This is a genomic window from Kribbella sp. NPDC051952 (genome assembly GCF_040680855.1).
GTDB lineage: Bacteria > Actinomycetota > Actinomycetes > Propionibacteriales > Kribbellaceae > Kribbella.
Genome location: NZ_JBFAXQ010000001.1, coordinates 506334 through 562412 on the forward strand (window position 1 = coordinate 506334; position 56079 = coordinate 562412).

At 68.2% G+C, this 56079-nt stretch carries 55 protein-coding genes (2 of these 55 running past the window's edge); 24 read left to right on the forward strand and 31 right to left on the reverse strand.

Going from position 1 to position 56079, the window contains the following annotated elements; genetic code table 11:
* Positions 1 to 480, forward strand: the 3' portion of a protein-coding gene (locus AB0L70_RS02475) for a GH92 family glycosyl hydrolase (protein ID WP_363679101.1). The gene continues 3471 nt to the left of window position 1, outside the view; 480 of the gene's 3951 nt are visible here — the last part of the coding sequence; its start codon lies off the left edge, out of view; its stop codon occupies positions 478 to 480.
* A gap of 19 nt (positions 481 to 499) precedes the next feature.
* On the opposite strand, the gene AB0L70_RS02480 is transcribed toward AB0L70_RS02475, so the two are convergent.
* The 6 genes from AB0L70_RS02480 to AB0L70_RS02505 all read right to left on the reverse strand — a co-directional run bounded on the left by AB0L70_RS02480 (position 500) and on the right by AB0L70_RS02505 (position 7629).
* Positions 500 to 1267 carry a hypothetical protein gene (locus AB0L70_RS02480; protein ID WP_363679103.1) on the reverse strand — a complete coding sequence of 256 codons (768 nt, stop codon included), beginning with the start codon at positions 1265 to 1267 and terminating at the stop codon, positions 500 to 502.
* Complete coding sequence (locus AB0L70_RS02485) at positions 1264 to 1776, reverse strand: SigE family RNA polymerase sigma factor (protein WP_363679105.1); 513 nt, start codon at positions 1774 to 1776, stop codon at positions 1264 to 1266. The genes AB0L70_RS02480 and AB0L70_RS02485 overlap by 4 nt, the downstream gene beginning before the upstream one ends.
* Before the next feature lie 260 nt (positions 1777 to 2036).
* Positions 2037 to 2372 carry a hypothetical protein gene (locus tag AB0L70_RS02490; RefSeq protein ID WP_363679107.1) on the reverse strand — a complete coding sequence of 112 codons (336 nt, stop codon included), beginning with the start codon at positions 2370 to 2372 and terminating at the stop codon, positions 2037 to 2039.
* 48 nt (positions 2373 to 2420) lie between these two features.
* Complete coding sequence (locus AB0L70_RS02495; RefSeq protein ID WP_363679109.1) at positions 2421 to 3617, reverse strand: mannosyltransferase family protein; 1197 nt, start codon at positions 3615 to 3617, stop codon at positions 2421 to 2423.
* Positions 3618 to 3675: 58 nt separating this feature from the next.
* A complete protein-coding gene (locus AB0L70_RS02500; protein WP_363679111.1) occupies positions 3676 to 5964 on the reverse strand; it encodes a transglycosylase domain-containing protein in 2289 nt (762 codons plus the stop codon).
* A gap of 159 nt (positions 5965 to 6123) precedes the next feature.
* Positions 6124 to 7629, reverse strand: coding sequence for a TIGR00366 family protein (locus tag AB0L70_RS02505; RefSeq protein WP_363679113.1), 1506 nt, complete (start codon positions 7627 to 7629; stop codon positions 6124 to 6126).
* A 214-nt stretch (positions 7630 to 7843) separates the two neighbouring features.
* Between AB0L70_RS02505 and AB0L70_RS02510 the strand changes: the two genes are divergently transcribed.
* From AB0L70_RS02510 to AB0L70_RS02535, 6 genes are all read left to right on the forward strand, one after another.
* On the forward strand, positions 7844 to 8428 hold the full coding sequence (locus AB0L70_RS02510) for a PadR family transcriptional regulator (protein ID WP_363679115.1): 585 nt from the start codon (positions 7844 to 7846) through the stop codon (positions 8426 to 8428).
* The gene (locus tag AB0L70_RS02515) at positions 8425 to 9504 is read left to right on the forward strand and encodes an inositol-3-phosphate synthase (RefSeq protein ID WP_363679117.1); all 1080 of its coding nucleotides are present in this window, start codon (positions 8425 to 8427) and stop codon (positions 9502 to 9504) included. Before AB0L70_RS02510 ends, AB0L70_RS02515 begins: the two co-directional genes overlap by 4 nt.
* A 61-nt stretch (positions 9505 to 9565) precedes the next feature.
* The gene (locus AB0L70_RS02520; RefSeq protein WP_363679119.1) at positions 9566 to 10396 is read left to right on the forward strand and encodes a DUF72 domain-containing protein; all 831 of its coding nucleotides are present in this window, start codon (positions 9566 to 9568) and stop codon (positions 10394 to 10396) included.
* Between the two features lie 85 nt (positions 10397 to 10481).
* On the forward strand, positions 10482 to 10670 hold the full coding sequence (locus AB0L70_RS02525; RefSeq protein WP_363679121.1) for a hypothetical protein: 189 nt from the start codon (positions 10482 to 10484) through the stop codon (positions 10668 to 10670).
* Positions 10667 to 11749, forward strand: coding sequence for a hypothetical protein (locus AB0L70_RS02530; protein WP_363679123.1), 1083 nt, complete (start codon positions 10667 to 10669; stop codon positions 11747 to 11749). The genes AB0L70_RS02525 and AB0L70_RS02530 overlap by 4 nt, the downstream gene beginning before the upstream one ends.
* Before the next feature lie 50 nt (positions 11750 to 11799).
* Complete coding sequence (locus AB0L70_RS02535; RefSeq protein WP_363679125.1) at positions 11800 to 12993, forward strand: M20 family metallopeptidase; 1194 nt, start codon at positions 11800 to 11802, stop codon at positions 12991 to 12993.
* 103 nt (positions 12994 to 13096) lie between these two features.
* On the opposite strand, the gene AB0L70_RS02540 is transcribed toward AB0L70_RS02535, so the two are convergent.
* Both AB0L70_RS02540 and AB0L70_RS02545 read right to left on the reverse strand, forming a co-directional pair.
* Positions 13097 to 14527, reverse strand: a complete 1431-nt coding sequence (locus AB0L70_RS02540; protein ID WP_363679127.1) for a pre-peptidase C-terminal domain-containing protein — start codon at positions 14525 to 14527, stop codon at positions 13097 to 13099.
* A 138-nt stretch (positions 14528 to 14665) separates the two neighbouring features.
* Positions 14666 to 16111, reverse strand: coding sequence for a M12 family metallo-peptidase (locus AB0L70_RS02545; RefSeq protein ID WP_363679129.1), 1446 nt, complete (start codon positions 16109 to 16111; stop codon positions 14666 to 14668).
* Between the two features lie 157 nt (positions 16112 to 16268).
* Between AB0L70_RS02545 and AB0L70_RS02550 the strand changes: the two genes are divergently transcribed.
* Positions 16269 to 16727, forward strand: a complete 459-nt coding sequence (locus AB0L70_RS02550; RefSeq protein ID WP_363679131.1) for a YciI family protein — start codon at positions 16269 to 16271, stop codon at positions 16725 to 16727.
* On the opposite strand, the gene AB0L70_RS02555 is transcribed toward AB0L70_RS02550, so the two are convergent.
* The 3 genes from AB0L70_RS02555 to AB0L70_RS02565 are packed head-to-tail and all read right to left on the reverse strand — an operon-like array spanning position 16709 to position 19096.
* Positions 16709 to 17815: a zinc-dependent alcohol dehydrogenase family protein gene (locus tag AB0L70_RS02555; protein ID WP_363679133.1), complete on the reverse strand. Its 1107-nt coding sequence runs from the start codon at positions 17813 to 17815 to the stop codon at positions 16709 to 16711. The genes AB0L70_RS02550 and AB0L70_RS02555 overlap by 19 nt on opposite strands.
* Positions 17812 to 18231 (reverse strand): thioesterase family protein, encoded by a 420-nt coding sequence (locus AB0L70_RS02560; RefSeq protein WP_363679135.1) that lies wholly within the window; start codon positions 18229 to 18231, stop codon positions 17812 to 17814. The genes AB0L70_RS02555 and AB0L70_RS02560 overlap by 4 nt, the downstream gene beginning before the upstream one ends.
* Positions 18232 to 18250: 19 nt before the next feature.
* Positions 18251 to 19096, reverse strand: coding sequence for an SAM-dependent methyltransferase (locus tag AB0L70_RS02565; RefSeq protein WP_363679137.1), 846 nt, complete (start codon positions 19094 to 19096; stop codon positions 18251 to 18253).
* A 184-nt stretch (positions 19097 to 19280) separates the two neighbouring features.
* Between AB0L70_RS02565 and AB0L70_RS02570 the strand changes: the two genes are divergently transcribed.
* A complete protein-coding gene (locus AB0L70_RS02570) occupies positions 19281 to 20639 on the forward strand; it encodes an MFS transporter (protein ID WP_363679139.1) in 1359 nt (452 codons plus the stop codon).
* Here the strand turns inward: AB0L70_RS02570 and AB0L70_RS02575 are convergent.
* The 4 genes from AB0L70_RS02575 to AB0L70_RS02590 are packed head-to-tail and all read right to left on the reverse strand — an operon-like array spanning position 20541 to position 24947.
* Positions 20541 to 21899, reverse strand: a complete 1359-nt coding sequence (locus tag AB0L70_RS02575; RefSeq protein ID WP_363679141.1) for an ABC transporter permease — start codon at positions 21897 to 21899, stop codon at positions 20541 to 20543. The genes AB0L70_RS02570 and AB0L70_RS02575 overlap by 99 nt on opposite strands.
* On the reverse strand, positions 21896 to 22588 hold the full coding sequence (locus tag AB0L70_RS02580; RefSeq protein WP_363679143.1) for an ABC transporter ATP-binding protein: 693 nt from the start codon (positions 22586 to 22588) through the stop codon (positions 21896 to 21898). The genes AB0L70_RS02575 and AB0L70_RS02580 overlap by 4 nt, the downstream gene beginning before the upstream one ends.
* A complete protein-coding gene (locus AB0L70_RS02585; RefSeq protein WP_363679145.1) occupies positions 22585 to 23883 on the reverse strand; it encodes a peptidoglycan-binding protein in 1299 nt (432 codons plus the stop codon). Before AB0L70_RS02585 ends, AB0L70_RS02580 begins: the two co-directional genes overlap by 4 nt.
* Positions 23880 to 24947: a hypothetical protein gene (locus tag AB0L70_RS02590; protein ID WP_363679147.1), complete on the reverse strand. Its 1068-nt coding sequence runs from the start codon at positions 24945 to 24947 to the stop codon at positions 23880 to 23882. Before AB0L70_RS02590 ends, AB0L70_RS02585 begins: the two co-directional genes overlap by 4 nt.
* Positions 24948 to 25059: 112 nt before the next feature.
* Between AB0L70_RS02590 and AB0L70_RS02595 the strand changes: the two genes are divergently transcribed.
* From AB0L70_RS02595 to AB0L70_RS02615, 5 genes are read left to right on the forward strand one after another with little or no spacing between them, the layout of a single operon-like run.
* Positions 25060 to 25767 (forward strand): response regulator transcription factor, encoded by a 708-nt coding sequence (locus tag AB0L70_RS02595; RefSeq protein ID WP_363679149.1) that lies wholly within the window; start codon positions 25060 to 25062, stop codon positions 25765 to 25767.
* The gene (locus tag AB0L70_RS02600) at positions 25757 to 27634 is read left to right on the forward strand and encodes a HAMP domain-containing sensor histidine kinase (protein WP_363679152.1); all 1878 of its coding nucleotides are present in this window, start codon (positions 25757 to 25759) and stop codon (positions 27632 to 27634) included. Before AB0L70_RS02595 ends, AB0L70_RS02600 begins: the two co-directional genes overlap by 11 nt.
* Entirely contained in the window at positions 27631 to 28365 is a 735-nt protein-coding gene (locus AB0L70_RS02605; RefSeq protein ID WP_363679154.1) for a hypothetical protein, read from the forward strand. Before AB0L70_RS02600 ends, AB0L70_RS02605 begins: the two co-directional genes overlap by 4 nt.
* A gap of 12 nt (positions 28366 to 28377) precedes the next feature.
* Complete coding sequence (locus AB0L70_RS02610; protein ID WP_363679156.1) at positions 28378 to 28797, forward strand: hypothetical protein; 420 nt, start codon at positions 28378 to 28380, stop codon at positions 28795 to 28797.
* Positions 28798 to 28824: 27 nt separating this feature from the next.
* Positions 28825 to 29433, forward strand: coding sequence for a hypothetical protein (locus tag AB0L70_RS02615; RefSeq protein ID WP_363679157.1), 609 nt, complete (start codon positions 28825 to 28827; stop codon positions 29431 to 29433).
* On the opposite strand, the gene AB0L70_RS02620 is transcribed toward AB0L70_RS02615, so the two are convergent.
* The 6 genes from AB0L70_RS02620 to AB0L70_RS02645 are packed head-to-tail and all read right to left on the reverse strand — an operon-like array spanning position 29420 to position 34443.
* Positions 29420 to 30367: an LLM class F420-dependent oxidoreductase gene (locus AB0L70_RS02620; RefSeq protein ID WP_363679159.1), complete on the reverse strand. Its 948-nt coding sequence runs from the start codon at positions 30365 to 30367 to the stop codon at positions 29420 to 29422. The genes AB0L70_RS02615 and AB0L70_RS02620 overlap by 14 nt on opposite strands.
* Positions 30368 to 30370: 3 nt before the next feature.
* On the reverse strand, positions 30371 to 30700 hold the full coding sequence (locus AB0L70_RS02625; RefSeq protein WP_363679161.1) for an SDR family NAD(P)-dependent oxidoreductase: 330 nt from the start codon (positions 30698 to 30700) through the stop codon (positions 30371 to 30373).
* Positions 30701 to 30708: 8 nt separating this feature from the next.
* On the reverse strand, positions 30709 to 31365 hold the full coding sequence (locus AB0L70_RS02630; RefSeq protein WP_363679163.1) for a histidine phosphatase family protein: 657 nt from the start codon (positions 31363 to 31365) through the stop codon (positions 30709 to 30711).
* The gene (locus AB0L70_RS02635; RefSeq protein WP_363679165.1) at positions 31366 to 32418 is read right to left on the reverse strand and encodes a phosphotransferase family protein; all 1053 of its coding nucleotides are present in this window, start codon (positions 32416 to 32418) and stop codon (positions 31366 to 31368) included.
* Positions 32411 to 33196: an SDR family NAD(P)-dependent oxidoreductase gene (locus tag AB0L70_RS02640; protein WP_363679167.1), complete on the reverse strand. Its 786-nt coding sequence runs from the start codon at positions 33194 to 33196 to the stop codon at positions 32411 to 32413. The genes AB0L70_RS02635 and AB0L70_RS02640 overlap by 8 nt, the downstream gene beginning before the upstream one ends.
* Positions 33193 to 34443 carry an acyl-CoA dehydrogenase family protein gene (locus tag AB0L70_RS02645; protein WP_363679169.1) on the reverse strand — a complete coding sequence of 417 codons (1251 nt, stop codon included), beginning with the start codon at positions 34441 to 34443 and terminating at the stop codon, positions 33193 to 33195. Before AB0L70_RS02645 ends, AB0L70_RS02640 begins: the two co-directional genes overlap by 4 nt.
* Positions 34444 to 34500: 57 nt before the next feature.
* Here AB0L70_RS02645 and AB0L70_RS02650 point away from each other — a divergent pair, with 57 nt between their 5' ends.
* Positions 34501 to 35088: a TetR/AcrR family transcriptional regulator gene (locus tag AB0L70_RS02650; RefSeq protein WP_363679171.1), complete on the forward strand. Its 588-nt coding sequence runs from the start codon at positions 34501 to 34503 to the stop codon at positions 35086 to 35088.
* Here the strand turns inward: AB0L70_RS02650 and AB0L70_RS02655 are convergent, their stop codons facing one another.
* Positions 35089 to 36000, reverse strand: coding sequence for a LysR family transcriptional regulator (locus tag AB0L70_RS02655; protein ID WP_363679173.1), 912 nt, complete (start codon positions 35998 to 36000; stop codon positions 35089 to 35091).
* A gap of 103 nt (positions 36001 to 36103) precedes the next feature.
* Here AB0L70_RS02655 and AB0L70_RS02660 point away from each other — a divergent pair, with 103 nt between their 5' ends.
* Together AB0L70_RS02660 and AB0L70_RS02665 are read left to right on the forward strand one after the other, a co-directional pair.
* A complete protein-coding gene (locus AB0L70_RS02660) occupies positions 36104 to 36658 on the forward strand; it encodes a dihydrofolate reductase family protein (protein ID WP_363679175.1) in 555 nt (184 codons plus the stop codon).
* Between the two features lie 68 nt (positions 36659 to 36726).
* On the forward strand, positions 36727 to 37392 hold the full coding sequence (locus AB0L70_RS02665) for an aspartate/glutamate racemase family protein (RefSeq protein ID WP_363679178.1): 666 nt from the start codon (positions 36727 to 36729) through the stop codon (positions 37390 to 37392).
* On the opposite strand, the gene AB0L70_RS02670 is transcribed toward AB0L70_RS02665, so the two are convergent.
* Entirely contained in the window at positions 37366 to 37890 is a 525-nt protein-coding gene (locus AB0L70_RS02670; protein ID WP_363679180.1) for a pyridoxamine 5'-phosphate oxidase family protein, read from the reverse strand. The genes AB0L70_RS02665 and AB0L70_RS02670 overlap by 27 nt on opposite strands.
* Positions 37891 to 37924: 34 nt before the next feature.
* Positions 37925 to 38980 (reverse strand): serine hydrolase domain-containing protein, encoded by a 1056-nt coding sequence (locus AB0L70_RS02675; protein ID WP_363679182.1) that lies wholly within the window; start codon positions 38978 to 38980, stop codon positions 37925 to 37927.
* A gap of 201 nt (positions 38981 to 39181) precedes the next feature.
* Between AB0L70_RS02675 and AB0L70_RS02680 the strand changes: the two genes are divergently transcribed.
* Positions 39182 to 40192, forward strand: a complete 1011-nt coding sequence (locus tag AB0L70_RS02680; protein WP_363679184.1) for a hypothetical protein — start codon at positions 39182 to 39184, stop codon at positions 40190 to 40192.
* 3 nt (positions 40193 to 40195) lie between these two features.
* Here the strand turns inward: AB0L70_RS02680 and AB0L70_RS02685 are convergent, their stop codons facing one another.
* The 3 genes from AB0L70_RS02685 to AB0L70_RS02695 are packed head-to-tail and all read right to left on the reverse strand — an operon-like array spanning position 40196 to position 43493.
* A complete protein-coding gene (locus AB0L70_RS02685; RefSeq protein ID WP_363679186.1) occupies positions 40196 to 41119 on the reverse strand; it encodes a phosphotransferase in 924 nt (307 codons plus the stop codon).
* An 8-nt stretch (positions 41120 to 41127) separates the two neighbouring features.
* Positions 41128 to 42582, reverse strand: coding sequence for a M81 family metallopeptidase (locus AB0L70_RS02690; protein ID WP_363679188.1), 1455 nt, complete (start codon positions 42580 to 42582; stop codon positions 41128 to 41130).
* Positions 42583 to 42626: 44 nt separating this feature from the next.
* Complete coding sequence (locus tag AB0L70_RS02695) at positions 42627 to 43493, reverse strand: LysR family transcriptional regulator (protein ID WP_363679190.1); 867 nt, start codon at positions 43491 to 43493, stop codon at positions 42627 to 42629.
* A 163-nt stretch (positions 43494 to 43656) separates the two neighbouring features.
* Here AB0L70_RS02695 and AB0L70_RS02700 point away from each other — a divergent pair, with 163 nt between their 5' ends.
* Complete coding sequence (locus AB0L70_RS02700) at positions 43657 to 45057, forward strand: MFS transporter (RefSeq protein ID WP_363679192.1); 1401 nt, start codon at positions 43657 to 43659, stop codon at positions 45055 to 45057.
* Here AB0L70_RS02700 and AB0L70_RS02705 read toward each other — a convergent pair.
* Complete coding sequence (locus AB0L70_RS02705; protein ID WP_363679194.1) at positions 45041 to 46051, reverse strand: LacI family DNA-binding transcriptional regulator; 1011 nt, start codon at positions 46049 to 46051, stop codon at positions 45041 to 45043. The genes AB0L70_RS02700 and AB0L70_RS02705 overlap by 17 nt on opposite strands.
* A gap of 110 nt (positions 46052 to 46161) precedes the next feature.
* Between AB0L70_RS02705 and AB0L70_RS02710 the strand changes: the two genes are divergently transcribed.
* Positions 46162 to 48066, forward strand: coding sequence for a discoidin domain-containing protein (locus AB0L70_RS02710; protein ID WP_363679196.1), 1905 nt, complete (start codon positions 46162 to 46164; stop codon positions 48064 to 48066).
* Here the strand turns inward: AB0L70_RS02710 and AB0L70_RS02715 are convergent.
* Complete coding sequence (locus tag AB0L70_RS02715) at positions 48057 to 49316, reverse strand: amidase (RefSeq protein ID WP_363679198.1); 1260 nt, start codon at positions 49314 to 49316, stop codon at positions 48057 to 48059. The genes AB0L70_RS02710 and AB0L70_RS02715 overlap by 10 nt on opposite strands.
* A 109-nt stretch (positions 49317 to 49425) precedes the next feature.
* On the opposite strand from AB0L70_RS02715, the gene AB0L70_RS02720 reads away from it, so the two are divergent.
* Positions 49426 to 49875 carry a GNAT family N-acetyltransferase gene (locus AB0L70_RS02720; protein WP_363679200.1) on the forward strand — a complete coding sequence of 150 codons (450 nt, stop codon included), beginning with the start codon at positions 49426 to 49428 and terminating at the stop codon, positions 49873 to 49875.
* Between the two features lie 19 nt (positions 49876 to 49894).
* Here the strand turns inward: AB0L70_RS02720 and AB0L70_RS02725 are convergent, their stop codons facing one another.
* Positions 49895 to 50509 carry a hypothetical protein gene (locus tag AB0L70_RS02725; RefSeq protein ID WP_363679202.1) on the reverse strand — a complete coding sequence of 205 codons (615 nt, stop codon included), beginning with the start codon at positions 50507 to 50509 and terminating at the stop codon, positions 49895 to 49897.
* Between the two features lie 27 nt (positions 50510 to 50536).
* Between AB0L70_RS02725 and AB0L70_RS02730 the strand changes: the two genes are divergently transcribed.
* The gene (locus AB0L70_RS02730; protein ID WP_363679204.1) at positions 50537 to 51304 is read left to right on the forward strand and encodes an aminotransferase class IV; all 768 of its coding nucleotides are present in this window, start codon (positions 50537 to 50539) and stop codon (positions 51302 to 51304) included.
* Here AB0L70_RS02730 and AB0L70_RS02735 read toward each other — a convergent pair.
* On the reverse strand, positions 51301 to 52719 hold the full coding sequence (locus AB0L70_RS02735) for a CCA tRNA nucleotidyltransferase (protein ID WP_363679955.1): 1419 nt from the start codon (positions 52717 to 52719) through the stop codon (positions 51301 to 51303). The genes AB0L70_RS02730 and AB0L70_RS02735 overlap by 4 nt on opposite strands.
* A gap of 63 nt (positions 52720 to 52782) precedes the next feature.
* On the opposite strand from AB0L70_RS02735, the gene AB0L70_RS02740 reads away from it, so the two are divergent.
* On the forward strand, positions 52783 to 55056 hold the full coding sequence (locus AB0L70_RS02740; protein ID WP_363679206.1) for a DUF6049 family protein: 2274 nt from the start codon (positions 52783 to 52785) through the stop codon (positions 55054 to 55056).
* Positions 55049 to 56079, forward strand: the 5' portion of a protein-coding gene (gene murJ, locus AB0L70_RS02745) for a murein biosynthesis integral membrane protein MurJ (RefSeq protein ID WP_363679208.1). The gene runs 616 nt beyond the window's last position; 1031 of the gene's 1647 nt are visible here — the first part of the coding sequence; its start codon is at positions 55049 to 55051; its stop codon lies beyond the right edge, outside the window. Before AB0L70_RS02740 ends, murJ begins: the two co-directional genes overlap by 8 nt.

Genomic DNA, 56079 nt, shown 5'->3' on the forward strand with positions numbered 1-56079 from the left:
GACGTCGGTGCTGTGGTCGGATCAGGTGGTCTGGACGTGACCGCGCTGACCGACAACGACGCCAAGACCCAGGTCACGCTGACCGGAGCCAGCCCGACAGTCACGGTCGCCCTCCCGCAGAGCCGCCCGGTCGGCATGTACACGCTGACCAGCGGAGCCACCGGCGTCGCACCGTCGGCGTGGGTGCTGGAAGGATCCAACGACGGTACGACGTGGAAGACGGTGGACCGCCGTACGGGCGAGAAGTGGGCCTGGGCGTCGTACACCCGGTCCTTCAGCGTCGCCGCGCCGAAGGCCTACACGCAGTACCGCCTGGTGCTGACCCCGGCCGCGGGTGCTGCCGGCGTGACGCTGTCCGAGATCGAGCTTCTCGGCACGTTGAAGGGCGTCGAGCCCGGTACGCATCCGAGCGACAAGCGAGTCGCTGAGACGAAGCCGAGCCCGACACCCTCGCAGTCGATCGACCGCAACTACGGCTGATCCGGATCGCCGGTTCCTGTCACTTCTTGTAGTGGCAGGAGCCGGCGAACTTCAGCAGCGTCTTCTCGTCCCACGCGAGGTTGTAGGCGTTGTTGGCGACCGCGATGAGGTGGGTCGTCTTTCCCTGCCGGACGTGCACCTCGCGGCGTCCGTCCCGGCTGTTGCCGAGGGTGATGACCGCCTCCTTCTTCCCGGCGCGCACCTTCGGTAGCTTCGTCCACGCCTCGGTGTACTTGTCCGCGGTCAGACCCTCGCCGTTGTCCGTCATCTCGACCTGCCGCACCACCATGCTGAAGCTCACCTCGTGGTACTGCTTCGTGTTCCGGAGCTTCGGGTCGAAGACCTCCTGCTGCTCCCAGTCGTCCTTCTCGGCAGCGGGGTAGGAGATCCGCGCGGCCCAGCCCTTCGGGATCAGGTCGCAGGTGATCTTCCCGGGGAACGCCTTGGTGTTCGCGACCAGGGCTACCGGGGTCGTCGGGATCGGTGGCGCCCCGCGGTGGTCGTTGGGAAGACCGCCCGGGATGTGCGTCGGTGTCGACGCCTGCGTCGGAGCCGGCGTGGTCCTGGCGGCTGGGGCCGGCGTGCCGTCTGTCGTCGTACCGGAGGGGAGGATCGACCAGCCGACGCCGATCACGAGGGCGGTTGCGACGGTTCCGCCGACTACTCCGATGGTGCGGCGACGGCGGAGGGCGCGACGGCCGCGGGTGAGGTCGGCGGACAGGTCCGCGTCGGTGATGCCGGGCTCGTCGCCGGCGGCCTCGTCGAGTAGATCCTTCAGTTCGGTCATCGCAGCTTCTCCAAGGTCTCCAGTGGGTCGCGGAGGAGATCTCGCAACGTGTCGAGGGCTCGTGAGGTCTGGGACTTGACGGTGCCGGCCGAGCAGCCCATCAGTTCTGCCGTCGTCTGCACGTCCAGGTCCCGGAAGTACCGCAGCACTACCACCGCGTGCTGGCGCCGGGGCAGTTGGGCGAGCGCCTGCAGCACGGTCAGCCGGTCGGCGTGATCCGGGCCGGGCTCCGGCGCGGCGTCGTACATCTGCACGGTGGTCGCTTCTCGTTTGCGCCACATCCGGCGCCGTTCGTCGAGGAAGGCGTTGACGAGGATCCGGTCGGCGTACCGGGCCGCACCGTCCTCCCGACGTACCTTCGCCCAGTGGACGTACAACTTGGTCAGGGCGACCTGGACCAGGTCTTCGGCCCAGTGTGCGTCCCCGCTGGTGAGTAGCCGGGCGGTTCGCAGCATCCGGCCACGATTCGCCGTCACGTACTCGAGGAACTCCGCGTCTCGATCGCTCACGCCTCGCCCTCCCTGGTGGGTGATCTCCACCCTGCATCTACTGGGTGAGCCTGGAGAGAGGTTGCATCGGACTTGTCCCGGACAGGGAACTGTCCCGGACATGGAACTGGGCGGTGGCTTGATGCCACCACCCAGTGCGGATGCTGCCCGGCGGAGCCTGCCCCTGAAAGGTTCCGCCGAAGTCGATGAGGGGTGGCGGTCCCCGCCCGGACTGCCACCCCTTCATCCCTAACGACGCGCGAGGATCGCCAGGGGTTGCCTCAGCCCCAAAGAGTCCACATGCCGGACACGGCCAGATCTGCGGTGGCTGCGAACCAGGCGATGTTCAGCGCCAGCACGGCCACGGTGACCAGGGTGGCGAAGGCCCAACCGAGCCCCGCGCGCAGTGCCAGCACCGGCAGTGCGAGGGCGATCGCGATCCCGCCGAGCTGGATCGCGAACTGGAATCCCCAGCTCTCCACCTGACAGTCGTACGCCGTCGGCGGGCAGAGGGGAGCCTGCATCCGCAGCATCAGAGCGTAGACAGCGCCCGACAGTACGCCGATGAGCACCGCTTGCAGGATCACCTTCCCGATCAACCGCCCGCTGGCATCCATCCCACCACGGTAGGCGCGCGGAGGGGCGACGTACTTGAGCAGAACTACTCAGCCGCTCCAGCGGCCGGTGAAGAAGCCGGCCGCCCAGATCGCGGCCAGGGGTATGGCGAGGGCCAGGTAGAGGCGGCCGAGCCAGGGTTTTCGGTGCGCCATCACGGCCAGGCCGATCCACAGCGGCCACCAGAGCAGGGTGGCGCGGGTGAGCGAGTAGATCCAGAACGACGTACCGAAGGCGCCGACCGTGGCTGCGACCCAGGCGGCCTCACCCCAGGAGCGGCGCCACAGGAGCCAGGCGAGCAGAAGCAGGCCGACGAACAGGGCGACCAGTTCGCCCCGGAACATCCAGGTCCAGTCGCTGCGCTCGGGGGCGAAGTGGCCCTTGCTCGCGGCCTCGAACGTGTGCACCAGCGAGGTCCACGGCCAGGTGAACTCGCGCGCCCAGCCCTTCTCCTGCGCCTCCTGCCAGGCGAACCACGAGCCGTAGATCTGCTTCAGGTACGCCATGAAACCGAGTACGGGGACGGCCGGCAGGGCCAGCCACGGGAACGACAGCCAGTCCCGCTTCTTCGAGGTCAGGAACTCGACCACCAAAGCGAACGCGAGGAAGATCCCGGACACCCGCACGGTCGCCGCGAGCGCGACGAAGATCGCCGCGCGACCCCACCGCCCTTGCCGGGCCGCGAGCCAGGCGGGGAAGGCGAACGCGCAGAACAGCGCCTCGGTGTACCCGGCGGCCAGGAAGACTCCGACGGGAGCGCCGTACCAAATGATCGCCGCGTTCGGACCGATTCCCTTGAGCTCCGGGAATTCGTACTGCGCCAGTCGGGCCAGGAAGATGCCCGCGACGGCGCTCGCGACCGCCGATACGACGATGCCGGCGGCAACGTAGCCGATCCCGGTCCAGCTGACGATCCGGACCAGCAGCGGGAACCCGGGGAAGAACGCGGCGAGCGGTGCGCCGGACGGTTCACCGTGGTTGTAGCCGAACTCCGCGACCGCCTTGAGGTGCCAGACATCCCATTGCAGCCAGGCGTGCCAGACGTTCGGGTAGTCCTTGCCCGGGTTGAACAGCAGCGGCGCCGAGATCGACAGCAGGAACAACCCGAGCCGGGTGACCAACCACCACCCGAGCACCTCGCGGCCTTGCGCCGACGGCAACCACCGCCGCCACCGCGCCTCGTCCACCCGGGCCCGCCGAGCACGCCGCGGCTGCGGCTCCTCAGCAGGCGCGGCCCGCTCAAACACAGTCCACCCGAGTCACGCCCCTATCGTTCCTCATCCGGTCCACGCGGAGCGGACTCAGCTACTGGCCGCCACCACCGGGATCCTTCGGTGTGTCGGTGCTGGTGGGGTCGGTCGGGATCGGCCAGCCCGGCGGCTTCGGAGTCTTGGTCGGCGGGGTCTTGGTCGGCGGCGTGCGCGTCGGCGGGGTGTTGGTCGGGGGCGTCCGTGTCGGCGGCGTGTTGGTCGGCGGAATGTTGGTCGGGGGTGTGTTCGTGGGTGGGGTGTTGGTGGGCGGCGTGTTCGTCACCGTCACCGGCGGCGGCGTCGGGCTGTCCTTGATCGCGTCCTGGTCCGGCTCGGCGAAGTCGGTCTTGTCGACGCCGTCGAGTGCGCCGGTCATGTAGGCCAGCCACGTCTTCAGCGGCCAGGTGCCACCGAAGAACGCCTTCTCGTCGGTGTAGTCGTCGAGGTTGCTCTCACCGCTCTTACCGGCTCGGTAGACCACGGAGGTCGACAGGTCGGGGGTGTAGCCGGTCCACCAGGAGGTCAGAGTCGCGGAGCCCTCCTTGCAGCCACCGCACGCCTTGTCCTTCTTGCGGTCCTCGACAGCGACACCACCGGCGGTACCGGTCTTGCCGGCCACCGGGCGGTCCAGGTCCTTGGCGCCGGTACCGGTGCCCTTCTTCACCACGTCCTGGAGGACGTAGTTGACCATGTTCGCGATCTCGGGCGTCATCGCCTGGTTCGGCTTCGGAAGGCTGACGAGATCCTTCCGCTTCGCACCGTTGGCAGCCGACCAGAGCACCTTGCCGTCCGGCCCGGTGACCGTGTCGATCGTGTGCACCTCGCGATGCAGACCGCCGGCCGCGAAGGTCGCGTACGCCGAGGCCATGTCGACCGCCGAAGCGTACGGGTCCGGACCGAGCACCGTCGACGGGTTGTTCCGGCCGTTTTCGAGCACCTTGGTCTTCGGGATCCCGGAAGCTTCGGCCATGGTGACCAGCTTGTCGGGACCCTTGTCCATCTGCCGGTCGACCAGGTCGTAGAAGGCGGTGTTGATGGACTGCTCGGTCGCCTTGAGCAGGCTCACGTCGCCGTAGTCCTGGTTGAACTCGTTGTTGAGCTTCTGGCCCTGGACCTCGATCGGGCTGTCGCCCTGGAAGGTGTCGTAGATCGACTTGTCGTCCGCGAGAGCCGCGGCCAGCGCGAACGGCTTGAAGCCCGAACCGGGACGGGCCGGCAGCGTTGCCCAGTTCAACTGGCTCTTGAGGAAGTCGGGGCCGCCGTACATCGCCAGCAACGCACCGGTGCTCGGCTGGACCGCGGCCATTCCGATGTGCAGATTATCGCGCTTCTTGGGCTGCTCGTTCTTCGCGGCCACGAGCATCTTGTTCTGCTGGCCGTAGTTGAAGGTGGTCTTGACCTTCAGCCCGCCGCCGCTGATCTCGTCGTCGTCGAAGCCGATCTGCCGCAGCTCGGCCCGGGCCATGTCGAGCAGGAAGCCGTTCGGGCCGGCGAAACGGCTGCTCTTCTTCGGCTTCTTGAGCGGCGGCAGGTGGGCGGCGTACTGCTTCTGCTGCGTTTCGGTGATCGTGCCCATCTGTCGCATCCCGTCGAGCACGTACTGGTAACGACCGATGATCCGCTGCTGGGTCCTGTCGTCGGTCTTGTCGACGTCGAACAGCAGTGGGTTGTTCAGCACGGTCGCGAGCAGGGCTGCCTGCGGCACGCTCAGCTTCTTCGGGTCTGGCACCTGGAAGTACGCCTGGCCCGCTGCGGAGACGCCGTACGCGCCCTCGCCGAAGTAGATCGTGTTCAGGTAGCCCTCGAGCGTCTTGCTCTTGTCGCCCTGCCGACCCATCTTGGTCGCGATGAACAGTTCCTTGAACTTGCGGTCGACCGTCCGCTCCTGGTTCAGGTACATGATCTTCACGTACTGCTGGGTGATCGTCGAGCCACCCTGCAGCTGCTGGCCGCGGGCAATGTTCCAGGCCGCGCGCACCATGCCGGACGGCGAGATTCCGGGGTTCGTCCAGAAGGTCCGGTCCTCGGCCGCGATCATCGCGTCCTGGACCGACTTCGGGATCGCCGACAGCGGCACGGTGTGCCGGTTCTGGTCGTAGAAGGAGCCGAGCGGATTCTTCTGGTCGGCGAAGGTGACCGTCGTGGTGTTGGCGGCGAAGGCCTTGTTCGGGTCCGGGATCTCGGTGGACTGGTAGACGATGAAGAAGGTCGCCACGGCCCCGATGATGCCGACGAAGAAGAGTGCGGCGAGCCAGCCGACCAAGCGGAGCGCCCAGTGTCGCTTACGGCGCTTCGCCGGGGTGGCCCTGCGCGCCGGGGCGGCCTTTCTACGAGCTTCGCTCACAGTCCATTCCTCGACGATCTCACGGAAGTCATTGCCCCACAGACTACGGCGGGTGTGGTAACGGACCCGAATCCGCTCCGTAGGCTAGCAAGCCACCCGGCCACGCGCCGCAGGCGTGGGAACAGCCTTACATTGATCTTCCATCGCGACGGGAAGCGCTTACCCGGTGACATGTGGTGCGAGCAAGGTCACGGCGATCAGGGCGGCCGGGAAGCAGGCCAGGAACATTGTGAACGTGTACCCCATGATGTCGCGGGCTTTCAGACCGAGGATGGCCAGCGTCGGGAGCATCCAGAACGGCTGCAGCAGGTTCGCGCTCGCCTCCCCGAGGTCGTAGACCACGACCATCCAGCCCGCGTCCACCTTCAGTTCGTTCGCGGCCTGCAGGACGTACGGCGCCTCGATCACCCACTTGCTGCCACCACTCGGCACGAAGACGCCGAGGACGAACGAGTAGATCGCGACCAGCGGCGGGAACAGGAACTGGCTGCTCGCCTGCACCAGCCAGCCGGCCAACCGGGCCGAGATGCCGGTGTACGCGATCATGCCGAAGATGCCGCCGTACAAGGGGAACTGGAGCAGTACGCCGGCCGCGGCGGGCGCACCGTCGCGCACCGCACGGGCCATCCGCCAGGGTCGCCAGTGCAGTAGCAGTGCGAGCAGGAAGAGGATGAGGTTGACCGTGTTGAGGTCGAGGGCGTTGAAGAAGCTCTTCCCGCTGAAGTAGCGGACCAGGTAGACCGCGCCGAGCAGGACGATCAGCAGACTGAACAGCGGCGAGTGTTCGAGCCAGTCCCCCGGCCGGCGCTTCTCGCCGTCCTCCCGCTGGCCGTTGTACGCCGATCCGCGACCGATCAGCGGGCGGATTTCGATACCGAGGTGCTCGGCGGTGCGCGAGCTACCTTCACCGGGCGCGATGAACCACGCCATCGTGACGCCGACGACGTACACGATCAGCGTCGCCACCACTGCCTGCCAGGTGAAGATCGTGTCGCTCAGCGGGATCAGTCCGCTCGCGCGGCCGCCTGCCTTGATCACCTCTTGTACTGGCGCCGGACTGCTGCTCGCACTCGCCACCTGCAATGCAGCCGAGCCGGAGAGCCCTTGCGCCCAGACAGTGCCGAGTCCTAGGAACGCCATGGCACCCAGAGCGCGGTAGTCCGCCTTCGGCACGTTGCGCGCCACCTCGCGCGCCAGGATCGCCGCGAAGATCAGACTGAACGCCCAGTTCAGGTACGACGCCAGCATGGCGACCGCGGCGACGAAGGCGACCGCTGACCGCGGGTTCTTGGGGATCCGGGCCAATCGGGTGATCAACCGGGCGATCGGTCCGCTGGTGGCGACGGCGTACCCGCCGATGATGATCATCGCCATCTGCAGGGTGAAGGTGATCAGCGACCAGAACCCGAGGCCCCAGGCATCGACCAGGCCGAAGCCCTTGGTGGCGGCCGGGTCGTCCGGGCGCTTCAGCAGCGGCTCACCGGTGGCGAGCCCGAACAGCAGCACGACGAACGTGCCGACCAGGACGAACCCGAACGCGTCCGGCAGCCACTTCTCGGTGAACGCGGTGAACCGCAGCGCGACCCGCGCCAGCGGACCTCCACCGTCATTGTCGGCGCCGGGCTCGACGTCGTGCCTCGCGTGCTTCCCATGGCTCTCGGTCATGACCCTCTGCTCCCGGACGGCGACTGCGCGTGTCACCCGATTAACGCAGATCGGCCTCTGACGTGACAGGTTTCCTGGGCGTGCCGCGTGATCTAGCTGACAAAGCTGGACTTTGTTAGCAGTTGTGGAGAGCTTCCGGCCCACCTACAGTGGCGACACGATGTATCGAGCCGATACATCAGGTCATGACAAACTAGACCGTGGGAGGTGGGTCATGGGAAACCGCAGTGGGGTCCTGGAGCTCGCCGTACTCGGTCTGCTGCACGAAGCGCCGATGCACGGTTACGAGCTCCGCAAGCGCGTCAACGCCCAGTTCGGCTGGGGACGCGTGCTGTCGTTCGGTTCGCTGTACCCGTGTCTGAAGGCGATGCTCCGCAACGGCCTGATCACGGCCGACCCCGGGACGCCGGAGTCGGGCCGCCGGCCGAAGATCGTCTACACGATCACTGCCGACGGCAAGGACTTCTTCGCGCACGCGATGCACGAGGCCGGTCCGTCGGCGTGGGAGGACGACACGTTCGGTGTCCGGTTCTCGTTCTTCGGCCGGACCGATCCGGCCACCCGGTTGCGCATCCTCGAGGGCCGCAGGGCCCGGATGGAGGAGCGGCTGGCCAACTTCCGGGCCGCGATGAGCCGGACCGCGGAGCGGGTCGACAACTACACCCTCGAGCTGCAACGGCACGGCCTGGAGTCGGCCGAGCGCGAGGTCCGCTGGCTGAACGAGCTGATCGACGGCGAGCGGCGGCAACAGCGGCCCCCTGAACAGCACCAACCGCCTACCCAAGGAGATTCCAGATGACCTCGATCCGCGTAGCGATCGTCGGCGTCGGCAACTGCGCCAGCTCGCTCGTCCAAGGCGTGCACTACTACCGCGACGCCAAGCCCGACGAGCGCGTCCCCGGTCTGATGCACGTCCAGTTCGGCGACTACCACGTCCGCGACGTGGAGTTCGTCGCCGCCTTCGACGTCGACGGCAAGAAGGTCGGCCTGGACCTCGCCGACGCGATCGGCGCCAGCGAGAACAACACGATCAAGATCTGCGACGTGCCGCCGAGCGGTGTCACCGTGCAGCGTGGTCACACCCTCGACGGTCTGGGCAAGTACTACCGCGAGACGATCACCGAGTCCGACGCCTCGCCGGTCGATGTCGTCGCGGCACTTCGGGAGGCTGCCGTCGACGTCCTGGTCTGCTACCTGCCGGTGGGCTCGGAGCAGGCGGCCAAGTTCTACGCGCAGTGCGCGATCGACGCGGGTGTCGCGTTCGTCAACGCGCTGCCGGTGTTCATCGCGGGCACCAAGGAGTGGGCCGACAAGTTCACCGCGGCCGGCGTGCCGATCGTCGGTGACGACATCAAGTCGCAGATCGGTGCGACCATCACGCACCGCGTGCTGACCAAGCTGTTCGAAGACCGTGGCGTCACCGTGGACCGCACGTACCAGCTGAACGTCGGCGGCAACATGGACTTCAAGAACATGCTCGAGCGCGAGCGGCTGGAGTCCAAGAAGATCAGCAAGACCCAGTCCGTCACCTCGCAGCTGCGGGACGACATCGACCCCCGCAACGTGCACATCGGCCCGTCCGACTACGTGGCCTGGCTGGACGACCGCAAGTGGGCGTTCATCCGGCTCGAGGGCCGCAACTTCGGCGACGTTCCGCTGTCGCTGGAGTACAAGCTCGAGGTCTGGGACTCCCCGAACTCGGCCGGCATCATCATCGACGCGATCCGCGCGGTGAAGATCGCCAAGGACCGTGGCATCGGCGGGCCGATCCTGTCGGCGTCGTCGTACTTCATGAAGTCGCCGCCGGAGCAGTACGCCGACGACGTCTGCCGCGACCTGGTGGAGAAGTTCATCCGCGGCGAGGTCGACCGCTAGTCCTGACACCTGGAGCCCCGTGGATCGGCTGCGGCCGGCCACGGGGCTTAGGTTTGTCCGCATGCGGTTGCATGTGGGATGTGCGCAGTGGACCCACCCGGCCTGGCCACAACCTTCCCGGGACAAACTCCGCGCGTACGCGACCTGGTGCAATGCGGTGGAGAGCAACACCACCTTCTACGCAACGCCGTCCCGCACCACGGTCGAGAAGTGGGCGGACCAGACCGCGCCGGACTTCCGCTTCGTGGTCAAGCTCCCCCAGCTGATCACGCACGAGCGCCGGTTGTCCGGCGTCGAGGTCGAGCTCCGCGCCTTCCTCTCCGCGATCGAACCGCTCGGCGAACGCAACCACGCGGTCTGGATCCAGCTCCCCGCCTCGTTCTCCCCCACCGACCTCGGTGCCCTCGCCGGCTTTCTTCACTACGCACCCCGCGACTACCGGTACGCCGTCGAAGTGCGTCACCCGGCTTTCTTCGACGAGCCTGGCGCGGCAGGCCAGCTTGAACAGGTCCTCGGACGCGTTGGCGCCGAGTGGATCCCCTTCGACACCGGCACCCTGTTCAGCCGGCGCCCGACCAGCTTCGCCGAACGCGATGCGTGGATGAAGAAGCCGCGCGTCGTACGCCGTACTCGTGCGCTGACTGCTCACCCGATCGTTCGCTACATCGGCCGTGACTCCGTTCAGGAGACCGTCGAGGGCTGGGACTACCTCGTTGAGTTGGTGATCGGCTGGCTTGCCGAAGGTCGGTCGCCGACGATCTTTCTGCATACGCCGGACAACGCCGAGGCGTTGAACCTGGCGCGGCTGTTCCACTCCACGGTGGCTGATCGCGTGCCTGACCTGAGCCCGCTTCCTGAGCCTGTCGAGGTCGAGCCGCCGACGCTGTTCTAGTTATCCACAGGTGTGAAGTTCGTGGTCGGGATGGGGGTGAATCTCCATATGTTCTCCGCCGAGATCAACCTCGGGAGGACACACCATGGAGAACCCATCGCACGACGCTGCCTCGAGCCCCGGGTCGACGCGGGCTGAGCGGCAGGCTCGGGCCGACTGGCTCGTCACCGAACTGGGACGGCTCGCGGCCGCGGCCGACAATCCCGTCCAGCAAGCGGACCTACGCCGAACCGCGGACGGTCTGGTCCGACTCGCGATCGCGTTCCGCTCATGAGCGTCTCGACGCAGGCCGCACCAAGCACGGTGGACGAGCTTCTCAACCAGAGCGGGCCGGCAGCACTCGAGATCTCCGGCGCGGGCCGATCCGCGTTCAACGGGCAGGTGGTCGCGACCGAAGGCGCCATCCTCGGCCTCGCCCACTGGGACGGCACGTTGTATCTCGACCGCGAGTGCATCCTCGATCCACTCGAGCAGATGTACTCGCATGCCGGTGCGAAGCAACCCGTTCCGACACTTCTCCATTACCGCGAAGCCCTGGCCACGCTGCTCCACGAACATGCCCATTTCCTCGGCGCGTCCGGTGCATCGCAGGACGCCGCGCGCGAGGCGTTCCTCAAACCAGGTAGCCGCGAGTTGGAGGAGGGCGTTGCGGAAGCCTGGGCTCAGGACAACCTGAACGCATACCTGACTCGACTGGGGGTCGATAAAGTTGCCCCAGGCATCGAAAACGTCGAGACAGCCGGGCACTACAACGCGTTCGTTCCTGCCGTCCGCAGACTCTCCAGCGACCTGGAGGCCCGCAGCGAGCTCGATCCCGGTCAGGTCCTCAACGCCCTGAATCGCGAGACCGCGGCTGGTCAGTTCCCACTCCTGGTCAGCCTGATCTACAACTCCAGCCGCCTGCCCGAGCTAGAGCCTGTCGGCGCCACGACCCGGGACGACCTGGAGTCCCTTCTCCGCCAAGGCCTCAACCACCTCGACACCTACGAAGGCCACCCACCCGGCTTCGCCGCCGCCAAATCCCACGCGACCGCCAACGACCTGCTCCAGACCGTCCACCAACACATCCAGTCCGCCGGGTCCGCCTACACCTCCGACCCCTCGGCCTGTGCCCTCCCGGCCCCCGCCCTGAATACCTCCCCCAGGCCCGGCGACCTCACCTCCGACGCTTCCCCCGCGCCCGCCGCAGCCGGTGCGCCGGCGTCCGCTCGTCTTACTCCGAGCCCCGTCCAGACAGCACTGTCCGGTGTCGCCCCTGCACGGCTGCTCCAACCGTCCACACGGGTAGGAGCTCCAGCGCGCGGGCAACGGCTGACGGAGGTGGGCTTTCGGGTCGGTCGCGACGCGAGCTAGGCGCGGGTACGGTGGCCGGGATCGGTCGGGTTGCGGTGAAGGGAGTTGTTGTGGGGCTGGTTGCGGAAGGTTCGCGGATTGCGGCCGGGCTGGTCGGGTTGCGGCGGGAGCTGCATCAGATTCCTGAGGTCGGGTTGGTGTTGCCGAAGACCCAGGCGATGGTGATCGATGCGTTGGCCGGACTGCCGTTGGAGGTCAGCACCGGGGACGAAGTGACCTCGGTGGTGGGCGTCCTGCGCGGTGGACAACCAGGCCCGACGGTGTTGTTGCGCGGTGACATGGATGCGCTGCCGGTGGTCGAGGAGACCGAGCTCGAGTACGCCGCGGGCAACGGGAACATGCATGCCTGCGGCCACGATCTGCATGTCGCGGGGCTCGTGGGTGCGGCGCAACTGCTGAGCGCTCATCAGGAGGAGCTGCACGGGAACGTGCTGTTCATGTTCCAACCGGGTGAGGAAGGCCTTGGCGGCGCCGGGTACATGCTGCGGGAGGGATTGCTGCAGGCAACGGGTGACAAGCCGATCGCGGCGTACGCGGTGCATGTCTGGTCGCAGGAGGCGAAGGGGATCTTCCAGACGCGGGCCGGGACGATGATGGCTGGGTCGAACCAGTTGCACATCACCGTGCATGGCAAGGGCGGGCACGGTTCGTCGCCGGAGAAGACGGTGGATCCGGTGCCGGTGGTGGCCGAGCTGGTCCTCGCGTTGCAGACGTATGCGACTCGGCGGGTGAACGTGTTCGATCCGGTGGTGATCACGGTGACGCAGCTCGAAGCCGGGGTGGCGATCAACGTCATTCCGAATACGGCTCGGCTCGGGGCCACCGTGCGTACGTTGTCGGATGCCACGCTTCAGCAGCTGTCGCGCGAGTTGCCCGCGCTGGCTGAGCGAATCGCGGCGGCGCACGGGTGCACGGTGGACGCAGCCTTGGTCCCGCAGTATCCGGTGACGGTCAACGATGCCGGGCGTACGGCGGAGACGTTGGGGGTGCTGGGTGAGCTGTTCGGCGAGGATCGCGCGCAGCGGTTGGAGAACCCGTTGATGGGGTCGGAGGACTTCTCGATGGTGTTGAACGAGGTGCCCGGCGCGTTCGTCATGCTCGGAGCGCGACCCGACGACGTCGACGCGGAGAACGCGCCGTCCAACCACTCGAGCGTGGTCCGCTTCGACGACGCTGTCCTCGGCGATCAGGCCGCAGCACTCGCGCAGCTGGCGACAAAGCACCTCATCAGGACCACGGGCTGAGGCTCAGCGCGATGCGTGCCGGGGTGCGGCTCCAGCAGGACAACGCCGAGGCTTTGTGGGCCTGTGGCTGGCCGGCCCGCCAGAGGTCGGCCAGCCACAGGGTTCAGGAGGGCGTGATGCCGAGGGTGTAGGCGCCGCGGCTGCCGTAGGTCGAGTAGCCGGTGTTCAGCGGGTCGCCGTAGCCCACATTGTCGATCCGCAGGTAATACGTACCCGGCTGGAGCGCACTGCTAACACTCGCGCCGAGGCCGGTCGGTGTCCCCGCGTCGCTCTGGCCCGAGGGCGGGTCGGCCGAGGCGACGACCGCGCCCGAGCTGTCCAGCAGTTCCAGCTTGATGTCGAGGTTCCCACCGGTCGCCGCCGAACTCGCGGTCGCCGTGTAGTTGCCAGCAGCAACGACATCGACCCGGTAGACGTCGGTGTCGGTCTCCGCGGCGATGATCCCGGACGCCGGCGTACCGACGGTCAGCGCAGCCGCGGTTCCGGTGTCGTCACCGGCCTCGTCGGCGCGCAGGGCCAGACCGTGGCTGCCGACGACCGCGTAGTCGTCTTCCTTGTTGTTCGCGTCGGCGTACTCGCCCTTACTCCATTGACTGATACCGCGGTAGTAGCCGACCCCCATGATCGGAGCCCACGAACCATGACCCTGGTAGTAGCCAACCGTCGACGTGCCGTCGTGGCTGAGGCCGACGTTGTGACCGGCCTCGTGCGACGCAGCCTCGGCCAGGTTCTTCGCTCCGGTGCCCACGCCCTTCGTGAACACCAGCGCCGGCTGGTAGTAGTCGTGCCGGCTGGTGCTGTCGTACACCCCGACGTACGCGACCCCGCCACAACCGCAGCCGGACTGGTACCAGGTGTCCGGGTCGATCAGGACCCGCGTCCCGTACTGCTCGTCCGCCGCACCCGACCGGTCGATCGCCGACTGAGCAGGTTCCTGCGTCGTCACGTCCACGTCAAACGTCGCGTAGTCCTCCGCGACCCGCGCCCACACCTCGTGTACGACGTCCTGTTCCGCGGTGCTGAAGTTCGCCGGATCGCCATCGGTGTCGTACGCCGACACGTTGACCGGATCCACGCCCTTCGATGCGTTCCACGCCGTACCGGTGATGGTGTGTCCGTCGAAGTCCAGATAGATCACGCGGTTCGAGCCCGGCTTGCTGTGCAGCTCGAAGGCCGGACCGGTGGCGGCCTCCACCGCGGTCTTGGCCCAGCGGGGCGACGCCTCCGCGGACTTCTGCGCCGGCGTCGGCGTCGGCTCGCGGAAGAACAGCCGACTGTCGGCGTCGAGCCAGCTGGTCTTGTCGGTGGCGAGGATGCGCCGGAGCTGGTCGGCCGGAATGCCGTTGTGCGCGGCAACCTCGGTCAGGCGGGACTGGATCTTGCCGAGTGCGGTGCTACCGGACGCCGGTTGGGCCAGCAGCTGGTCGACAGGTGTTTGTTGTGCGTCGGCCTGGGTGCCGAGTGCGACAGCCAGGCCTCCGAACGCGACAACACCAGCGCACGCGAGTGCACCGGTGCGGCGGAGTCGGTTCATCGGGTCCTCCAGGGTTGGGCGGTATCCCCCCGCGGTGCGTCCTCGCGATACTTCCCCCCACGAAGTGCCCCGGGGCCGTCGATCTCGGTGGGAACGACGGCCCCGGGTAGTTCAGGCCAGATCCGGGTGCACCGTCCGTCAGCCGGCGGTGACGCGGACCGAGTAGGCGCCGCGGCTGCCGTACGTCGAGTAGCCGGTGTTCAGCGGGTTGCCGTAGCCGGTGTTCTCGACGCGCAGGTAGTAGCGGCCGGCGGTGACCTGGCGGTTGATGCTCGCGCTCAGGCCGGTCGGCGTGGCGGAGTTGGTCTGCCCGGCCGCCGGGTCGGCGGTCGCGACGACGGTGCCGGCCGAGTTGAGCAGCTGGAGTTTGATGTCCAGGTCGGCGCCGGAGGCGGCCGCCGCGGCCGCGAAGGTGAACGTGCCGGCGGCCAGGTCGATCCGGAACGTGTCGACGTCGGAGTCGTTGGCGTAGATGCCCTTCACGCTGGTGCCGAGCGTGAGCGCGGTGGCGTCGGTGGTGCCGTTGCCGTGGTCATCGGCCCGCAGCGCCAAACCGTTCTGGCCGATGACCGTGAAGTCGTCTTCCTTGTTGTTCGCACCGGAGTACTCGCCCTTGCTCCACTGGCTGATCGCCTTGGAGTAACCGACGCCCATGATCGGCGCCCAGGCACCGTGACCGGCGTAGTACCCGACCGACGCCGTACCGTCGTGGCTCAGGCCGACGTTGTGACCGGCTTCGTGCGCCGCGGCCTCGGCGATGTTCTTCGCACCGGTGCCGACGCCCTTCGTGAAGACCAGGGCCGGTTGGTAGTACGAGTGCTGGCTGGTGTTGTCGTAGACCCCGACGTACGCGACCCCGCCGCAACCGCAGCTGGACTGGTACCAGGTGGTCGGGTCGATCAGGACGCGCGTGCCGTATTGCAGGTCGGACGCCCCGGACCGGGTGATCGCCGCCGCGGCCGGCTCCTGCGTGGTCACGTCCACGTCGAACGGCGCGTAGTCCTCGGCCACCCGAGCCCACACATCGCGTACGACGTCCTGCTCAGCGGTGCTCCAGGTCGCCGGGTTCCCGTTGGTGTCGTACGCCGTGACGTTCACGGTGGCCGGTTTGCCGTTCGTGTTCCACGCCGTCTTCGTGATCGTGTGACCGTCGAAGTCGAGGTAGATCACCCGGTTGGAGCCAGGCTTGCTGTGCAGCTCGAAGGCAGGGCCGGTGGCCGAGGCAACAGCGCGAGTCGCCCAGCGCGGGGACGGCGCTGCGGCGGCCTGCCGCTCCGCCTTGCCGGCGACCGGCTCGCGGTAGAAGAGCTTGCCGTCGCGGTCCAGCCAGCTGGTCTTGTCGGTGGTCAGGATCCGCTGCAGCTCGGCGGCCGGGATCCCGTTGCGGCCGGACAGCTCGGTGAGCCGGGACTGGACCTTGCCGAGCGCGGCCTTGCCCTGGAGCTCCTGACCGAGCAGCTGGTCGATCGGAGCGGGAGCGGGCTGCTGGGCGTCGGCCTGATTTCCGGCCACGACGGCCAGCGTGCCGAAGACAACGGCACCGGCGCCGACCAGGGCGCCGATACGGCTGGGGCGGATGTGCATTGTTGGGGTCCTCCTCGGGGACTCCGACCGACCAGGGCGGTGGGCGGGCACTGCTTCACATCTCGTACGCGGGCACGCACTTTCGGTAGCCTGCCCGACCGGCCCTTGCGCTGTATAGATTCGTCTCGGGATTTAACGGCGACTTGCGGAGGTTCCGATGCGCTTCATGATGATCTTCAAGGCCAGCGAAGAGTCCGAGGCCGGGGCAATGCCGAGCGAAGAGGGCCTGACCGCGATGGGCCTGGTGATGGCGGAGATGGCCGAGAAGGGCATCCTGCTGGCCGGCGACGGACTGCTGTCCAGCGCGAAGGGCGTCCGGCTCCAGCTGGACGCCGGAAAGCGCCGGGTGGTCGACGGACCGTTCGCCGAGACCAAGGAGCTGATCGCGGGCTTCTGCCTGATCGAGGTGGCGTCCCGCGAGGAGGCGATCGAGTGGGGCTGGCGCTGTATGGCCGCCGATCAGGGTCCGGCCGGCAGCGGTCAGGGCACCGGGCTGGAGATCCGGCAGGTCGCGAGCCCGGAGGACTTCGGCGACGAGTACACGCCCGAGTCGCGCGACCGCAACGAGCAGACCTTCTCCAAGGCCGCCGAGAACCTTCAGAACAGCAACACCTGACGGATCGACGCCCCCGCAGCCAGGTCGTCGAAGGCCTGGTTGAGGTCGTCGAGCCCGACAGTCGAGGTCAGCAGCCGGTCGACCGGGAGTCGGCCGGCCTGGTAGAGCGCGACGTACCGGGGGATGTCACGCGACGGCACCGACGAGCCGAGGTACGACCCCTTCACGGTGCGCTCCTCGGCGACGAGGCTGACCGCGGGAACGCTGAACGACTGCGACGGATGCGGCAGCCCGACCGTGACGGTCGTCCCGCCCCGGCGGGTGGCGGCGTACGCCTGCTCCAGCACCTTCGCACTCCCGACCGTCTCGAAGGCGTAGTCGGCTCCGCCGTCGGTAGCCGCTCGCACCTCCTCGACCGCCGAAGCATCCCGGGCGTCGACAGCAACCGTGGCACCAAGGGAGCGGGCCAGCTCGAGCTTCTCCGGTACGACGTCAACCGCGACGATCGGGTGAGCGCCAACCAGCACGGCACCGAGCAGCGCGGACAGTCCAACGCCTCCGAGCCCGAAGACGACCGCACTCCGGCCGGCCCTGACCTGCGCGGTATTCACCACCGCGCCGACTCCGGTCATCACCGCGCACCCGAACAGGGCTGCGATCTCAGGCGGCAGCGACGGGTCGATCTTCACCGCCGATCGCGCCGACACCACCGCGTGGTCCGCGAACCCGGACACACCAAGGTGATGATGTACGCCGTCCAGCCGCCGACCACCGGACAGCAGTGTCCCGGCCGTGTTGGCCGCGGCGCCCGGCTCACACAGTGCGGCCCGGCCCTCCGCGCACGGCCCACACTCACCGCAGGCCGGCACGAACGCGAAGGCGACCGTGTCTCCCGCCGCGAACCCAGGCGCCTCCGACTGCACGACCTCGCCCGTGGCCTCGTGACCAAGCAGCATCGGCATCACCCGCGGCCGCGACCCGTCGATCACGGACAGGTCGGAGTGACACAGACCGGCCGCGCGAATCCGGACCAGCAGCTCACCCGGACCAGGCGGCGCCAGCTCTACCTCTTCCACCTGCAGCGGCCGGGATTCGGCGTACGGGCGCGGTTGTCCCATCTCCCGCAGTACGGCGCCGCGCACGATCATCCCGTGATCCCTTCGAGTGCCGCGCGGAGGCGTTCCGGCACCGGCACCGGGCGGCGATCCTCCCGGCCGACGAACACGTGCACGAACCGGCCCGTCGCGGCTGGCTCGTCCGAACCCTCGCGGAACAGGCCGATGTCGTATCGCACGCTGGAGTTACCGAGCTTGCCGACGCGCAATCCCGCGTCGACCACACCCGGAAACTCGAGCGGCTGCTTGAACGTGCACTGCGAGTCCACGCACAGCCCGATCACGTCGCCGCCATGAATGTCGAGCCCGCCGGACCGGATCAGGAAGTCGTTGATCACGGTGTCGAAGAAGCTGTAGTAGACGACGTTGTTGACATGCCCGTAGACGTCGTTGTCCTTCCACCGCAGCGTGATCGCCAGGTGGTGCGGATACGCGCTACGGGCCGCCACCCTCAGAGCCGACCCTTCGTCAGGGCTTACGGCCGACTCCGACCCAGAGGCTGCACATGATGTCGGTGAACTCGCCCTTGTCGACCAGCTGCTGGGTCTCGGCGTCGGGCATCCAGCGGAACGGCGAGACCACGCCGGGCTCGATCAGCTCGGTGCCCTCGAAGAACTGGGTGACCTCGGCCTTGCTGCGGACCTGCGCCTCGCCGCCGTCGGCCGTGTACACCTGCATCGCGCGCTCCCACAGATCGGGCGCGAAGTCCGGCGTGCAGTGCGAGAAGATGAACAGGGAGCCCGGCGCGAGCGGCTCGACCAGCTGGCGGATCAGGTCGTACGGCTTCAGGTGGTCGGGCAGGTAGTGGAAGACGCCCACCACGCTGAGCGCGACCGGCTTGCTGAAGTCGATCAGCTCCCGGACCTCGTCGGATTCGACGATCGACTGCGGGTCGGTGACATCGGCCTCGAGGTACGCGGTCTTGCCTTCCGGCTTGCTGACCAGGAGGGCCTGCGCGTGCCGCAGCACGATCGGGTCGTTGTCGGCGTACACGACGTGGGCGGAGGGGATGATCTCCTGGACCACTTCGTGCAGGTTCGGCGCGGTCGGGATGCCGGTGCCGACGTCGAGGAACTGGGTGATGCCCTGCTCGGCGGCGTACTTCGCGGCGCGGTGCATCCACATCCGGTTCGAACGGGCGGCGGTCCGGAAGCCCGGGAACGCCTGCAGCAGGTGCTCAGCCGCCTGCCGGTCGATGGCGAAATTGTCCTTGCCACCCAGGAAGTAGTCGTACACCCGAGCGCCGTGCGGCCGGTCGAGCTTGAGCTGCTCGTACATCCGGGCGTCGACGTCGGCGTCCTGCGATTCAGTCATGAAAATCCCATCCAGGCGCGGCTCTCTGGCGAGCGACCATCGTATCCGTACTGCAACGTTCTGTAACACCGGCAGTCGAACCCTACCGCTCGGCAAGCCCGTTGCCACGTGCTCAGCGTGAACTCGCGGCACCCTTTACAGAGGATTGAAAACGGGGACATCTGGGCCGGTTACAGTTCAAGGCGTGCGGTTCATCCGGGATCTGTGGACGCTGCTCGAGCGCCGGGATTTCCGGCGCTTGTTCGCGGTGCGGCTGACGTCGCAGTTCGGCGACGGTGTCTTCCAGGTCGCGCTCGCGTCGTACGTGCTGTTCTCGCCCGAGCGGGCGCCGGACGCGGCCGCGATCGCCGGCCTGTTCGCAGTCGCCCTGCTGCCGTACTCGATCCTCGGCCCGTTCACCGGCGTACTCCTGGACCGCTGGTCGCGTCGGCAGATCCTGTTCGGGGCGAACCTGACCCGGGCCGTCTGCGTGATCGGCGTCGGCACCATCGTCGCGGCCGACAGCGCGGGCGTGCTGTTCTATCTGGCCGTCCTCCTCACCCTCGGCGTGAACCGCTTCCTGCTGTCCGGCCTGTCCGCCGGCCTCCCGCATGTGGTCGAGCGCGACGAGCTGGTGATGGCCAATGCCGTCACCCCGACCAGCGGTACGGCGCTCTTCCTCATCGGCGGCGGGATCGGCGCCGGCGTGAAACTCCTGGTCGACTCCGATCTCGCCGTGCTCGCTCTCACGGTCGTCATCTACACGAGCGCGGCCCTGCTCGCCCTCCGGCTGCGTCGCGACCAGCTCGGCCCCGACCTGAGTGGCGACGAGCCGGGCATCCTCGAAGCGATCCGGACGATCGCCACCGGCCTGGTCGACGGTGGGCGACACCTGAAGGAACGCCGGCAGGCCGCCTACGGGCTGGCCGCGATCGGCTCGCTGCGGTTCTTCTTCGGGCTGATGACCGTGATGATGATCCTGCTGTACCGCAACTACTTCTACGGACCCGGCCAGCTCAACGAGGCGTTCGGCGCGCTCGCGATCGCAACCGGTGCGGTCGGCGCCGGCCTGTTCCTGGCCGCCCTCGTCACCCCGTGGGGAACCCGCGTGATGACGTTGCGGCAGTGGATCACCTGGCTGTTCCTGGCCGCCGCCGTGGTGAGCGCCGTACCGATCGGGCTCTTCACGCAGCCCGCGATGATCGTCGGCGGCTTCCTCACCGGCTTCTGCGCGCAGGGCGTGAAGATCAGCGTCGACACCCTGGTCCAGACGGGCGTCGACGATGTCTACCGCGGCCGGGTGTTCTCGCTGTACGACATGATCTTCAACGTCGGGCAGGTCTCCGCGGCCGCGCTCGGCGCGTGGATCCTGCCCGACGACGGGAAGTCGTACCCGGTGCTCGCCTTCATCGTGCTCGGCTTCGCCGTGAGTTCGTTGGTGTACGCACGGCTCAGCCGGGACGGATCAGGTTCCGCGCAGGGCGGTGATCGGCTGGATGGCGGAGGCCTTCCACGCGGGGTACGTTCCGGCGACGAGGCCGATGAACGCGCCCAGCAGGGGTGACCCGAACGCCAGCCGGTTGTCGAGGATCGGTGTCCAGTCCCGGACCCACGAGACCCCGACGGTGAGCAGTACGCCGACCGCCGTACCGAGTAGTCCACCGAGGAATCCGACGATCACGCTCTCCACCAGGAACTGAACGGCAATGTGTCTTCGCGCGGCTCCTAGGGCTCGCCTCAGCCCGATCTCGGAGATCCGTTCGAGCACCGACAACAGCGTGACGTTCGCGATGCCGAGACCACCGACCAGCAAGGCGACCGCACCCAGCAGCAGGAACAACGCGTTCAGGTCGGACTCGACACCCTTGCGTACGGCGCCCTGCTTCGGCGGGGCGTCGACCTGCAGCGTGCTCGGGTTGTTCGGCTCGATCGCGATCGGCGCCTGCTCGGCGATCAACTGCGCCGCACCGACCTGGGTCCGGATCTCGACCGCGTCCGGGGACTTCAGGTCGTACGCCGTCCTGGCCGTACCGTTCGGCATGACCACAGCGTCGTTGAGCTCGGCCCGCCCGGCGACCGAGTCGAGGATGCTGATCACCGTGTACGGCTGGTCCCCGATGAACACCGCGGGCTGTGAGTCGACCCGGTTGATACTGAGCCGCTCGGCCGCATGCTTGCCTAGGACAACGACCTTGTCGCCGCGCTGGTCGTGCCCGGCGTCGAAGAACCGCCCGGTCGCCAGCACCGCCCGGACCGCCTCCCACAGCCCGGCCGAGCCCGCCATCACCTTCAGGGCCTTGCCGTTCTTCTGGTCATCGAGCGCCTCGACGCTCTGGACCAGATCATCGCCCACGTCGAGAGAGGTGACCGTGCCGGCCGCCTCCACGCCGTTCAACCGCTCGAGTCGCTCCGGCGCGTCCCACGGCAGCTCCGTCGCCGCCTCGCCTTCCTGACCGCCCTTCTCCTCTGGTTGTACGACGACGCGAGTCGCGGCCGCGAGGTCGAACCGCTGGGTGATCTGGCCGGCAGCGGTCTGCCCGAGCCCGACCGTTCCCACCAGTGCGGCGATGCCGAGCACCGTGCCGAGCGTGGTCAGGATGAGTCGGGTCGGGCGGGCGGCGACTCCGGCCAGCGCCTCGTCGAGCAGATCCCGGACGGCGGGCCGGGATCGGAGTCGGCGCCGGGAGCGCGCCGGGGTGGGGGGCGGCGGCGCTCCCGGGCCGGGTCCGGGCGGCGAGGGTGGAGGCGGCGGGGGCGGCGGCAGCGCCCCCGGATTGGTGGACGGCCCGCCGGCGGGATCCGGGGGGCCTGCTCTGTGGGTCACCACTGGAGGGTTCCGTCGACGATGCGGACCTGACGCTGAGCCCGTCGGCTGACGTTGTCGTCGTGGGTGATGACAGCCAGCGTCATCCCGTCCGCGTGCAGTTCGTCGAACACTTCGAGGATCGCCTCCGCGTTGGCAGTGTCCAGGTTGCCGGTCGGTTCGTCTGCGAGCAGCAGGCTCGGTTCGGCGACCAGCGCCCGCGCGATCGCGACCCGCTGCCGCTCACCACCGGACAGCGTGGTCGGCCCGAACTCCATCCGGTGCGCCAACCCGACTCGCTCCAGCGCGACCCGGGCTCGAGCCATCCGCTCGCGTCGGGGTACCCCGACGTACACCATCGACAGGGCGACGTTCTCCAGCACGGTCCGGTGGTCGAGCAGGTGGAACGACTGGAACACGAACCCGATCCGCTCACCCCGCAGTACGGCGCGACGCCGTTCGCGCAGGCTCATCGTGTCCACCCCGTCGAGCCGGTAGACGCCGCCGGTCGGGTTGTCCAACAGCCCGAGCAGGTGCAGCAGGGTCGACTTCCCCGACCCGGAAGGCCCGACGATCGACAGGTACTCCCCCGGCCCGATGGTCAGATCCACCTCGCGGATCGCCTGTACTTCGGGAGGTCCGGGAAAGAACCGTCGTACGCCGATCATCTCGACCACCGGCGCCGGTAGGGCCACCGCCGTCGCGCTCATTTGCCCACCACCACCTGATCGCCCTCGGACAACTTGGCGTCGCCGGACGGCGTGACCTGGACGAATCCGTCGGCGGACAGACCGACCTTCACCGGTACGAGTTCCACCTGCCCGTTGCGCAGTACCTCGATCCGGGACGCACCGTCCGACCCGGACGACAGCGCAGCCACGGGTACGGCGAGCACTTTGCCGGCAGTGCTCTTCACCGGGATCGTCACGCGGACGTTCGCGTCCCGGAGCAGTGCGAGCTGGCTGGCCGTCAATGCGTTCGGCGCGACCACGACGTCGTACGTGTCGCCGTTCTTGGTGATCCGGCGGACCTTGGCGGCAACCGTCGTACCGTCGTCGCCGAGGTCGAGGCTGGCGGCCATGCCGGCCTTCAGCCGGGCGGCGGTCTCGGCGTCGACCTTGACCGTAACGACCAGGGCGGCGCCGCTGGCCGACATGACCACACCGTTGACGGTGCCGCCGCGTTCGACCTTCACGTCGTCGACCCGGCGCGGCAGGGTCTTCACGTAGACGATCTCGGACACCGGGAGCGGCGTACCGGCCTTGAACTCGGCCTCGTTCTCGGCCTCCTGCGCGTCGGCGAGATTCTCCTCCGCGTCGTCTACCGCCCCCTGCTGCACAGACGTGTCCTTCGCCTTGGCGTCCTTGGCTGCCTTGAGCTGGGACTTCGCCTGCCGGAGCTGGTTCTTGGCCGCATCGACCTGCTTCTTGGCGTTGTCCACCGCCTGGCTGAGCTGCTCGTCCGGCTCGGGAGCGTCGTACCCGGCCTTCTCGTAGAGGCGCTCGACCGCCTGGGAGGTGTCGGTGTCGTACTCGTCGTCGACCGTGCCCGGGTCGAGGCCGAGCCGGTCCAGGGTCTGCTCGAGCTGGAGTACGTCGGGGCCCTTGCTGCCCGGACTCAGTGATCGGTACATCGGCAGGACACCGGCCAGGCCGATCACCGGGCGGCCGGTGATCTCCAGGAGCGCCTTGCCCTCGGTGATGGTCGAGCCGACCGCCGGCACCTTCCCGGTCACCACGGCCGGGGTGTGCAGCCCGCTGGTCTCGACCCGGATGTTCACCGCGCCGTCGAACGAGGCGTCACCGCGCCCGACCACCTTGCTGGCCAGTGCCTTCTTCTCCACCGGCACCGTGATCTGGGAAGCCTTCGGGGGCGCGGTCTTGGCGGCGGCGTCCTCGGGTGAGGCGATCCGGCTGCCCGCGGCCACGCCCACTCCGAGCGAGACCGCGGCGACGGCGGAGACCGAGACCAGGACGCGGCGCCGGGACTTGGGCGAAGTGGTCACCTGTTCGCCGTTTCGTCGCGGAACGCCTCGAGCTCGGCCTTGTGCTGGTCGACGAACTCCTGCTCCAGCTCGTACTGCGCCTTCTTGTAGGGCTCGTCGTACACCTTGGCCCGGCACTTCTGGTCGTCGACCGCGAGCGCGATCTCGAACTTGCGCAGGTCGGCCAGCTTGGTCGCGTCGACCTTGTCGAACGACGGCGGACCGGTCAGCGTCTTGCCGGGGTTGTTGCCGGTCGGCGGCTTGTTGCCGGTCAGCTCGTCCAGCTTCGTGTTGACCTGGTCCCGCGGATCATCGACCTTCTTGAAGCCGGCGTGACCGGCGTCGGCCATGCAGTCGGACCACGCGCTCGTCGCGTCCACGACCCGCTGGTCGTCCTCGATCCGCTTCGACAGCGCCTGGATGTCCTTGAACAGGCTGTCGAACTTCTTGAAGGCGTCCTCGCGGCCCTTGCCCTCGCCGAATACCTCCTGGGCTGCCTTGCCGCGGCAACCCAGATCCATCTTCCCGGTGGAGGACGGGCCGTCGCCGTCCGTCTTCGGCGCGATCGCGATGGCGCCGTTCGCGGTCGCGTTCGGGCCGTTGAGGGCCTTGTCGTACGCCTTCTGCGCGGTTGGCGACAGAGCGTTGCGGATCTTGGTGTTCGGGTTGCTCTCATCGCTGTTCGGGCCGGCCTTCGACCAGTCGATCGTGCTGACGCCGTAGCCGTACTGCTCGGCGAACTTGTCCGGCGGCAGGTTGAACGCGTCGTTGAACTTGCCCTTCGGCTGCGACTCCGGCGGGACCGCGACGTACTCGAAGCCGGCGGTCTTCATACAAGCGGCGGTGGCGTCCTCGACCTTGCGCTGCTTGGCCAGGTCCTCCTCGGACGGCTCCTGCCCGCCACCGGCCCGGACCGCCATCCGCACCCCGGCGCCGCCGGAGCTGACGAAGCCCTCGCCCATGTACTCCGCGAGCGGGCTCTTGTCGCTCTTCTGATCCCCGGACGCGGCCGGGGCCTGGTTGTTCCCACACCCGGCGAGCGCCAGGACCGCCATCAGGGCGAGTGCTGTTCGTGAGGTCTTCATGGCGGTCGAGCGTGGTCCCACCGCCGTGAAGAACCTGTGAAGGACCGATTTGCACCCGATGCTCTCAGTCCATCTTCATCGGATTCTCATGAATATCGAGGACATTGATCCCATGCCAGCGCGGATTCTTGTCGCCGAAGACGATCTGAAGCAGGCTGAGCTGATTCGGCGGTATCTCGAGCGGGAGGGTCATCTGACCGTCGTCGTGCACGACGGGCGGGCCGCGATCGACGAGGCACGCCGGCGCAGCCCGGACCTGCTGGTGCTCGACGTGATGATGCCGAAGGTGGACGGGCTGGACGTCTGCCGGGTGCTCCGTGCCGACGGTCCGGACAACTCGGGAGTTCCGATCATCATGCTGACCGCGCGTGCCACCGAGGACGACCTGCTGCTCGGGCTGGATCTCGGCGCGGACGACTACCTGACCAAGCCGTACAACCCGCGCGAGCTGGTCGCGCGCGTCCGCACCGTGCTGCGACGGACCCGGAGCCGAGCCGAGGGTGAGGTGTACCGGGTCGGCGAGCTCGAGATCGACCCGGCCCGGCACGAGATCCGGCTGGCCGGGGAGCTGGTCGACGTGACTCCGGCGGAGTTCAAGATCCTGGCCTGCCTGGCCGCCTCACCCGGGCGGGCCTTCTCTCGTCAGCAGCTGCTCGAGCACGCGTTCGGCTTCGACCACTACGTCTTCGACCGGACCATCGACGTCCACGTGATGAACCTCCGCAAGAAGATCGAGCCGTCGGCGGGCTCACCGGCGTACCTGAAGACTGTGTACGGCGTGGGCTACAAGCTCACCGAGGCGGTGGCTGATGCGTCGTAGTGTGTTGATCCGGTTTCTCGGGCTGTCGCTTGCGGTTGCGCTTGGTGCGGTGATCGCTACGGCGGTTCTCGCGACGTACAGCACCTCGGAGAAGCTGCAGGGCGAGATCGATGCGAACACGGGCCAGCTTCAGGTCGACGGGCAGATCTACGCCGAGCTGTCGAAGTACGCCTCGAATCATCCGACCTGGTCCGGCGTGGACAAGCTCGTCCACGAGCTGGCCGACAGGCTCGGCCGCCGGGTCGCGGTCACCGACCCGGACGGCACGATGATCGCCGACTCGGCCCGGATGCTCGGCGCCGGTCCCGAGCTCCCGTCGGTGCCGGCGGCAACCATCGACGCCCGCAGCGAGGGGTTCGCCAAGCTGTCCGGTGCCCTGAACGTGTACGCCGCCCGCAAGACCGTAGCCGCCGGCCAGGCGAACGCAACGGTCGAAACCGCGGGGGTAGCGCCGCTGCCCGCGCTCTACCCGGGCTGGGGCCTGACCGAGGACGAGCTCCGCCAGCGCGACAAACTCGCCAAGCAGGCCGTGGACTGCTACCGCGCGCAGGGCAAGATCGCGAGCATCGCCAAAGCCGGCGACGGCAGCATCCCACCACAGGTGCTGATCGAGTCCAGCCGGTCGGCGGCGGGCATCAGCCTGATGGAGCGGCCGGGCGTCGACGCGAAAGACACCTGCTCACCGGGCCTGAACGCGCCGAGCGCCAAGGCCAAGATCGTGAACGACGACGAGGTCCGGCGCGCGACCGCCTGCCTCGACGCCGCCGGTATCGACTACTCGATCAACGACTTCGACGGCCTCAAGTCGGTCGATCCGAAGGACGGCACCAAGGTCACCGACAAGTTCTTCGCCTGTACGACGGAAGCACGGTCGCAGGCGTTGACGCCGTACGTCGCTCCGCCCGCGAAGCTGTACCTGGGTTCGAAGAGCGCGTTCAACGTGTTCTCCGGTGAGGGCATGCTGCGGACCGCCGCGACCGCCCTCGGGGTGCTGCTGATCGCGGCGCTGGTGATGGTGTTCGCCGGGCGGCGGCTGGTCCGGCCGATCGTGGCACTCACCGGCGCGGCCCAGCGGATGCGGAACGGCGACCACGCCACCCGGGTCCCGGTGACCGGGAAGGACGAGGTAGCCCGGCTCGGGCATGCGTTCAACGACATGGCCGAGTCGATCCAGCGGCACGACTTCCAGCGCAAGGCGATGGTGAGCGACGTCGCGCATGAGCTGCGGACTCCGCTCGCCAACATCAAGGGGTACCTGGTCGCCTCCGAGGACGGCGTCGTACCCCTCGATCGGGAGCTGGTGGTGTCCCTGCTCGAGGAGACCGACCAGCTCGAGCACCTCGTCAACGATCTCCAGGACCTCGCGCTCGCGGACGCCGGCATGCTCCGGATGCACCCCGCCTCGCGGGATCTGTCCGAGCTCGCACAGCAGGTGGTGCTGGCGCATCGGCCGGCCGCCGAGACGGCCGGGGTCGCGTTGAGTGCCGACGTACCCGAGCCCGCGATCGCCTCCGTCGACAGCGCCCGGATCCGGCAGGCGCTCGGCAACCTGGTCTCGAACGCGGTCCGCTTCACCCCACCCGGTGGCCACGTCGTGGTCGGCGTACGGCGGGTGGACGACGGCTACAACCTGACCGTGACGGACAACGGCACCGGGATCGCGGACGAGCACCTGCCGCATCTGTTCGACCGCTTCTATCGTGCCGAGCAGTCCAGGAGCCGGACGACCGGCGGCAGCGGACTGGGCCTGGCGATCACCAAGCACCTTGCCGAGGCGCACAGCGGCCGGATCACCGTGGCGAGTCGGCTGGGATCGGGGTCGACTTTCACGATCTGGCTCCCTGCTGATGCCACACTGTCCGGGTGACCCAGCCTCCCAACGCACCCGGGCCGTACGGACCACCGAACGGTGGCTGGCAGCAACAACCCGGCAGCTACCAACAACCCGGCGGCCATCCCCAGCAGGGACCCGGTTATGGGCCTCCCCAACAGGGCTACGGCGGCCCCGGGTACGGCGGTCCTGGCTACGGCGGTCCTGGCTACGGATATGGCCCCGGTGGCCCGGGTGGACCCCGGCGGCAGCGGACGATCATGTACGTCGTGCTCGCGGTGATCGCCGTACTCGTGGTGATCGCGGCCGTCGGACTGGTCGTGGCCAGGTCCGGCAACGACGACGACCAGAGCGGCCCGACCCCACCGTCCACGGCCGCGGGTCAGCCGACCGTCTCGCCCGAAGCGTCCGAGACCCAGCCGTCGGCGCCCGAAGCGCGTCTCGCCGAGGCAGGCCAGCTGGCGACCAAGTTCCTCACCTTCCTGAACGCGAACGACCAGAAGCACGCCGCTGCGCTCGGCTGCGAGGAGACGAAGAAGCTGCTGCCCGGAGTCATCCTGCTCGCGATCGACCCGCCGACCAAGCTGACCGTCAGCGGGCCGGCGGTCGCGCTGGGAGCCACCAGCAATGACGCCTACTACCAGAACCTCCTCTCCGTACCGTTCGCCGGTACGACGAAGCACAACCCGGCGACCGGCGCGGTCACGGTCATGGACGTCCCGCCGCGTCCGCTCTGTGTGCGCTTGATGCAACTGAAGCTCGGCTGATTAACTCGCGGTGTGGCCGGCCGGAAAGCGCGAGTGGCGGATGTGCACGAGGTTGCGCTCGGGATGCCGCATGTCACCGTGTGGCAGAAGGAGAACACCGAGCGGCCGATCTACCAGGTCGGCGGGAAGTCGTTCGTGTTCTTCCGGACCGCACGGCCGGACGCGTTCGACCCCGAGACCGGTGAGCGGTACGCCGACGTGATCATGTTCTGGGTCGAGTCCGAGGACGACAAGCTCGCGCTGGTGTCGGACGACTCGAACCCGTTCTTCACCACTCCGCACTTCGACGGTCACCCCTCCGTCCTGCTCCGCGGCAGCCGCATCGGCGAGCTCACCAAACAGGAGCTCACCGAAGTCGTCCAGGACGCATGGTTGTCCCGGGCATCCAATCGCCGGGCCAAGGTCTGGCTCGACGAACACAGGCTTACCTGAGCCCTCAACCGCTGCCACACTGTGCACGTGAGTTACCCACCGCCGGTCAACGCGGCGCCCAACTACGGACAGCCGCCGCGGAAGAACCGGGCCGGGCTGGTCATCGTGCTTCTCGTGGTGCTGCTGGTCGGGGTGATCGGCGCCGGCGGCTTCCTCGCCTATCGCCTGGTCTCCGACAAGTTCAACAACTCCTCGACCCCCGATCCGGCAACCGCACCGGTCAGCTCCCCGACCCCGAAGCGGTCCGTCCCCGTGCAGCCGACGAGACCGGTCCAGCCCCGGACGACCAAGCCGACCGTCGTCAAGCCGCCTGTCACCAAGCCGCCGGCGACGACGCCGGCCGGCAGCGCGCCCGAGCTCGCCGCACGTTTCGTTGCCCAGCTCAACGCCAACAACTCCACCGGCGCCGCCGCCCTCGCCTGTCAGAGCTCGAAGCAACTGGTCCCGCTGCTGATGGGCCAGTTCCTCCGGCCCCCGACGAGACTCACCACCGGCACCCTGATCGCGCAGTCGATCACCTTCGTGATGCCCGTGTCCGGCACCACCAAGGGCTCAAGCGTCACCGGCGTCATCGTGATGCACAAGATCGCCCCCGAACCCCTCTGCGTCCGAGCCTTCACAATCACCCCGGGGTGAGGGCGCGGGCGGTGTCGAGGAGGTTGGTGCCGGTGGGGAGGGTTGCGATGATCGGGGTGTCGAGGCCGTTGTCGATATAGCGATTGATGTGTTCGCGGCACTGCTCGGCGGTCCCGTGCACGATCAGGTCGTCCAGGACTTCCAGCGGTACGGCGGCCATCGCGGCGTTGCGGTCGCCCGCGGCCCAGGCTTCGCGCATCTGCTTCATCGCGGCGCCACGGCCGAGCCAGTCGTGGAAGGCGGCGTACCCAGGAACGGTCAGGTACGTCGCGATCAGGAAGCGGCCGATGTTGCGGGCCATGTCCGCGTCCTCGGTGACGCAGACGAAGATGCGCGCGGCCAGCTCCTTGTCCGGCCCGAGTTCGGCCCGGACCTGGCGTACGTCGTCCGCCGACAACCAGTTCGTGATCGCGCCGTCCGCCTCCCGGGCCGCGAGCTTGAGCATCTGCGGCCGCAGTGCGGCGAGCATGATCGCCGGCGGTACGTCGGGCGCCTTCTCCAGCCGGAACCGCTGGATCGTGAAGCTGTCGAACTCCCCGTCCACCTTCTCCCCCGCGAACGCCTGCCGCAGGAACCGCAGTACGTCGCGGGTCCGGGCCAGCGGCGGGTCGTACGTGATCCCGTTCCACCCGGTCACGATCGTCTCCGACGACGCCCCGATCCCGAGCACGAACCGCCCCGGCGCGAGGTCCGCGAGCGCGGCCGCACTCATCGCGAGCGCCGCCGGTCCACGCGTGTGCACGGGTACGACGGCAGTCCCGAGCCGGAGCCGGTCATCCCACTCGGACGCGAGCACCAGCGGGGTGAACGCGTCGGCACCGGCGACCTCGGCGGACCACAGGTCGGTGTAACCCAGCAAAGCCAGGTCCTTGATCAGCTCCCGGTGGTCCCGCAGCGGTACCCCGGTCAGTGGAACGGTCAGACCCCAGCGCATGCCCTACATCATCCTCTTCAGCAACGGCTTTGGCGCGTACCGCATCACCCGCGCGACCGGGCTCCACGGCCATGGCGGTACGTACGCCTTCGCCTTCTCGGCCTCGATCGGCTTGCCGAGGAGCTCCATCCGCAGCCCTTCTCCCAGGGACGCGGTCCCGGCCTTGGTCGCGGCGTACGTCGGATAACGCTCGGTCAGCTCGGTCCGCAGCTCGTCCAGGCGCTCCTCGCGCCGCGCGGTGAGCGCCAGGTTGCGGCCCTTCGCGGCGAACTGCCGGGCCATCTCCGCGCCCAGACCGGAGCTGGCACCGGTGATCAGGATGTTCCGTCGCATACCGGCCTCTATCTGTAGGAGAGCAGCTCGGTGCCGTCGAGATGCCCGTGTTCGTTGTAGCTCACCAGGGTCAGCCCGCTGCGACCCGACACGACCTTGGTGATCGCGGTGTTGATCGTCACCGGGTTGAGCTTGGCCCACAGCCCGTCGCCACCGGACAGCAGCCGGCTCGCCACGACCGCGATCGGCCCACCGGAGGTGAACACCACAGCAGTCTGCCCCTTCCCGAGTCGCTCGGCGGTACGCCGTACCGCGGCATCGGACCGTTCGCAGAACGCCTCGAAGGTCTCCGTGTAGCCGTCGCCACCGTCGATCCAGCGCTGGGTGGCCGCGGTGAACATCTCCTGGAAGGCCCGCCGCGGACTCCCGCCCCGACTCAGGTCAGCCAACATCACCGCCCGCCTCCGGTATGCAGGCTTGTGCGCCACGATCAATTGCTCGTGGTCGAACTCGTCGAACCCCTTGTCCACCTCGGCGCTGAACCCGGCCAGCTCAGCCGTCTGGGCATGCCTCCGCATCGAGCCCGAGAGCACGAGATCGGGTTTCAGCGGGCCCAGGACCTCACTCAGCCGCTTCGCCTGCTGCTCGCCCAGCTTGGAGAGCTTGTCGTAGTCGGTGGCACCGAACGACGCCTGCGCGTGCCGGACCAAGTAGATGGCCGCCATCTAGTTGACGTTCCGAATGATCCGCCGGCAGCGCCGCTCAAGCAGGTTGACCGGGAGCCAGAAGTTCTTGAACCGCGGGTTGCGGGTCTGCTTGTGGTGGTAGCGGTAGTAGATCTGTTGCGCGATCACCGCGAGCCGGAACAGCCCGAACACCTCGTAGAACGCCCAGTTCTCCGGTTTCAGCCCGGACCGTTCGGTGTAGTAGGCAACGATCTCGTCCCGGGTGATCATGCCCGGCACATCCGACGGCTGCAGCCGGAACCGCCGGAACGCCCAGTCGTCATCGGCCTGGACCCAGTACGCGAGTGCACCACCCAGATCCATCAACGGATCCCCGAGCGTCGCCAACTCCCAGTCCAGTACGCCGACCACCCGCATCGGATCGTCCGGCGCCAGTACGACGTTGTCGAGCCGGAAGTCGTTGTGGATAACGCAGGTACGGACGTCGGCCGGCTGGTTCGCCGCGAGCCAGCTCATCACCCGCTCGTAGCTGGGCACGTTCCACGTCTTCGCCTTGCGGTAGCGACCCGACCAGCCGCTGACCTGGCGTTCGACGTACCCCTCGCCGCGGCCGAGATCGGTCAGGCCTGCTTCGGCGGCGTCGACCTGGTGGAGGTCGACGAGCGTGTCGACCAACGTGAAGCCGAGCCGGCGGGCCTGCTCCGGCGTGAGGTCGACCCCCAGTGCGTGGTGCCCCGGGATCGTCCCGACGACCCGCTCCATCACGTAGAACTCGGAGCCGATCACCGACTCGTCATTGCAGTAGGCAACCATCGTCGGGACGTAGCCGAACACCGGCTTCAGTCCGGCCTGGATCCGGTACTCGCGGCCCATGTCGTGCGCACCCTTGGCCTTGGTGCCTCTCGGTGGGCGACGCAGGATCAGGTCGTGATCGCCGTACTGCAGGAGATAGGTCAGATTCGAGGCGCCGCCGGAGAACTGCTTGACCTCGGGTAGTCCGTCCGGAAGGTCAGTCTGTTGCCGCAGCCAACCATCGACGGCGGGCACGTCGAAGGCGTCCTCGTCCCGGACCGCCCGCGCGCCATCACCCATCGGCAGCCTCGGCCCGCTCGCGAGCCCGGGCGGCGATCTTGCGCATCTGGCGGTCGTACAGCGGACGGGCGAACCGCTTGGTCCGCCAGGCGATCAGAGCCGGGCGGTCCGGGATGATCAGGAACTGCTTCTTCTGGATCCCCGCGATCACCGCGGCCGCGACGTCATCGGCGGACCGCGGCGACTTCTCGATCAGCTGCCGCGCGGTCACGCCCATCGCCTTGTCCTCGCCCTGGATCGAGTCGGCCAGGTTGGTGCGGAAGAACGACGGGCAGACCACCGAGACGGTCACGCCGTACGGATGCAGTTCGTGCGAGAGGGTCTCCGAGAGCGCGACGACGCCGGCCTTGACCGTGTTGTACGAGCTCATCATCGGCGGGTGCACGAGCCCGGCCGCGGACGCGGTGTTGACGATGTGACCGGACCGCTGCCGCTTGAAGAGCGGGGTGAACGCGCGGCAGCCGCGGACCACGCCCATCAGGTTGATGTCGACGATGCGATCCCACTCGTCGAGGGTCTCGACCTCGATCCGGCCGCCGGTCGCGATCCCGGCGTTGTTCACCAGGGTGTCCAGGCCGCCCCAGTTCTGCTCACACCACTCGACGGCTCGGTCCCAGTCCTCCGCGCTCCGGACATCGAGCCGCAGGTACGACGCTCCGTCGTCGGGACCGTCGGTGGAGACATCGGTGCAGAGCACTTGGTGGCCGTCGGCAACAAACCGCGCGACCAGCGCGGCACCCAGACCGCTCGCACCACCGGTGACGAGGATGCGGCTCACTTGGCCTCTTCTTTCTCCGCCGGAGGGGTGAGGAACGAGGCCAGCTCGATCCTCGCGATCACTCCACGATGCACCTCATCGGGCCCGTCGGCCAGCCGCAGCGCCCGGGCACTCGTCCACGCCGCCGCGAGCGGGAAGTCGTCCGAGAGCCCACCGCCACCATGCAACTGGATCGCCATGTCGATCACGTCCTGCGCCATCCGCGGCACCGCAACCTTGATCTGGCTGACCTCACTCAACGCACCCGCCAACCCCTTGGTGTCCAGCAGGTACGCCGTCTGCAGGACCAGCAACCGTGCTTGGTTGATCGCGATCCGCGCATCGGCGATCCGCTCCCGGTTGCCACCGAGGTTGACCAGTGGCTTCCCGAACGCGGTCCGGGTCGTGCCGCGCTGCAGGGCCAGCTCGAGTGACTTCTCGGCCAGGCCGATCAGCCGCATGCAGTGGTGGACGCGGCCCGGACCCAGCCGGCCTTGCGCGATCTCGAAGGCTCGGCCCGTCCCGACCAGGATGTTCGACGCGGGGACTCGGACGTCGGTGAACGAGACCTCGCCGTGTCCGTGGGGTTCGTCGTACCGGTGCATCGCGGGGAGGAGACGCTCGACCTTCACCCCTGGGGTGTTGCGGGGGACGAGAACCATCGTATGCCGTGCGTACCGATCGGCGTCGGGGTCGGTGAGGCCCATGAAGATGAGGAGTTCGCAGTCCGGGTGGCCGACGCCGGTGCTCCACCACTTGCGGCCGTTGATGACCACCTCGTCGCCGGCGGGGACCGCGGTCGCCTCCATGTTGGTAGCGTCGGACGAAGCGACGTCGGGCTCGGTCATGCAGAAGGCGGAGCGGATCGTGCCGTCCAGCAAGGGTTCCAGCCACTGCTTCTTCTGCTCCGGGCTGCCGTAGCGGAGCAGGACCTCCATGTTCCCGGTGTCGGGCGCGTTGCAGTTGAACACGTACGGCGCGAGGAACGACCGGCCGGTGAGCTCGGCGATCGGGGCGTAGTCGAGGTTGGACAGGCCCTCGCCGTACTGCTCGTTGCCTGGTTCGGCCGGCGGGAGGAAGAGGTTCCACAGGCCTTCCTTGCGGGCCTTGGCCTGCAGCTCCGCGAAGACAGGCTGTGGTTGCCACGGGTCCTCGGCCGCGCGGGTGGCGGCGTGCAGCTCTGCCTCCACCGGCTCGATCTCGGTCCGGATGAACTCCGCGACCCGTGCGATCAGGTCACTCGCGCGGGCGGAAGGTTCGAATCCCATCAAGACTCCTTCGGGTCGTCTTGACCGTAGCTCAGGCGCTAAGCAATGCTCAATAGCGTGAGTGAGCGATGGACCTCCGACGACCGGCGGAAGCAGTTGATCCGGATCGGGTTGATGATGCTGCGCACTCAGCCGATCCACGAGTTGTCGATCGACGCCGTCGCCGGCCAGGCCGGGATCTCCCGGGGCCTGCTCTTCCACTACTTCCCCAGTAAGCGCGACTACTACCTGGCCGTGATCTCCGCCGCCGGCCGCCGCCTCCTCCGCGTGACCAAGCCTGACGACTCGTTGCCGCCCGAGCAGCAGTTGCGCGAGATGCTGGTCCAGTTCGTGGCGTTCATCGCCCGGCGGCGAACGGCGTACATCTCGTTCGTCCGCGGCGCCGCCGGCGGTGACGACTACGCCGTCGAGGTGTACGACGAAACCCGCGCCGGCCTGACCAAACGCATCCTCACCTACCTCGGCACCCCCGAGGTGGCCGACGCCCCCGGATCCCGTGAGTACGGGCGAGTCCACGCCTGGCTCGCCTATACCGAGGACCTGGCCATCGAATGGTCCGGCCTCCCCGAAGGCGACCGCCCCTATACCTCCGAAGCCCTGGTGGACCACGCGATCGAAGCCCTCCACACCCTCCGCAAGCTGTAGCTATTGGGCGGGCTGTCTCGCGACTACCTGTTCGACGACGGCGACGAACGCGTCGCGCGCGGGGTGTTCGTAGCCCTTCAGCCAGGCCAACGCGGTTGATGAGGGTGGTAGGTCGCTAACCGGCACGATTGCGATGGCCGGGTGGCGGAAGTGTTCTGCGAACGGGGCGACGGTCGAGTGGATCAGGCGGCCCTGGGCGATGAGGAGTAGCAGCTCGGAGACGTCATTGACCTCGGCGTCGGAAGCCACGATCGGGCGGCCGGTTGGCGTGTGGCTCGGCAGGCTTGCCTCCGCCAACTCGGGTACGTCGGACGGCTTCCGCACCGGGTAGTCCGCGAAGTCTTCCACCGAGACCTGCGGCCGAGCGGCGAGTGGATGGTCGATGGCCACCATGACCACGCGGGGATCGGCTTGCGAGAGCAGCGGGCCGATCACGATGTCGGGTTGGTCGAGAGGCAGTCGTGTCACCGACAGGTCCACCTCGCGGCGGCGCAGCGGGCCGAGCCGGTCGTTGAGCGGGGTCGCGACCAGGCGCACGGAGGCGCCTTCGTTTGCCGCTTCGAAGTGGGTGACCGCCTCGTTCAGGACGGCGGTCCCGGACGCGGCGTTGAGCACGCCCAGGCGGATCGCCCCTGGGCCGGCCGCCCGCGTCCGGGCGCGGGTGAGCGTGTTGTCCAAGCCCGTCACGATCGGTGCGAGCTCGTCGTGAAGAGCGTGGCCGGCCGCGGTCAGGGTGACCACGCGGCTGGTGCGGTCGAACAAGCGACGTCCGCCGAGCTTGCGCTCCAGGGCTCGCAGCGACTGGCTGGCTCGCGACGTCGTGAGCCCGAGCCGCTCCGCGGTGCGGCCGAAGTGCAGCTCCTCGGCCAGCACGAGGAACAGGCGGAGTTCTCGCAGCTCGATATCGGCCATCGTGAAGTCACGGTACACGGTAGATGGCCGAAACCGACCTTGATGCCCGGTGCGCCGGCTGCGACCGTCGAGGCAGGAACAACAGGAGCAACGAGAGGCAGCCATGCGAAACGTCATCTTGTACATGTCAATGTCGCTGGACGGGTTCGTCGGGAGCGACCGTGAGCACCCCGGGACAGCGATCCCCGAGGGCGCCGAGCTGAGCCAGTGGAAGCTGGACCGGGTCACCAAGGCCGGGGCCCACCTGATGGGTCGCGTCACGTACCAGGAGATGGCGTCGTACTGGCCGCACTCCGACGACCCGTACGCGGCGCCGATGAACGACGTACCGAAGGTCGTGTTCTCGAAGACCCTCAGCGATGCCGAGGCCAGTTGGCCCGAGACCCGGGTCGCGCGCGGCGACCTCCCGACCGAGATCGCCGCCATCAAGGCCGAGCCCGGTGCGGACGTGATCGTCTGGGGTGGGAGCGGGTTGGCCGGTGCGCTCGCTGCGGCGGACCTGATCGACGAGTACCGCCTCCTGGTCCAGCCGATGGTCCTGGGTCGCGGGAAGGCTCTGTTCGACCAGCTTCCGGAGTCACGACACCTGGACCTCGTCGAGACCATGCCGTTCCCGAGCGGCATCGTCGTACAGATCTATCGGCCCCAGCGCTCCTGACGATGGCGTTGAGGGTTGGAGTGCTGACGCCGCATGCCGCAGCGGGACCTGAGGTCGAGCTTCCCGAAATGGCATCAGAAGCTGTCGACGTGGTGGTCGCGCGGGTATCGCGCGGTGGTGACAGCGCTGCGGACCTTCGCGCGGTGGCGACACCTTCGGCCCTGCGGCCGGCCGTCGCGTCACTCCGCGAGGCGTCGGTCGATGTCATCGCCTACGCCTCAACGACATCCGGCTACGCGATCGGACCGGCGGCCGAAGCCGACCTGGTCAGAACCCTCCAGCACCTGGCCGGCGTGCCCGTGGTGACGAGCGGGCTCGCCGCCACGCGGGCGTTGAAGAGCTTCGGCGTACGGCGGGTCGCCCTGGTCCATCCCCCGTGGTTCGAGGCAGAGATGGGAGAGCTCGGCGCGAGCTACTTCCGCGATCAAGGAATCGACGTCGACACGTTGATGGCGACGTCGATCCCCAAGGACCCGGACCAGGTGCGGCCTGAGCAGGTGATCGACTACATCAGCGATGCAGTGGACGCCTCGACCGAGGCGGTGTTCATCGCCGGCACCGGATTTCGCGCGGCAGCCACGGTCGAGGAGCTCGAACGCCGTACCGGGCAATTGGTCCTCGAGGCAAACCAAGTGCTGCTCTGGTCGATCCTGGCCGCGACCGGGACAAAGCTCCAGATAAACGGCTACGGAAGCCTCTTCCGCGGATCAGGTCCAGTCGTAGCGGGTTTCTGAGGACTCGTTGGCGATGGCGAAGGCGAAGGCCTTGTCGGGCTCGACCCGGTAGAGCTGAGCCTTTCCGGTCCGGACGGCGCCGGGCAGTTGGTACCAGGTGCCGTCCTCGTGGGTGAGGTGCCAGCCGTAAGACTGTTCGAAAGCGGTCGCGGCGGCATCCCGGGTGGCCTGGTCGGTGACCAGGTGGGCCGTGCCCTCGATGACGTAGTCCGTGCCGGCGAGGGACCCGGTTCCGGCGGTGAGCGCGCAGTGCTGGTTGGCGATCAGGTTCTTGGCCTTCTGTTCCTGGTCGCCGGTGGTGAACCACATCGCGCCGTACGCCCAGATCGCCAGCAGCGGTGTCACGTGTGGCCGGCCGTCCCGGCGTACCGTGCACAGCTGGAACTTCTGGATCCCGCGCAACGCCCACTCCGTCGCCTCCCACGGCGTCGCGCTGGCGCCTGGCGAGGAGAACGGACCGAGGCTGGTCTGCGGCGTGGTCGTCTGATCTGTGGACATGATTTCTCCTTGTCCTCGTGGTGAATCCGGCTAGTCAGCGGCCGAGATAGTCGGCCAGGATCTTGGTCACCGAGAGCGCGGTGTCGAAGTTCGGGAGGAGCCGGGTCTTCGTCAGTGCGAAGGCGACTCCGCGCGCGGGGTCCGCATAGGCGTAACTTCCGCCGCCGCCCGGCCACCCGAACGCCGTGGGGTTCTCCTCCGGTGGCGCACCGATCCGGCCGATCGGGAAGCCGAGCGCCATCCGCGCCGGATTGCCGAAGACTTGATCCACACCCTCGAACGCCGGCGCGGACAGCTCCGCCAGCTGCGCCGGATCCACGAGCCTGCCTTGCAGCAGGGCGTCGTACATCGCCGCGAGGCCGTGCGCGGTCGCGCTACCCACCGACGGAATGTCCGCGGTCAGGATCTCGTCGCTGTTCCCGAACACCGCGCTCGGGCTGCTCTCCCACGGCGCGAGGATCGCATCATCGTCGTCCGTCGCGGCAGGCCAGTCCTGTGCTCGTTGCTCCAACCGCGCCGGCGAATCCTTCGGGGTTGCGAAGTAGAGCTGCCCCTCGATGCCGAGCGGCGCGGTGATGAACTCGTGCAGCAATTCGTGCATGGTCCGCCCGGTGGCGCGCCGGGCCAATTCCCCGACGAGATAGCCGAACGTGTAGGAGTGATAGCCCGTGGCAGTGCCCGGCTTCCAGCGCGGCTCGGCACCGGCCAACGCCGTACAGACTCTGGACCAGTCAGGGAGCTCGCTCGGGGTGATCTCCCGCGGCATGGCCGGAAGCCCGACCGTGTGGGTCAGCACGTGCCGCAGTGTCGCCGTGTCCTTTCCCTGTACGCCGAACTCCGGCCACAGGTCCGTGACCGGGCGGTCGTACTCGAGAAACCCACGCGCCACGAGCACATGTGTCAGCGTCGCCGCCACATTCTTACCCGCAGAGAAACTGAAGATCGGCGTACGAGAAGTCAACCCCCGCCCGGCGACCGCGTCGACGATCAACTCCCCATCGCGATAGACCGCGACCTGCAGCCCGCTCTCCACACCGTCGTCAACCAACCGGTCGAGCTCTCCCTGAACCCGCTCCTGCAGCTCACCCATCAGTGCCCTCGTCAGTCCCTAGACCACGCGAAGAAGTCCCCGCCCGTCAGAACGTACGTCGGAACCGATGCCCCCACCTCGACACCACAGCCGAAGGAGCTGACAAGCGTTTCGGTCTAGGCTGAAAAGGTGTTGGGGTGGGGTCGGGGGATGCGACCCTCCTCTCGTCCTCCCGAACCCGTCCGTCAGGAGTGCTTTGTCATGCCTCGATCTGCCTATCGGCTTGTCGCGACCCTTCTTTCTGCCGCTCTGGCCGGCTCTGCTGTCACCGCGGTGACAGCCGCCGCCGCGACGCCGACCGCTTGTACGAAGACCGAGTTGAGCCTGCCGGCCGGGACGCCGGCTGAGGCATCCAGCCGGGTGAAGAGCTCTGACGACACCGGTCGGTACGTCGTCGGCACCGTCCAACTCCTGGATGGGACCAGCTATCCCGTGCTCTGGTCCGACGGCGTACCTCAGCAACTCGATGCGGACAGCGCGCTGGTCGACTCCGTCATGGATGTGAACAGCGACGGGACCGTGCTCGGCGCGACTCTGACCGAGGAGGGGCCGCAGCTGCCCTGGTTGTACTCGAACGGCAAGTACGAGTACCTCAAGGCGCCCGACGGGATGGACTGGATGAGCGCTCGTGCCATCAACAACCGCGGTGATGTCGTGGGCAACGGCTTCGACGATGCGACCGGTGCCTTCACCGCGGTCGTCTGGCCGGCGGGCGGCGCTGCCCAGCGGCTGCCCGGGACGCCGACCTCAGGCGCCACGGACATCGACGACAGTGGCGCCGTGGTCGGCTACGCGCAGGACGGGAAGCTCGGCGACACCGGGTTCCTCTGGGAGAACTGGGACGCGCCCGGCGTACCGCTCACCGGTCGGGGCGGCGAGCGATCTTCGCTGAACGAGATTCGCGGCACCTGGATCCGCGGCGCCGAGATCCAGGAGGAGGGCTTCGCCGGTGTCCTGTGGTCGACGCAGAGCACCCAGATCACCCCGTTCGAGGTACCGGCTCAGGGACTCAACAGCGCCGGTGATGTTGCCATGGTCAACGACAAGGGCGTCTCGTTCGTGGAGCGGCGGGACGGCACGCGGTACGAGTTCCCCGAGCGCACATTCGTCCGGCACCTGATCGAGCGCGGCCACGGCATCGATGCCGTCGCCGACACCCCGTTCACCGGCGACGCCCCCACCCGGGCCATCCTCTGGTCCGGCTGCTCCTGACCGTTACGGATCGATGCCGAGTGCGCTGAAGCGGGCAGCGAGGTCGTCGACCCAGGCCACCGGAGTGCGGTGATCCGGCAACGGTACGCCGGCCTCGCTACGCCAGAGTGCATCGCCGAGCGCGGTACGCAGATGCCACGCCATCACGCGCTCGGCTGACAACGCACGCCCGGTGATCTCCCGGTAGTGCCGCAGGGTCGCAGTCAGCAACTCAAGGCCCGGACCCGTAGCAGGAAACGCACGCAGGTCGTACTCGGCATCGGCCAGACCAGCGGTCTCGAAGTCCACGACCGCACTGAGCTGACCGCCGTCCCACACCTGATTCCCGCCGTGCAGATCACCGTGTACGACGACACTCTGCGGCGGTGACGCCAGTACGTCGTCCGCCAAGTCGCACCACCGGATTACAGCGGCCCGCTGATCCGGCCGAGCCCACTGCCCGAACTGTTCCCGCAAGGTGTCCGTCGTGGCCGGCTGCATAGCCGCAGGAGGCACCTCCCCGATCGCAGCCTCGAGCCGCTCACGAGCCGCCGAACCGTGCAACGCACCCAGAAACTGTGCAAGCTGCCGAGCCACCTGATCCCAGTCGGCTGAGTCCGCGAGCTCGAACAACGACGTACCCGGCACCATCCTGGTCACCAGCAGCACAGGATCGGTGCTGCTGGCAACAACCTCCGGCAGGAACGGCACCGCCGACTCCAACGCCGCCAACACCGCGATCTCATGTGCCAACCGGAGCCCGGCGGGCCGCGACCAGGCAAACTTCGCCACGAACCGCCCGCCAACCACCGCACTCCCCGCCCACCAGAGCGGATCGGCCTCCCCCAAAGTCTCCCGAACCACCACGGGGAGGTCCCCCACCGCAGGTGCGACCACCTTCAACGCACCAGCAACCGTGGCGGGAGACCCGTCCTCCAGCCACCTCACGAGGCCACCTAAGGCAGGAGCTCCGGAGTCAGGTCCGGGGTCTGCATGTCCGGGTCGAAGGGGTAGAGGGGACGGAGTACGCCGTGGTGGCCCAGCCGGAGGAGGTCTTGGTCCACGCCGCCCGGAGTGAGGGCGAGGAGCCAGTCCTTGGCGAGGGTGTAGAGCTCTGGCTCCAGGTATCCGATCTTGACGATGACCAGGTCGGTGGCGGCGGGGTCGAGGCCCAGCAGGGTGAAGTCGGCGAGGTGGTGGTACGGCTTGCGGCGCGAGGTGAGGATCGAGTGCAGCCCGCCGACCTTGACCACGGCAACGGTCCCGCCGACCGGGTCTTCGGAGATGGAGAAGACAGTCCCGGAGAGGTCGACCGGCCCCGACGGACCGGAGTCGATCTTTCCACCGGCAGAGACCTGGACCGGGTTGCCGACGCCGGCCGCCACACACGCGGCCACAGCCTCTGCGTCGAAGATGCTCGCGTGGATCGCGGTCGCGTTGCCCGAGGTCAACTCGTCGACCGTGAGCAACTGCCCGAGCGTCCACGAGACGTCATCGGCGCCACCGGCCGTCGGGTTGTCCCCGGAGTCGCTGATCAGGAAAGGCCGCGCCGTACTCGCGAGACCCGCGGCCACGCACTCCGCCAGCGTCCCGGTCGGGGCCACGAACTCGAACCCGTCGCGCGCATCCCAATACGCCTGAGCAAGCTCAGTGGCCCGCGCGGTGATCAGCTCATGATCGTCGCCGGTGACAACCACAGCCGCCCGGCACCGCGGCTCGTCCGCCCACGCGTACCCGACCCAAACGGCGGCGTCCAGTACGCCGGGTTCGTCAGCGATCTCGGCGACGCGACGGTAGATCGACTTGGCCGGCTCGAGCCGGGTCGACGTCTTCTCCCCCGGCAGCAGCACCGGGACCTGCACCCACGCCTTCCCGGGCCGGCCCAACCCGGACCGCATCCGCTCGACCAGATTGCGGGCCGCTCGCTCCCGGCTCTCCATCGCGTCCTCGTGCGGAGCCATCCGGTAACAGGTGATCAGGTCGACCGCCGTGCCCAGCTCGCGCGACACGTTCCCGTGCAGGTCCATTGAGGTCGACACCAGTACGTCGGGACCGACCGCAGCCCGCACCCGGACAGCCAGATCGGCCTCCGCGTCCTGCCGCCCGACCACGCTCATCGCGCCGTGGATGTCGAAGAAGAATCCGTCCAGCGCACCCGCCGACCCGATCAGCGAGATGATCTCGGCGGACAGGTCGTCGTACACCTCCGGCAGTACGGCGCCACCCGGCAGCGACCGCGCGTGCAGCAGTGGCACCCACTCGACGCCCTGCGCCCATTCCTTGTCGAGGAACTCGTACCGCTTCAGCAGATCCGCACCACGGCGTACGTCGAAGTCCGCCAGCCCGGCGCGGTGGGGCGAGAACGTACTCGACTCGATGGCGATGCCGGCAATCCCGATCCGAAGGCTCATGGACTCAACGTTTCATAGGTAGGACCTTTGCCGAAAGATGGATCTCACCCCGCCGCGGCCGCGGTGAGCGCGGCGAGGAGTGCGGCGGTGGCCGGCGGGTCGGGCGGCTCGCCGTACGTGACGGCGTAGATACGGCGGCGGGACCGCGGCAGCTGGTGCGCGATGATGCCCTCGGCGCTATGGGATCGCAGGGCGAGGCCGGGGATGGTGGTGACGCCGAGACCGGCCGCGACCAGGGCCTGCATCACGACCATGTCATCGGAGGTGTAGCCGATCTGCGGCTCGAATCCCTCCTCGGCGCACATCGCCACGAGGTGGCTGCGGCAGCGATCGCAGCCGGCGATCCACGTCGCGTCCCGGAAGTCGGCCAGCGTTTCGGCAGGGGTTGTGGACAACAGATAGAGCGGGTCGTCGAGCAGGTAGTGCAGGCGGATCCCGTCCGCCTCCGGCTCGGTCTCCTCGTACCGGAAGATCACCGCGACATCGATCTTGCCGGATCGGAGCAGCTCCATCGCCTCGATCGGATGGGTGTCGACCAGGCTGATCTGCAGCCCGGGATGGGCGCGGGCCAGGGCGGCCACGGCGCCTGGGATGAGTGACCCGATCGCGGACGAGAAGCCGGCCATCCGAACCCGCCCGGCGGTCAGCCCCACATGTGCGGACAGTTCCGCCTCGGCCGCGTCGATCCGGCCGATGATCTCCGCGGCCCGGTCGGCGAGGATCCGTCCGGACTGCGTGAGCCGGATGCCACGGCCGACCCGCTGCAGCAACTGGGCGCCGGTCTCGGTCTCCAGCCGGGCCAGGTGGTGACTGACCGACGGCTGTGAATAGTGCAGCTCCTTGGCCGCCTCGGTGACTGAGCCGTGCCGCGCGACCGCGTCGATGACGCGCAATCGGGTGATGTCCAGCATTCGTCGACAGTAAGCCGGACCCGCCCGCGACGCATCAACTTTCTTGATGGATCTCCGCGGAAGTTGGCATTAGACGTATGCGTCGCCCTGTTGCACTGTCGAAGTTGTCGTCGTGCCTCCGACGTTCCCAGTGCCAGCACCCGTTCGCGAAAGGACTCGTCTCGTGACGATCACTACCGCGCCGCCGCAGCGCTTCAGCGGCCGGCAACGCCTGATCCTGTTCGTTCTCCTCGGCGCCGGCTTCATGATGTCCGCCGATTTCTCGATCCTGAACGTCGCCTTGCCGGAGATCGGCGCCGGGGTCGGACTGGGCCTGGACCACCTGGCCTGGATCGCCTCCGCGTTCGCCCTGCCGGCCGCGGGTTTCACCTTGCTGTTCGGCCGGCTCGCCGATCTGTTCGGCCGGCGCAGGCTGTTCCTGCTCGGCATCATCCTGCTGGCCGGCGCCTCGCTGCTCGGTGGTCTGGCGACCAACCCTGAGCTGCTCCTGCTCGCGCGAGTGCTGCAGGGACTCGCCACCGCGATGGCACTGCCCGCCTCCATGTCGTTGCTCACGACAACCTTTACCGAAGGCTCCCAGCGTGACCGCGTACTCGGCCTCAACGGCGCACTCCTGTCCGGCGGCTTCACCGTCGGCGCCCTCGTCGGCGGGACGCTCGTCGGCCTGCTGAGCTGGCGAGCCGCGTTCTTCATCAACCTCCCGGTCGCCGTGGTCCTGCTGGCGGTCACTCCCCTCCTGATCAAGGAGAGCTACGACGGCACCCGCCGCAAACTCGACGTACCAGGCGCAGTGACCGTGACCGGCGGCCTGCTCGCCGTGACGTACGCCGTGATCGAACGCCATCTCCTGGTTGCGATCGCCGGTGTCATCCTGCTCGCCGCCTTCTGGCTGATCGAACTGCGATCAACCGCACCACTCGCGCCGGTACGGATCCTCCGCCGTCCCACGGTGAAGTGGGGCAACTACGCCGGCCTGGTGATCTTCACGATGGAGACCGGCATGATCTTCCTGATGACGCTGTACCTCCAGGAGGTGCTGCACCTGTCGCCACTGACCACCGGACTCATCTTCGGCCTGCCGGGTCTGTCGTCCGTGGTCGCCGGGGTCATCGCCGGCCGGCTGATCGGACGCCTCGGCGGGCGCAAGCTGCTGGTCGCGGGGCTGGCGGTCCAGGCCCTGGCCACCTTGCCGCTCGTGTTCCTCGGCACCCACCGGATCGCGCTGCTGATCGTCATCCCGGCTCTGTTCATCGGGTTCTTCGGTCACGTCACCGCGATCGTGTCGTACACCGTCACCGGTACGTCGGGCCTGCCCAACCACGAGCAGGGTCTGGCCACGGGCTTGACCACCCTGACCCAGCAGATCGCCATCACCATCGGCATCCCGATCCTGAGTGCGATCGCCGCGACCCAGGCCGTCCAACTGACCGGCATCCGGCTGGCGCTCAGCGTGAACGTCGCCGTGACGCTGCTCAGTGCGGGGCTGATCTGGATCGGCCTCCGCACCCGGACGACGGCCACCGACCGTGCCTCGGAGCGACTCGAGGTCAGCGTCGCGCGGTAGAGCCGCGGACGATGAGCTCGGTGGCGAGTTCTACGTGCAGGGCTTCGAGTTCGTGCCGATCGAGGAGGCGGATCAGGAGGCTGACGGCCATTCGGCCCATTTCCTGAAGCGGCTGCCGGACGGTGGTGAGCTGTGGACTGGTCGCGCGGCTGAGGTCGAGGTCGTCGAAGCCCGCAATGGAGAGGTCAGTAGGAACGGACAAGCCGCGGTCGGCAGCCGCTTGGAGCGCGCCGATCGCGGCCTTGTCGTTGAAGGCGACCAGGGCAGTCGGCCGCGGATCGAGGTCGAGGAGGTCGCCGGCGGACCGATAGCCATGCGGCGTGGTGGGCTGGACATGACGGACGAGCGACGGGTCGGGGAGGATGCCGGCGTCGGCGAGGGCAGCGTTATGACCGCTCAACCGGGCGTCGGCGGCGAGCCACTCACGCGGACCGGCGATCACGCCGATCCGGGTGTGCCCAAGAGAAGTCAGGTGCGCGGTCAGCTGGCGGGCACCCGACTGGTGCGCCGCTGACACGGACGGGATGTCGCGAGGTAGAGCGGTCCGCGGATCGACCACGACGAACGGGAACCGGCGCGAACTCAGCCGGACCAGGTCGTCGCCCGGCTCCGGCGGCAGGATCAGAACGGCCCCGCCGATGTCGCGGCGAGAGGTAAGGCGGGTCAGGACTGGTTCGTGCTGGGCGGCCTCGCCCGCGTTCAGGACCAACTCGCGTCCATGCCGGTCCAGGGTCTCCGCGATCGACGAGACGATCAGCCCGAAGTAGTCGGTCAGCACGTACGGGCAGCGCACGTACACGGCTCCGCCCACGGGTTTCGGCGTACCGCCGCGCGGGGTCGGCCCGGGCAGGCCGAGCTCCTCGATGGCCTGCTCGACCAACCGACGGGTCTCAGGAGTCACGCCACTCAGCTGGTTGAGCACGCGGGAGACGGTCGCGAGCGACACTCCGGCCGCCGCCGCGACGTCCCGCATGGTCGCTTTACGCGGCGGCATTTGTTACATGCCTTTGTTTCACGCTCAGCACTCTATATCCACGCTCCCAGACCTTGACAGTGCCTGGACGCGAGCGTTTCCTGAGGCCGATTGTTTCAGTGAGGAGTGCGATGAGAACTCAGGCAATCGGCGTCGCCCTGGTACTGACCGCGGCCGCGCTCACCAGTCCCACCGCCCAAGCCCATCCACCGTCGCCGCAGGTGCGGGTCTGGGTCACGACTCCCGATCGCGCCGAGCTGCTGCACGAGCGAGCGCCGGTCACGTTCCAGCGCGGAGCGAGCGACCGTACGACGATCACGGTCGACCCGAAGACGTCGTACCAGACCATGGACGGCTTCGGTGCCTCGATCACCGACTCGTCGGCGAACGTGCTGTACCAACTCAGCCCGTCCGACCGCGAGCAGACGCTGCGCAAGCTCTTCGACCCGCGCCAAGGCATCGGCGTCAGCTTTCTGCGGCAGCCCGTCGGCTCGTCCGACTTCACCGCCGCGGCCGAGCACTACACGTACGACGACGTTCCCGCCGGGCAGACCGACTTCGGCCTGAAGCACTTCAGCATCGCGCACGACCAGCAGCAGGTCCTCCCGTTGCTCCGGCGGGCCAAGCAGCTCAACCCCGCGCTCAAGGTGATGGCGACCCCGTGGAGCCCGCCGGCCTGGATGAAGACCGGCGACTCGCTCGTCGGCGGCCGGCTCAAGGACGACCCCAAGGTGTACGACGCCTACGCGCGCTACCTGGTGAAGTTTGTCCAGGCGTACGCGAAGGCCGGCGTACCCGTCGACTTCCTCTCGGTCCAGAACGAGCCGCAGAACCGCAAGCCGAGCGCGTACCCAGGCACGGACATGCCGGTCCGCCAGGAAGCCGCGGTGATCTCGGCACTGGGTCCGAAGCTGAAGGCCGCCAGCCCGCGGACGAAGATCCTCGGCTACGACCACAACTGGACCACGCACCCCGGTGACATCGAGTCCACCCCGCCCGGCGAGGACCCGGAGACCAACTACCCCTACAAGCTCCTGCAGACGCCGGCAGCGAAGTGGATCGCGGGTACGGCGTTGCACTGTTACTCCGGTGATCCCTCGAAGCAGACCGATCTGCACAACGCGTTCCCCTCGAAGGGGATCTGGTTCACGGAGTGCTCCGGTTCGCACGGTCCGACCGACACCCCGCCGCAGATCTTCCGCGGGACCCTCACCTGGCATGCCCGCACGCTGATGCTCGGCACCACCCGGAACTGGGCGAAGTCGGTGGTCAACTGGAACATCGCCCTCGACTCCACCGGCGGTCCGCACCTCGGCGGCTGTGACACGTGCACCGGCCTGGTCACGTTGCAGCCGGACGGGTCGGTCACGACGGACGCGGAGTACTACACGATCGGGCACCTCTCGAAGTTCGTGAAACCGGGTGCGGTGCGGATCGGGAGTACGTCGTACGGGACGACCGGGTGGAACGGGCAGCTGATGTCGGCCGCCTTCCGGAACCCGGATGGGTCCACGGCTCTCCTGGTCCACAACGAGAACGACGATCCGCGGTCGTTCGCGGTCGCGGTCGGGGATCGAACCTTCGAGTACGAGCTGCCGGGTGGCTCGATCGCGACCTTCACCTGGGACCGGGTGTCGGCCGATGTCCAACAGCCCGTCTCGTTGGAGGGCGCGAAGGCGACCGCGTCGGTGAACGGCGCCGAGGCAGGGCTGGCGGTCGACGCGGATGGCTCGACGGTGTGGACGAGCAAGGAGGCGCAGGCGCCGGGTCAATGGGTGCAGGTGGACCTCGGCCGGGCCAAGACGTTCCGTCAGGTCGCGCTGGACAGTGGTGGGAACCTCGGTGACTACGCCCGCGGGCGCGATGTTGCCGTGAGCAATGACGGCGTGCACTGGCGGACGATCGCCAGCGGTACGTCGACCGGGCAGTTGACGACGATCGACGTACGGCCGACGTACGCGAGGTATGTGCGGATCACGTCGACCGCAAGCGCCGGCAACTGGTGGAGTCTTGCGGATCTCCGGCTCTACCGCTGAGCTTCGATCCAGCCCGCAACGGCCGCCGCCTGGTTGTTGCTGGCAGCAACAATCTGCAGTCCGACGGGAAGGCCGTCAGCCGGGATGGGCAGGCTGACGGCCGGGTGCCTGGTGAGGTTGGCCAGGCGTGTGTTCGTCAACAGTTGCGACCGTACGGCGAGACCGCCGTCCGTGGTGTCCGCGGCGGTGATGGGTGGTGCGGTGGTGAGGACGGTCGGCATGAGTACGGCGTCGACCTGGCCGAGGAGGTCGGTCACCTCCGCCGTGATCACGCCGGCCTGCTCCTTCGCCTGCTCATACCTGGCCGGCGGAACCTCGGCCGCCTCACGAAGCCGCTGCTGAACATCCGGTTGATAGCGCTCGATCGGCCGACCGGCGTGGTTCGCGACAGCCTCGGGCCCTTGCAGGTCGGCAGCTGTGCGGAAGCTCGTCGCCCAGTCCGGCAGAAGTACGTCGGTCAGGACGGCGCCGGACCGAGTGAGCCCGTCCAGCATGGCTGACCAAGCGTGCCCAACCTCAGGAGTGACGTTGAGGTACTCAGGGTTGGTGACCACCCCGAGCCGGGGCGACGAGGTCTGCTGATCGAAAGGAGTCTCGGCAAGAGCCGACAGGGCATAGGCGGCGTCCACCGCAGTCCGGGTCAGGACGCCCACGGTGTCGAGGCTCTGCGACAGCGGGAACACGCCCTCGGCAGAGAGAGTTCCGTACGCCGGCTTGAATCCGACGACCCCACACAGCGCGGCCGGGATGCGGACCGACCCAGCCGTATCCGTCCCGATCGCCAACGGCACCACGCCGGCCGCCACCGCGGCAGCCGCGCCCGAGCTGGATCCACCCGTCATCCGCGACGGGTCCCGCGGATTACGACAGGGGCCGCTGCGGTTCGACGTACCGAAGCACCCGTACGCGAACTCGTGGCTGTGGCTCAGCCCGATGATGATCGCCCCCGCCGCACGAAGCCGTCGTACGACGTCGGCGTCGCGGCGACCCACCTCGTCCAGGGCCAGCGATCCACACCGGAACGGCAACCCCTCGACCTCGACGATCTCCTTGACCAGCACCGGTACACCCGCGAGCGGACCGGTCCGGTCATGCGCAGCCGCGGCTTTCCGCGCGCCCTCGACGTCCAGGTGCACGACGGCATTGAGGCCCGCCGTCTCCTCCGCACGCCGAATCGCCTGCTCCACCAACGCGATCGGCTCGATCACGCAGTCCCGAACCCCAGCAGCAATCTCTTCCAACGACCTCACCCGCTCATCAGATCACGACGCGCGCCTCTCGGCTGTCCAACGAACCGGAGAGATCGTGGAAACAGCAGCGTCATGCCGTCTTGCTACCGTCCGGCGGCATGGTGGCTGCATGGTGATCGAGGGAGTCGAACTGCGACCGGCCGCGGCGAGCGACGTGGACGTGGTGGCGCTGACAACCGCACAGCAGACCGAGCTCGCCGCGATGTACGGCGAGGACCAGCCGCTGGTCGGCCTCCACCCGGACATCTCCTTCACCCTGCTCATGCTCGAGGGCACTCCCGTCGGCTGCGTGGGCTTGCAGCCCGTCGCACCGGGGCTCGGTGAGATCAAGCGGATGTACATCGTGCCGTCCGCCCGCGGCTGGGGTCTCTCCCGGATGCTGCTGGACACGGTCGAGTCGCAGGCCCGGGCCGCCGGGCTGAACCGCCTCCGCCTGGAGACCGGCACCCTGCAAACCCAAGCCATCGCGCTCTACAAGAACCACGGGTACCAGCCGACTCCGCCGTACCCGCCGTTCGAGAACGAGCCGGTCTCGCTCTGCTTCGCGAAGGACCTCTAGGGTGCTTCGCGAAGGATCTCTAGGCGAGGTCCAGGACCAGGTCCGAGCCGTCGCGGTGGAAGCCGAGGTTGGTGAGGTACGGCTTGGAGTCGAGCATTCGCGGTGACGCAAGGACCTGGTGGAAGCCGCGGTCGGTGAAGACGTCGCTGCGGCGGTAGACGAACTCACCGGGGGTGAAGTCGCGGTACTTCGGGAGGACGTAGTCGAGGTCGATCTGCGCCCGACCGTCGCCGGCGTCGTGGGCCAGAACAACACCGACCGTACGGTCGCCGTGCTGGACCAGGAACGCGTACGGGCTGCCCGTGGGTGTGAACCCGGGGTTGTAGCGGCTGATGTCTTTCTGGTGCCGGTCCAGGACATGGCCCAGGTACGCGTCGGTGTCGTGGACCGGGAGGACCGTGTACTCGGCCTCGTCGTGGCGGTGCCGGAGCAGCCGCCACAGGTGCACGATGTTGATCACGCCCAGTACGGCGTTCATACCGACCATCGGCCACACCCCGATGGCGAGATTGAACCCGACCAGGATCACGCAGCCGACCAGGTTCAGCAGCCGCAACCGCAGGATCCGGGTCTGCAGCAACGACAGTACGACCAGCGCGGATCCGCCCCACCCGATGATGCTCCACACGTCCACAGCGCGAGCGTAGAGCAGACTGGCCCGGTGACCGAGTCGCTACTCCTCAACGGCGTACCGCTGCAGACCGTCGACCCAGCCTTGCTCAGAGCAACCAGCTACGGCCACTTCAGCTCGATGCAGGTCCGGGCCGGCGCGGTCGACGGTCTCGACCTGCACTTCGAACGCCTCGACCGCAGCACCCGTGAGGTCTTCGGCGAACCACTCCCCGCCGACCGCGTCCGCACCGACCTCCGCGCAGCCCTCGACCACGCCGGCACCGGTGACCTCTCTCTACGCGTCAACGTCTTCGGCCCCGCCGACCTTCTGATCCGCGTAAGCCCACCCATCGATCCCGGCACCACGCCTCAGCGCCTACTCGCCTTCCCGCACGAGCGCGCCGTCCCCCACCTCAAACACACCGGCACCTTCGACCTCGTGTACTACGGCCACCAAGCAGAACGAGCCGGCTACGACGACGCCGTCTTCCACACCACGGCCGGCGAGATCTCCGAAGCCTCGATCTGGAACATCTGCTTCGCCCGCGGCACCACGATCGTGTTCCCGTCCGCCCCGGTCCTCCCCGGCATCCGCCAGCAACTCCTCCAGCGCGGCCTCACGACCTTCGACACGATCCCGGTCCCGCTGGCCGACCTCCCGACGTACGACGCCGCCTACCTGACCAACTCCATCGACCCAGCCCTCCCAATAGCCTCAATCACAACCGCCAACGAAACCACGACGTACGAGCCGCATCCCGAGTCGGTCGGAGTCATCGCGACCGCGTACGCGTCACAGCCCGCGCAGGCGATCTAGCGCTCGGACCACCAGCGGAGGAGTTCTTCGCGGGCGCGGTCTTCGCCGAGGGGGCCCTGATCGAGGCGGAGGTTCATCAGGAACTTGTAGGCCTCGCCGACCTCGCGGCCCGGGGCGATGTCCAGGATCTGCATGATCTGGTTGCCGTCGAGGTCGGGGCGGAGGGCATCTAGTTCCTCCTGCTCGCGGAGGCGGGCGATGCGGGTCTCGAGGTCGTCGTACGCGGCCCGGAGCATGTCGGCCTTGCGACGGTTGCGAGTGGTGCAGTCGGCGCGGGTGAGGACGTGCAGGCGTTCGAGCTGGTCACCGGCGTCGCGGACATAACGACGTACGGCGGAGTCGTTCCACTCGCCACCGCTGTAGCCGTGGAACCGCAGGTGGAGCTCGATCAGCTTGCTGACCTGGTCGATCTGCTCGTTGCTGAACCGCAGCGCCTTCATCCGTTTCCGGGCCTGCTTCGCTCCGACCACGTCGTGGTGGTGGAACGTCACCTTGCCCGCGCCCTCGAACCGCCGGGTCCGCGGTTTGCCGATGTCGTGGATCAACGCGGCGAACCGAACCACGAAATCGGGCGTCGGAACAGGCAGACGCGATTCGAGCGCGATGGCCTGATCGAGGACGGTGAGCGAGTGCTGATAGACGTCCTTGTGCCGGTGGTGCTCGTCCAGCTCCAGCCGGAGCGCGGGCAGTTCGGGCAGGACGTGGTCGGCCAGGCCGGTGCTGACCAGCAGGTCGAGGCCGATCCGCGGGTGGTCCGCGCAGATCAGCTTGATCAGCTCGTCGCGGACCCGCTCGGCCGACACGATCGTGATCCGGTCGGCCATCGCGGTCATCGCTGTCACCACGGCCGGGTCCGGCGTGAACCCGAGCTGAGCGGCGAACCGGGCCGCCCGCATCATCCGCAGCGGGTCGTCGGAGAACGAATCCTCCGGTGTGCCGGGCGTCCGGATCCGCTGGTTCGCGACGTCCTCGATCCCGCCGTACGGGTCGACGAACTGGTGCGACGGCAACCGGACCGCCATCGCGTTCATGGCGAAGTCGCGCCGGGCCAGGTCACCCTCGAGGCTGTCGCCGTACGACACCTCCGGCTTGCGCGAGGTGGGATCGTAGGACTCCGACCTGTACGTCGTGACCTCGAGAACCCACTCGCCTTTCCGACAGCCGATGGTGCCGAACGCCTTGCCGATATCCCAGACATGGTCCGCCCAGCCGGCCAGCAACCGCTCGACCACGTCGGGTCGTGCTGACGTGGCGAAGTCGAGGTCCTTGCTCCCCCGCCCGAGGAGAATGTCGCGGACGGGACCACCGACCAGGGCGATCTCGTGCCCGGCATCGGCGAACCGGAATCCGAGCTCGTCGACCACCGGGGCGATCTGCAGCAACGACTGGACCGCCCGCCGGTGGACTGCGGACAACGATCCGGCGGAGGCTGACTGGTCGGCAAAGGGTGACACGGGGAACTAGGTTACGGTGACGGCGTGTTCAGACGGCGACTGAGGCTCTCCGCGGTGGTGAGCGCGGGGTTGGTGCTCGCTGCGGCGGCAGCGACTCTCGGCTCCCCGTCCGCGGATGCGGCGCCGACCGATGACCCGGTGGTGCAGGTCACGATCGACTCGTTCGGGCCGATCGCGCCGAAGGTCGGCGACGCGGTCACGATCAAGGGCACCGTCCGGAACACCAGCCAGGTGACCTTCGCGAAACCCCAGGCGCTCGCCTGCATCGCCCGCTCCCGTCTGTCCACCAGCACCCAGATCGCTGCCGTAGGCACCGAACAGAACGTGCCGATGAACGACCGGGACAGCTGCAGCCGCCTGACCACGGCCGACAGCGGCGCGTTCCAGGAGCTCGGTGACTCGTTCGCACCCAACGCCGCGCTCCCGTTCAGCCTCACCATCCCCTGGAAAGAGTGGCGCATCGGCGCCGAGACCGGCGTGTACGTCGTCGGCGTCCAGTTCCGCGGTCAGCCGCCGGACCAGGACCGGATCACCGCCGGCCGGGCCCGCACACTGATGCCGGTGCAGGGCGAGCAACCGCTGTCCCGCAAGGTGAACACCGCCCTGGTGATCCCGTTGCGGCACCGGCCGACCCTGCTCGGCGGCGACCGGTTCACCAACGAATCGCTGGCCGAGTCGATGGCTCCGACCGGCGACCTCGGCAAGCTGTTGGCCCTCGGCAACCAACGCAGGGTCACCTGGCTGGTCGACCCCGCCATGCTGCACGAGGCCCAGCGGATGCGGGACGGCTACCGGGTCGGCGAGGGCGAGAAGACCACCCCGGGCACTGGCCGGGCCGTGGTGGCCGCCTGGCTGAAGGAGTTCGACGCCAGCCGGGCCAGTGGCAGCCAGGTCGTCCTGCTCCCGTACGGCGATCCGGACCTGGCCGGCCTGTGGGACTCCGGCGAGCCACTGAAGAACATGGTCTGGGACGCCCGGAAGGCCACCGAGCAGTTCATCCTGCCGCCCGGCTTCACCAACGGCCTGTGGCTGGAAGGCGGTGCCGCCGCCAGCCGGTACCTCGCCGCCGCGTCGACCGGCTACTCCGTGCGCCCCGACGACCTGAACCTGGTCAGCAGCGCCTCGTGGCCGCCGGCCGAGCGCCCCGGCCTCACCGCCACCTCGCCGGTGTATGACGTTCGTACGCCGGAAGGACCGAGCAGCTCGGTCCGCACGGTGGTGGCCGACGCGGCGCTGACGTCCGGCGGCCCGGATTCGGACACCACCGACAACCCGATCCAGGTGCGGCAGCGGTTCGCGGCCGAGACCGCGCTGCTCGCCGCCACCGGCAAGGGCGTCCCGTCGGTGGTCGCCGTACCGCCGCGAGACTGGGACTCCACCGGCCGCGCCACCGCCGCACTGGCCGGGTCCCTGTCGTCGTTGCCGTGGATCGCCGCCGGCACCGTCGCTCAGGTCGCACCCCTCGGGATCAAGGCGCCGGCCATCAAGGCGCCGACGGCGCCCCGGACGAACTCGACCATGATCCCGGGCCAGCTCGACGGCATCCAGCAGCTCAACCAGTCGATCACCACGTTGAAGGACCTGCTGGTCGACCCGGCGGAGAACCTTCCGGAGATCATGCCGCAGTCACTGCTGCGCGCCGCCTCGACCAGCTGGCGCGGGTTCCCGGACGAGGCACAGCGGTTCACCTCGGTCGAGGTCGGCTCGGTCAACGTGCAGCTGTCCAAGGTCCACCTCGTCAACAACGTCTCGAACGGCGAGCGCAAAGAGATCAAGGTCAACCTGGCCGGCAGCAAGGGCACGTTCCCGCTGACCATTGCCAACGACACCGATTGGTCCGTGCGCGTCGGCGTACAGGTCAGTCCGCTGAACCGGACCGACCTGCGGATCGAGACGCAGCAGACCAGGATCCTGGCCCCGAAGCAGAAGTACACCCCGCGGATCGTCGCGAGCGCCGAGCAGAACGGTGTGATCCGGGCCAACGCCCAGGTGATCACCGCCTCCGGCCGCCCGGTCGGCCGGTCCGAGGAGCTGCTGATCCAGGCGACCCAGTACGGCAGCGTCGGCTGGATCCTGGTCGGCGCGGCCTGCGCCCTGCTCTTCGGTACGTCGTTCGTCCGCATCTTCCGGCGGATCCGGACCGAGCGCCGCAACCCGTCGGACCCGGATCCGGCCGGGCCGACGTCCGACGCGCTGCACCCCGAGCCCTTGGAACCACCCGAACCTGTGGATCCCCCGTCCGCCGGCATCCCCGCGGGCGAATCCCTGAAAGAAGGAGTCGGTTCGAAGGATGGCTGACCGCACCCTGCGATCCGCGGCGGTGATGGCAGCCGGAACGGTGCTGTCCCGCCTGCTCGGATTCGTCCGGATCGCCCTGCTCGCGGCCGCCATCGGCACCGCGTTGCGCGGCGACATCTTCACCGCCGCGAACACGATTCCGAACAGCCTCTACATCCTGCTGGCCGGCGGGGTGTTCAACACCGTGCTGGTCCCGCAGCTCGTCCGGGCGATCAAGAACCACAGCGACGGCGGCCAGGACTTCACCAACCGGATCCTCACCTTCGGCTTCGTCGTACTCGCCGTGGTCACGGTGGCCTGTGTGCTGCTGGCACCGGCGATCGCCGAGCTGTACCTGCCGAAGGAGCTGCACAATCCGTCCCGGGTGACCGAGAAGGCGAACATGGTGATGTTCGTCCAGCTCTGCCTGCCGCAGATCTTCTTCTATGGCGCGTTCGTGCTCGTCGGCCAGGTGCTGAACGCGCGGCGCCGGTTCGGCCCGATGATGTGGGCGCCGATCGCGAACAACATCGTGGCGTGCGCGTCGATCGTGATCTTCCTGCTGGTGTACCGGACCGGCGACACCCCGCCGACCTACAGCCACGGCGAGGGGCTGCTGCTCGGACTCGGGCACACGGTCGGCATCGCCGTACAACTGCTGGTGCTGTTGCCCTACCTGAAGGCGAGTGGGCACACCTTCCGGCCGAAGTTCGGTCTGCGCGGTACTGGCCTGGGTCACACGGCCCGGCTGGGTATCTGGACAGTCTTGTTCGTCGCGGTGAACCAGGTGACGCTCGTCGTCGTCACCCAGCTCGCGATCGCCGGTAGCGCGTCGGACGACCCGGGCGCCAAGGCCGGTCTGTTCGCGTACAGCACCGCGATGCTGATCATCCTGGTGCCGCACGGCATCGTCACGGTCTCCTTGGCGACGGCCGCGCTACCGCAGATGTCGGCCCTCGCGGCCGACGGCGACATGACCGAGGTCGGTCGGCTGTCGGCGCGATCGATCCGGCAAACGCTCGCGATCGTGGTCCCGGCAGCGGC

Coding starts and splice junctions, on each gene's coding strand:
- AB0L70_RS02480 (WP_363679103.1), bottom strand. CDS start 1,267: ATGACCGAACTGAAGGATCTACTCGACGAGGCCGCCGGCGACGAGCCC.
- AB0L70_RS02490 (WP_363679107.1), bottom strand. CDS start 2,372: ATGGATGCCAGCGGGCGGTTGATCGGGAAGGTGATCCTGCAAGCGGTG.
- AB0L70_RS02505 (WP_363679113.1), bottom strand. CDS start 7,629: ATGACCGAGAGCCATGGGAAGCACGCGAGGCACGACGTCGAGCCCGGC.
- AB0L70_RS02510 (WP_363679115.1), top strand. CDS start 7,844: ATGGGAAACCGCAGTGGGGTCCTGGAGCTCGCCGTACTCGGTCTGCTG.
- AB0L70_RS02515 (WP_363679117.1), top strand. CDS start 8,425: ATGACCTCGATCCGCGTAGCGATCGTCGGCGTCGGCAACTGCGCCAGC.
- AB0L70_RS02520 (WP_363679119.1), top strand. CDS start 9,566: ATGCGGTTGCATGTGGGATGTGCGCAGTGGACCCACCCGGCCTGGCCA.
- AB0L70_RS02525 (WP_363679121.1), top strand. CDS start 10,482: ATGGAGAACCCATCGCACGACGCTGCCTCGAGCCCCGGGTCGACGCGG.
- AB0L70_RS02530 (WP_363679123.1), top strand. CDS start 10,667: ATGAGCGTCTCGACGCAGGCCGCACCAAGCACGGTGGACGAGCTTCTC.
- AB0L70_RS02540 (WP_363679127.1), bottom strand. CDS start 14,527: ATGAACCGACTCCGCCGCACCGGTGCACTCGCGTGCGCTGGTGTTGTC.
- AB0L70_RS02545 (WP_363679129.1), bottom strand. CDS start 16,111: ATGCACATCCGCCCCAGCCGTATCGGCGCCCTGGTCGGCGCCGGTGCC.
- AB0L70_RS02550 (WP_363679131.1), top strand. CDS start 16,269: ATGCGCTTCATGATGATCTTCAAGGCCAGCGAAGAGTCCGAGGCCGGG.
- AB0L70_RS02555 (WP_363679133.1), bottom strand. CDS start 17,815: ATGATCGTGCGCGGCGCCGTACTGCGGGAGATGGGACAACCGCGCCCG.
- AB0L70_RS02565 (WP_363679137.1), bottom strand. CDS start 19,096: ATGACTGAATCGCAGGACGCCGACGTCGACGCCCGGATGTACGAGCAG.
- AB0L70_RS02580 (WP_363679143.1), bottom strand. CDS start 22,588: ATGAGCGCGACGGCGGTGGCCCTACCGGCGCCGGTGGTCGAGATGATC.
- AB0L70_RS02590 (WP_363679147.1), bottom strand. CDS start 24,947: ATGAAGACCTCACGAACAGCACTCGCCCTGATGGCGGTCCTGGCGCTC.
- AB0L70_RS02595 (WP_363679149.1), top strand. CDS start 25,060: ATGCCAGCGCGGATTCTTGTCGCCGAAGACGATCTGAAGCAGGCTGAG.
- AB0L70_RS02600 (WP_363679152.1), top strand. CDS start 25,757: ATGCGTCGTAGTGTGTTGATCCGGTTTCTCGGGCTGTCGCTTGCGGTT.
- AB0L70_RS02620 (WP_363679159.1), bottom strand. CDS start 30,367: ATGCGCTGGGGTCTGACCGTTCCACTGACCGGGGTACCGCTGCGGGAC.
- AB0L70_RS02625 (WP_363679161.1), bottom strand. CDS start 30,700: ATGCGACGGAACATCCTGATCACCGGTGCCAGCTCCGGTCTGGGCGCG.
- AB0L70_RS02630 (WP_363679163.1), bottom strand. CDS start 31,365: ATGGCGGCCATCTACTTGGTCCGGCACGCGCAGGCGTCGTTCGGTGCC.
- AB0L70_RS02635 (WP_363679165.1), bottom strand. CDS start 32,418: ATGGGTGATGGCGCGCGGGCGGTCCGGGACGAGGACGCCTTCGACGTG.
- AB0L70_RS02645 (WP_363679169.1), bottom strand. CDS start 34,443: ATGGGATTCGAACCTTCCGCCCGCGCGAGTGACCTGATCGCACGGGTC.
- AB0L70_RS02655 (WP_363679173.1), bottom strand. CDS start 36,000: ATGGCCGATATCGAGCTGCGAGAACTCCGCCTGTTCCTCGTGCTGGCC.
- AB0L70_RS02660 (WP_363679175.1), top strand. CDS start 36,104: ATGCGAAACGTCATCTTGTACATGTCAATGTCGCTGGACGGGTTCGTC.
- AB0L70_RS02665 (WP_363679178.1), top strand. CDS start 36,727: ATGGCATCAGAAGCTGTCGACGTGGTGGTCGCGCGGGTATCGCGCGGT.
- AB0L70_RS02670 (WP_363679180.1), bottom strand. CDS start 37,890: ATGTCCACAGATCAGACGACCACGCCGCAGACCAGCCTCGGTCCGTTC.
- AB0L70_RS02675 (WP_363679182.1), bottom strand. CDS start 38,980: ATGGGTGAGCTGCAGGAGCGGGTTCAGGGAGAGCTCGACCGGTTGGTT.
- AB0L70_RS02680 (WP_363679184.1), top strand. CDS start 39,182: ATGCCTCGATCTGCCTATCGGCTTGTCGCGACCCTTCTTTCTGCCGCT.
- AB0L70_RS02690 (WP_363679188.1), bottom strand. CDS start 42,582: ATGAGCCTTCGGATCGGGATTGCCGGCATCGCCATCGAGTCGAGTACG.
- AB0L70_RS02695 (WP_363679190.1), bottom strand. CDS start 43,493: ATGCTGGACATCACCCGATTGCGCGTCATCGACGCGGTCGCGCGGCAC.
- AB0L70_RS02705 (WP_363679194.1), bottom strand. CDS start 46,051: ATGCCGCCGCGTAAAGCGACCATGCGGGACGTCGCGGCGGCGGCCGGA.
- AB0L70_RS02710 (WP_363679196.1), top strand. CDS start 46,162: ATGAGAACTCAGGCAATCGGCGTCGCCCTGGTACTGACCGCGGCCGCG.
- AB0L70_RS02720 (WP_363679200.1), top strand. CDS start 49,426: ATGGTGATCGAGGGAGTCGAACTGCGACCGGCCGCGGCGAGCGACGTG.